57 protein-coding genes, 1 tRNA gene, 1 pseudogene and 1 riboswitch (1 of these 60 only partly in view) are annotated in these 57,003 nt (G+C 57.1%); of the genes and pseudogenes, 24 read left to right on the top strand and 35 right to left on the bottom strand.

Annotated features, from left to right (window positions below):
• Together lnt and MHX65_RS01495 are read left to right on the top strand one after the other, a co-directional pair.
• Positions 1–635, top strand: partial view of an apolipoprotein N-acyltransferase gene (lnt, locus tag MHX65_RS01500; protein ID WP_239268099.1) — the final stretch only. Its footprint begins 883 nt before the window's first position; the window shows 635 of its 1,518 coding nt (coding positions 884–1,518); its start codon lies beyond the left edge, outside the window; it ends in the stop codon at positions 633–635.
• A gap of 14 nt (positions 636–649) precedes the next feature.
• Positions 650–1,549: a polyprenol monophosphomannose synthase gene (locus tag MHX65_RS01495; RefSeq protein ID WP_239268097.1), complete on the top strand. Its 900-nt coding sequence runs from the start codon at positions 650–652 to the stop codon at positions 1,547–1,549.
• Between the two features lie 77 nt (positions 1,550–1,626).
• Here MHX65_RS01495 and MHX65_RS01490 read toward each other — a convergent pair whose 3' ends face one another.
• On the bottom strand, positions 1,627–2,004 hold the full coding sequence (locus tag MHX65_RS01490) for an RNA polymerase-binding protein RbpA (protein ID WP_005279221.1): 378 nt from the start codon (positions 2,002–2,004) through the stop codon (positions 1,627–1,629).
• A gap of 127 nt (positions 2,005–2,131) precedes the next feature.
• Here MHX65_RS01490 and MHX65_RS01485 point away from each other — a divergent pair, with 127 nt between their 5' ends.
• The 4 genes from MHX65_RS01485 (at position 2,132) to MHX65_RS01470 (ending at position 4,887) form a co-directional block, all read left to right on the top strand.
• Positions 2,132–2,473, top strand: a complete 342-nt coding sequence (locus MHX65_RS01485; RefSeq protein WP_239268095.1) for a hypothetical protein — start codon at positions 2,132–2,134, stop codon at positions 2,471–2,473.
• A gap of 3 nt (positions 2,474–2,476) precedes the next feature.
• Positions 2,477–3,178 (top strand): YceI family protein, encoded by a 702-nt coding sequence (locus MHX65_RS01480; RefSeq protein WP_239268093.1) that lies wholly within the window; start codon positions 2,477–2,479, stop codon positions 3,176–3,178.
• Positions 3,179–3,181: 3 nt separating this feature from the next.
• Positions 3,182–3,346, top strand: a complete 165-nt coding sequence (locus MHX65_RS01475) for a hypothetical protein (protein ID WP_239268091.1) — start codon at positions 3,182–3,184, stop codon at positions 3,344–3,346.
• Between the two features lie 635 nt (positions 3,347–3,981).
• A complete protein-coding gene (locus tag MHX65_RS01470; RefSeq protein WP_239268089.1) occupies positions 3,982–4,887 on the top strand; it encodes a Dyp-type peroxidase in 906 nt (301 codons plus the stop codon).
• Between the two features lie 5 nt (positions 4,888–4,892).
• Here the strand turns inward: MHX65_RS01470 and MHX65_RS01465 are convergent, their stop codons facing one another.
• Positions 4,893–6,206, bottom strand: a complete 1,314-nt coding sequence (locus tag MHX65_RS01465) for a class I SAM-dependent methyltransferase (RefSeq protein WP_239268087.1) — start codon at positions 6,204–6,206, stop codon at positions 4,893–4,895.
• 204 nt (positions 6,207–6,410) lie between these two features.
• Between MHX65_RS01465 and MHX65_RS01460 the strand changes: the two genes are divergently transcribed.
• From MHX65_RS01460 to MHX65_RS01445, 4 genes are all read left to right on the top strand, one after another.
• The gene (locus tag MHX65_RS01460) at positions 6,411–7,766 is read left to right on the top strand and encodes an NAD(P)/FAD-dependent oxidoreductase (protein WP_239268085.1); all 1,356 of its coding nucleotides are present in this window, start codon (positions 6,411–6,413) and stop codon (positions 7,764–7,766) included.
• Positions 7,767–7,868: 102 nt separating this feature from the next.
• Positions 7,869–7,964: riboswitch (TPP riboswitch) on the top strand.
• On the top strand, positions 7,952–8,776 hold the full coding sequence (thiM, locus tag MHX65_RS01455) for a hydroxyethylthiazole kinase (RefSeq protein ID WP_239268083.1): 825 nt from the start codon (positions 7,952–7,954) through the stop codon (positions 8,774–8,776). (Overlaps the previous riboswitch by 13 nt.)
• Positions 8,773–9,402: a thiamine phosphate synthase gene (gene thiE, locus MHX65_RS01450; protein WP_239268081.1), complete on the top strand. Its 630-nt coding sequence runs from the start codon at positions 8,773–8,775 to the stop codon at positions 9,400–9,402. The genes thiM and thiE overlap by 4 nt, the downstream gene beginning before the upstream one ends.
• Positions 9,395–10,930 (top strand): bifunctional hydroxymethylpyrimidine kinase/phosphomethylpyrimidine kinase, encoded by a 1,536-nt coding sequence (locus MHX65_RS01445; protein ID WP_239268079.1) that lies wholly within the window; start codon positions 9,395–9,397, stop codon positions 10,928–10,930. Before thiE ends, MHX65_RS01445 begins: the two co-directional genes overlap by 8 nt.
• Before the next feature lie 4 nt (positions 10,931–10,934).
• Here the strand turns inward: MHX65_RS01445 and MHX65_RS01440 are convergent, their stop codons facing one another.
• Positions 10,935–11,537, bottom strand: coding sequence for a class I SAM-dependent methyltransferase (locus MHX65_RS01440; protein ID WP_239268077.1), 603 nt, complete (start codon positions 11,535–11,537; stop codon positions 10,935–10,937).
• Positions 11,538–11,653: 116 nt separating this feature from the next.
• Here MHX65_RS01440 and corA point away from each other — a divergent pair, with 116 nt between their 5' ends.
• Positions 11,654–12,727 carry a magnesium/cobalt transporter CorA gene (gene corA / locus MHX65_RS01435; protein ID WP_239268075.1) on the top strand — a complete coding sequence of 358 codons (1,074 nt, stop codon included), beginning with the start codon at positions 11,654–11,656 and terminating at the stop codon, positions 12,725–12,727.
• A gap of 2 nt (positions 12,728–12,729) precedes the next feature.
• Here corA and MHX65_RS01430 read toward each other — a convergent pair whose 3' ends face one another.
• The gene (locus MHX65_RS01430; protein ID WP_239268073.1) at positions 12,730–13,185 is read right to left on the bottom strand and encodes a PaaI family thioesterase; all 456 of its coding nucleotides are present in this window, start codon (positions 13,183–13,185) and stop codon (positions 12,730–12,732) included.
• 59 nt (positions 13,186–13,244) lie between these two features.
• Between MHX65_RS01430 and gndA the strand changes: the two genes are divergently transcribed.
• Positions 13,245–14,696, top strand: coding sequence for an NADP-dependent phosphogluconate dehydrogenase (gene gndA / locus MHX65_RS01425; protein ID WP_239268071.1), 1,452 nt, complete (start codon positions 13,245–13,247; stop codon positions 14,694–14,696).
• A 62-nt stretch (positions 14,697–14,758) separates the two neighbouring features.
• Here gndA and MHX65_RS01420 read toward each other — a convergent pair whose 3' ends face one another.
• Positions 14,759–16,288 carry an SLC13 family permease gene (locus MHX65_RS01420; RefSeq protein WP_239268069.1) on the bottom strand — a complete coding sequence of 510 codons (1,530 nt, stop codon included), beginning with the start codon at positions 16,286–16,288 and terminating at the stop codon, positions 14,759–14,761.
• A gap of 226 nt (positions 16,289–16,514) precedes the next feature.
• Here MHX65_RS01420 and MHX65_RS01415 point away from each other — a divergent pair, with 226 nt between their 5' ends.
• The 3 genes from MHX65_RS01415 to MHX65_RS01405 all read left to right on the top strand — a co-directional run bounded on the left by MHX65_RS01415 (position 16,515) and on the right by MHX65_RS01405 (position 19,548).
• Positions 16,515–17,822, top strand: coding sequence for a DEAD/DEAH box helicase (locus tag MHX65_RS01415; protein ID WP_239268067.1), 1,308 nt, complete (start codon positions 16,515–16,517; stop codon positions 17,820–17,822).
• Positions 17,823–17,889: 67 nt separating this feature from the next.
• Positions 17,890–18,702, top strand: a complete 813-nt coding sequence (locus MHX65_RS01410; RefSeq protein ID WP_255716742.1) for a 3-methyladenine DNA glycosylase — start codon at positions 17,890–17,892, stop codon at positions 18,700–18,702.
• Positions 18,703–18,750: 48 nt separating this feature from the next.
• The gene (locus MHX65_RS01405) at positions 18,751–19,548 is read left to right on the top strand and encodes a vWA domain-containing protein (protein ID WP_239268064.1); all 798 of its coding nucleotides are present in this window, start codon (positions 18,751–18,753) and stop codon (positions 19,546–19,548) included.
• 61 nt (positions 19,549–19,609) lie between these two features.
• On the opposite strand, the gene MHX65_RS01400 is transcribed toward MHX65_RS01405, so the two are convergent.
• From MHX65_RS01400 to secA2, 5 genes are all read right to left on the bottom strand, one after another.
• On the bottom strand, positions 19,610–20,173 hold the full coding sequence (locus tag MHX65_RS01400; protein ID WP_005282882.1) for a MerR family transcriptional regulator: 564 nt from the start codon (positions 20,171–20,173) through the stop codon (positions 19,610–19,612).
• 146 nt (positions 20,174–20,319) lie between these two features.
• On the bottom strand, positions 20,320–20,913 hold the full coding sequence (locus tag MHX65_RS01395; protein ID WP_239268062.1) for a bifunctional nuclease family protein: 594 nt from the start codon (positions 20,911–20,913) through the stop codon (positions 20,320–20,322).
• Between the two features lie 38 nt (positions 20,914–20,951).
• The gene (gene ftsR, locus MHX65_RS01390) at positions 20,952–21,698 is read right to left on the bottom strand and encodes a transcriptional regulator FtsR (protein ID WP_023030770.1); all 747 of its coding nucleotides are present in this window, start codon (positions 21,696–21,698) and stop codon (positions 20,952–20,954) included.
• A 100-nt stretch (positions 21,699–21,798) separates the two neighbouring features.
• Positions 21,799–22,233 (bottom strand): oxoglutarate dehydrogenase inhibitor Odhl, encoded by a 435-nt coding sequence (gene odhI, locus MHX65_RS01385; RefSeq protein ID WP_005279257.1) that lies wholly within the window; start codon positions 22,231–22,233, stop codon positions 21,799–21,801.
• 85 nt (positions 22,234–22,318) lie between these two features.
• Entirely contained in the window at positions 22,319–24,610 is a 2,292-nt protein-coding gene (gene secA2 / locus MHX65_RS01380) for an accessory Sec system translocase SecA2 (RefSeq protein WP_239268060.1), read from the bottom strand.
• A gap of 87 nt (positions 24,611–24,697) precedes the next feature.
• Between secA2 and MHX65_RS01375 the strand changes: the two genes are divergently transcribed.
• From MHX65_RS01375 to MHX65_RS01365, 3 genes are all read left to right on the top strand, one after another.
• Positions 24,698–25,858, top strand: coding sequence for a bifunctional alpha/beta hydrolase/OsmC family protein (locus tag MHX65_RS01375; RefSeq protein WP_239268058.1), 1,161 nt, complete (start codon positions 24,698–24,700; stop codon positions 25,856–25,858).
• Positions 25,858–26,256, top strand: a complete 399-nt coding sequence (locus MHX65_RS01370) for a YchJ family protein (protein WP_239268056.1) — start codon at positions 25,858–25,860, stop codon at positions 26,254–26,256. Before MHX65_RS01375 ends, MHX65_RS01370 begins: the two co-directional genes overlap by 1 nt.
• 76 nt (positions 26,257–26,332) lie before the next feature.
• A tRNA-Pro gene (locus MHX65_RS01365) sits at positions 26,333–26,406 on the top strand.
• 59 nt (positions 26,407–26,465) lie between these two features.
• Here the strand turns inward: MHX65_RS01365 and MHX65_RS01360 are convergent.
• Positions 26,466–27,035, bottom strand: coding sequence for a cadmium resistance transporter (locus MHX65_RS01360; protein ID WP_239268055.1), 570 nt, complete (start codon positions 27,033–27,035; stop codon positions 26,466–26,468).
• Positions 27,036–27,131: 96 nt separating this feature from the next.
• Here MHX65_RS01360 and MHX65_RS01355 point away from each other — a divergent pair, with 96 nt between their 5' ends.
• From MHX65_RS01355 to MHX65_RS01340, 4 genes are all read left to right on the top strand, one after another.
• The gene (locus MHX65_RS01355) at positions 27,132–28,058 is read left to right on the top strand and encodes an ABC transporter ATP-binding protein (protein ID WP_239268053.1); all 927 of its coding nucleotides are present in this window, start codon (positions 27,132–27,134) and stop codon (positions 28,056–28,058) included.
• 83 nt (positions 28,059–28,141) lie between these two features.
• A complete protein-coding gene (locus tag MHX65_RS01350; RefSeq protein WP_239268301.1) occupies positions 28,142–28,897 on the top strand; it encodes an ABC transporter permease in 756 nt (251 codons plus the stop codon).
• Positions 28,897–30,033, top strand: coding sequence for a sensor histidine kinase (locus MHX65_RS01345; RefSeq protein ID WP_239268299.1), 1,137 nt, complete (start codon positions 28,897–28,899; stop codon positions 30,031–30,033). The genes MHX65_RS01350 and MHX65_RS01345 overlap by 1 nt, the downstream gene beginning before the upstream one ends.
• A complete protein-coding gene (locus MHX65_RS01340) occupies positions 30,026–30,643 on the top strand; it encodes a response regulator (RefSeq protein ID WP_239268051.1) in 618 nt (205 codons plus the stop codon). The genes MHX65_RS01345 and MHX65_RS01340 overlap by 8 nt, the downstream gene beginning before the upstream one ends.
• 88 nt (positions 30,644–30,731) lie before the next feature.
• On the opposite strand, the gene MHX65_RS01335 is transcribed toward MHX65_RS01340, so the two are convergent.
• Positions 30,732–30,929: an antitoxin gene (locus MHX65_RS01335; RefSeq protein WP_239268049.1), complete on the bottom strand. Its 198-nt coding sequence runs from the start codon at positions 30,927–30,929 to the stop codon at positions 30,732–30,734.
• Positions 30,930–31,090: 161 nt separating this feature from the next.
• On the opposite strand from MHX65_RS01335, the gene MHX65_RS01330 reads away from it, so the two are divergent.
• Positions 31,091–32,341 (top strand): site-specific DNA-methyltransferase, encoded by a 1,251-nt coding sequence (locus MHX65_RS01330; RefSeq protein WP_239268047.1) that lies wholly within the window; start codon positions 31,091–31,093, stop codon positions 32,339–32,341.
• On the opposite strand, the gene MHX65_RS01325 is transcribed toward MHX65_RS01330, so the two are convergent.
• Genes MHX65_RS01325 through MHX65_RS01315 form a run of 3 tightly spaced genes read right to left on the bottom strand, consistent with a single transcriptional unit; the run spans position 32,338 to position 36,490 of the window.
• A complete protein-coding gene (locus tag MHX65_RS01325; protein ID WP_239268045.1) occupies positions 32,338–33,294 on the bottom strand; it encodes an alpha/beta hydrolase family esterase in 957 nt (318 codons plus the stop codon). The two genes, MHX65_RS01330 and MHX65_RS01325, sit on opposite strands and share 4 nt — an antisense overlap.
• Before the next feature lie 20 nt (positions 33,295–33,314).
• Complete coding sequence (locus tag MHX65_RS01320; protein WP_239268043.1) at positions 33,315–35,057, bottom strand: ABC transporter ATP-binding protein; 1,743 nt, start codon at positions 35,055–35,057, stop codon at positions 33,315–33,317.
• Positions 35,057–36,490 carry an ABC transporter transmembrane domain-containing protein gene (locus tag MHX65_RS01315; RefSeq protein ID WP_239268042.1) on the bottom strand — a complete coding sequence of 478 codons (1,434 nt, stop codon included), beginning with the start codon at positions 36,488–36,490 and terminating at the stop codon, positions 35,057–35,059. The genes MHX65_RS01320 and MHX65_RS01315 overlap by 1 nt, the downstream gene beginning before the upstream one ends.
• A 37-nt stretch (positions 36,491–36,527) precedes the next feature.
• Between MHX65_RS01315 and MHX65_RS01310 the strand changes: the two genes are divergently transcribed.
• Positions 36,528–37,346, top strand: a complete 819-nt coding sequence (locus tag MHX65_RS01310; protein WP_239268040.1) for a class I SAM-dependent methyltransferase — start codon at positions 36,528–36,530, stop codon at positions 37,344–37,346.
• On the opposite strand, the gene MHX65_RS01305 is transcribed toward MHX65_RS01310, so the two are convergent.
• The 20 genes and pseudogenes from MHX65_RS01305 to MHX65_RS01210 form a co-directional block, all read right to left on the bottom strand.
• Entirely contained in the window at positions 37,339–38,493 is a 1,155-nt protein-coding gene (locus MHX65_RS01305; protein WP_239268038.1) for an MFS transporter, read from the bottom strand. The genes MHX65_RS01310 and MHX65_RS01305 overlap by 8 nt on opposite strands.
• A 23-nt stretch (positions 38,494–38,516) precedes the next feature.
• Positions 38,517–39,965 (bottom strand): lyase family protein, encoded by a 1,449-nt coding sequence (locus MHX65_RS01300; RefSeq protein WP_239268037.1) that lies wholly within the window; start codon positions 39,963–39,965, stop codon positions 38,517–38,519.
• The gene (locus MHX65_RS01295) at positions 39,958–40,572 is read right to left on the bottom strand and encodes a GNAT family N-acetyltransferase (RefSeq protein WP_239268035.1); all 615 of its coding nucleotides are present in this window, start codon (positions 40,570–40,572) and stop codon (positions 39,958–39,960) included. Before MHX65_RS01295 ends, MHX65_RS01300 begins: the two co-directional genes overlap by 8 nt.
• A gap of 6 nt (positions 40,573–40,578) precedes the next feature.
• Complete coding sequence (locus MHX65_RS01290) at positions 40,579–42,027, bottom strand: FAD/NAD(P)-binding protein (protein ID WP_239268033.1); 1,449 nt, start codon at positions 42,025–42,027, stop codon at positions 40,579–40,581.
• A 182-nt stretch (positions 42,028–42,209) separates the two neighbouring features.
• Positions 42,210–43,793 (bottom strand): ribosome biogenesis GTPase Der, encoded by a 1,584-nt coding sequence (gene der, locus MHX65_RS01285; protein WP_239268031.1) that lies wholly within the window; start codon positions 43,791–43,793, stop codon positions 42,210–42,212.
• On the bottom strand, positions 43,790–44,482 hold the full coding sequence (gene cmk / locus MHX65_RS01280) for a (d)CMP kinase (protein WP_239268029.1): 693 nt from the start codon (positions 44,480–44,482) through the stop codon (positions 43,790–43,792). Before cmk ends, der begins: the two co-directional genes overlap by 4 nt.
• Positions 44,482–45,393, bottom strand: coding sequence for a pseudouridine synthase (locus MHX65_RS01275; RefSeq protein WP_239268027.1), 912 nt, complete (start codon positions 45,391–45,393; stop codon positions 44,482–44,484). Before MHX65_RS01275 ends, cmk begins: the two co-directional genes overlap by 1 nt.
• A 55-nt stretch (positions 45,394–45,448) precedes the next feature.
• Positions 45,449–46,003, bottom strand: a complete 555-nt coding sequence (gene scpB / locus MHX65_RS01270) for an SMC-Scp complex subunit ScpB (RefSeq protein WP_023017548.1) — start codon at positions 46,001–46,003, stop codon at positions 45,449–45,451.
• A gap of 37 nt (positions 46,004–46,040) precedes the next feature.
• Positions 46,041–46,838: a segregation and condensation protein A gene (locus MHX65_RS01265; RefSeq protein WP_239268025.1), complete on the bottom strand. Its 798-nt coding sequence runs from the start codon at positions 46,836–46,838 to the stop codon at positions 46,041–46,043.
• Between the two features lie 6 nt (positions 46,839–46,844).
• Positions 46,845–47,717 carry a ParA family protein gene (locus MHX65_RS01260; RefSeq protein WP_239268023.1) on the bottom strand — a complete coding sequence of 291 codons (873 nt, stop codon included), beginning with the start codon at positions 47,715–47,717 and terminating at the stop codon, positions 46,845–46,847.
• Positions 47,718–47,881: 164 nt separating this feature from the next.
• Positions 47,882–48,772, bottom strand: a complete 891-nt coding sequence (gene xerD / locus MHX65_RS01255; RefSeq protein WP_239268021.1) for a site-specific tyrosine recombinase XerD — start codon at positions 48,770–48,772, stop codon at positions 47,882–47,884.
• Positions 48,769–49,407 carry an NUDIX domain-containing protein gene (locus MHX65_RS01250; RefSeq protein WP_239268019.1) on the bottom strand — a complete coding sequence of 213 codons (639 nt, stop codon included), beginning with the start codon at positions 49,405–49,407 and terminating at the stop codon, positions 48,769–48,771. Before MHX65_RS01250 ends, xerD begins: the two co-directional genes overlap by 4 nt.
• Positions 49,407–50,318, bottom strand: coding sequence for a copper transporter (locus MHX65_RS01245; protein ID WP_239268017.1), 912 nt, complete (start codon positions 50,316–50,318; stop codon positions 49,407–49,409). The genes MHX65_RS01250 and MHX65_RS01245 overlap by 1 nt, the downstream gene beginning before the upstream one ends.
• Positions 50,319–50,332: 14 nt before the next feature.
• Complete coding sequence (gene steA / locus MHX65_RS01240) at positions 50,333–51,493, bottom strand: putative cytokinetic ring protein SteA (RefSeq protein WP_239268015.1); 1,161 nt, start codon at positions 51,491–51,493, stop codon at positions 50,333–50,335.
• Between the two features lie 10 nt (positions 51,494–51,503).
• Positions 51,504–53,174 carry a DNA repair protein RecN gene (recN, locus tag MHX65_RS01235; protein ID WP_239268013.1) on the bottom strand — a complete coding sequence of 557 codons (1,671 nt, stop codon included), beginning with the start codon at positions 53,172–53,174 and terminating at the stop codon, positions 51,504–51,506.
• The gene (locus tag MHX65_RS01230) at positions 53,174–54,055 is read right to left on the bottom strand and encodes an NAD kinase (protein ID WP_239268011.1); all 882 of its coding nucleotides are present in this window, start codon (positions 54,053–54,055) and stop codon (positions 53,174–53,176) included. The genes recN and MHX65_RS01230 overlap by 1 nt, the downstream gene beginning before the upstream one ends.
• On the bottom strand, positions 54,055–54,861 hold the full coding sequence (locus MHX65_RS01225) for a TlyA family RNA methyltransferase (RefSeq protein WP_239268009.1): 807 nt from the start codon (positions 54,859–54,861) through the stop codon (positions 54,055–54,057). Before MHX65_RS01225 ends, MHX65_RS01230 begins: the two co-directional genes overlap by 1 nt.
• Complete coding sequence (locus MHX65_RS01220; RefSeq protein ID WP_239268007.1) at positions 54,861–55,022, bottom strand: hypothetical protein; 162 nt, start codon at positions 55,020–55,022, stop codon at positions 54,861–54,863. Before MHX65_RS01220 ends, MHX65_RS01225 begins: the two co-directional genes overlap by 1 nt.
• Entirely contained in the window at positions 55,013–55,996 is a 984-nt protein-coding gene (locus MHX65_RS01215) for an HAD-IIA family hydrolase (RefSeq protein WP_239268005.1), read from the bottom strand. Before MHX65_RS01215 ends, MHX65_RS01220 begins: the two co-directional genes overlap by 10 nt.
• Positions 55,996–56,793 (bottom strand): annotated as a pseudogene (locus tag MHX65_RS01210) (hypothetical protein); the annotation flags it as partial. The pseudogene MHX65_RS01210 and the gene MHX65_RS01215, both read right to left, overlap by 1 nt.
• Positions 56,794–57,003 lie beyond the last annotated feature (210 nt).

The raw sequence follows: 57,003 nt of genomic DNA, 5'->3' as shown, positions 1-57,003 counted from the left end.
GCGATGAGGTGGGCGCGCGCAATACCATGCAAGTCTTTACTCCCGGCCACGGCGTGGGCGACCATCACTATAAGAAGTACCTGCAGCCATTCGGTGAGACCATGCCTATGCGGGACTTCTTCGCGCATTTTTCGGACTACGTCGACCTTGCCGGGGATTTTAAGGCAGGGGATGGGCCTGGTGTGGTCTCCATGAATTCCGTCGCGGTAGGTGTGGCGACCTGTTATGAGGTCTCCTTCGATAACGCCTTCCACGAATCCATCAAAAACGGCGCGCAGATTCTCACGACGCCTACCAATAACGCCACGTTCGGCTTTTCCGATATGACGTACCAGCAACTGGCCATGAGCAGGCTGCGCGCGCTCGAAACCGACCGCGCCGTCGTGGTCGCAGCCACCTCTGGGGTCTCGGCACTCGTTCACCCAGACGGCAGCGTAAGCCAATCCTCGGAGCTCTTTGAGCCCGCGGCACTGGTAGAAAGCCTGCCGCTGAAAACCGGTGAAACATTTTCGGTGCGCTACGGTTCGCTCATGCAGTGGCTGATGGTTATTATTGGTACCGTCTGCGCACTCATTGCTGTGCGTACCAACCGATTGGGTCGTACACCTCGCGGTGTCGGCGCTAAAGAAAAGTAGGAGCATTAATTACTGTGAGCACTCTTGATTCTGCGACGCTGGTTATCATCCCAACGTATAACGAGATTGAAAATCTTCCCTTGATTACCGGCCGCGTCCGCGAGGCGCTGCCAGAGGTTCACATCCTCGTTGTGGATGATAATTCCCCCGACGGCACCGGCGAGAAGGCCGATGCTTTCGCAGCAGAAGATGACCACATTCACGTGTTGCACCGCGAGGGCAAGGGCGGCCTCTTGGGCGCTTATATCGCCGGCTTCGAGTGGGGCTTGGAGCGCGATTACCAGGTCCTTTGTGAAATGGATGCTGATGGCTCCCACGCCCCAGAGCAGCTGCATCTGCTGCTGGAGGAGATTGACAACGGCGCGGACCTCGTCATCGGCTCCCGCTATGTGCCAGGCGGCGAGACCGTCAACTGGCCGGCATCTCGCGAATACCTGTCCCGCTTGGGCAACCTGTACATCTCCTTCGCGCTTGGAACCGACCTGTCCGATATGACCGCCGGCTACCGCGCTTTCCGCCGCGAGCTGTTGGAAGACATCGACTTTGACGAGCTGTCCAAGGCCGGCTACATCTTCCAGGTGGACTTGGCCTTCCGCGCGGTCAAGGCTGGATACGATATCCGCGAGGTACCCATCACCTTCACCGAGCGCGAGTACGGCGAATCCAAGCTGGATGGTTCCTTTGTCAAGGATTCCCTCTTCGAGGTAACCAAGTGGGGCGTGGCCCACCGCGCGGAGCAGGTGAAGGATTTTGCCGGCGAGGTGTCCAAGCTGGCGGACCACGAGGTCAAATACGGCTCCGTTCACAATGCCGGCCAGAAGGCCCGCAACGGTGTGGGCTGGGCCACCAACTTGGCCAATGAGCTGGGATACTTGGTCAAGCACCAGGTGGGCCAGCTGACTAAGAAGAAGTAATCTAAGCAGCAGAAAGCCCGTACCCCGTGCCAATATGGCAGCCGGGGTACGGGCTTTAATTAATACCGCTTGAGCCTTTAAGACTTCTTCTGCTGTTCCTGCTCCTTGAGGAGGCGAGCAGCGGTCCGACGGCGGGAGCGCAGGTGGTTAATGCGCTCTTCCAAAAGCTCATCGAGCTCCTCGATGGAGCGACGCTCCCGCAGCATATCCCAGTGGGTGCGCGGTGGCTTGATGGGCTTAGCTTCCACGCCTTCGCCCTCTACGAGGTGGCCCAGTTTGCCATTCTTGCACATCCATTCTTCAGGGATTTCTGCCTCATGTGCAAAGGGCACCTCATAAATCTCACCATCATCCGTGCGGTATTTCACCATCTGACGCGGTGCGAGGTCGTGGTCGCGGTCAGTTTCGTAGCTGACTGCACCCATACGGCTGCCACGGAGTACGCGATCTGCCATGCAACATCATCCTTTTCAAAGAGATCCCTGATTGACGGCGATAGTTTCGCCTAAGAGCTATTTATTATAACGAACACCCAGGCGGTATTGTTCCCAGCCCGCCGTTTAATGGACTAAAGTGTATCGAGTGATCCGTACAGCTAGTCGTGAAAGCAATGTCGGTTCCTGCCAATGGTGTGGAAAGGATATTGACCAAGGCGGTAGGGGACGACCACGTAAGTTTTGCAGCGCCTCGTGCAAACAGCGTGCCTATGAACAAAGAAACAATGTCAGTGGCACGGATATTCCTGCCGATGCAGTAATCTTAAGCCCAGATAAAGTGCAAGGTTTGCGCGACGGCCTTTTTGAATTGCGGTGTTCCGCAGAAGACATTAATACCGCCGCGGAAGAAGGCGCGAGCGCGGAAGAGCTTTCCAGTCTGTGTGAGGAGCTTGTTTCGCTGGCTCGGCGTTTAGAAGGACTTCGATAGTAGATGAAAAAGCTTTTTTATAACCGGAAACTCGTTGTTTCCATTTTCGTGGTTTTAATCCTCGTGCTTACCGCCGTAGCGATCGGCCCGATTGTGTACTCGCTTTTCAAAAGCGGCGGCGTCAAGACGGAGCCCGTGACTGCCGATGGCGCCAAGGCAGCCTCAACGCCGCTCGACGGTTCCTGGTCAGTGGCCAAGGGTCGCGCCGATAACCACACCTCGGTGGGCTTTACCTTCGACGAGGTTCTGCCTGCGGAGAGGACGTCCACCTCCGGATCGACCACGGAGGTCACCGGTCAGGCGGAGATTTCCGATTCCACGCTGGAATCCGCCACCATCACGGTGAATATGGATGCCCTCACCACGGACAAGAAGGTCCGCGACCAAAACATGAAGTCCAAGCTCTTTAAGACCTCAGACTTCCCAGAGTCTTCCTTCACGCTTACCAAGCCCGCCTCGCTTGCCGATGTCCCCGAAGACGGCACCATCGGCTCCGTCAAGCTCACCGGTGACCTTACGATCAAGGACAAGACGCAGGAAATCACCCATGAGTTCGATGTTCTGCGTGACGGTGATGATATCGTCATTGGCGGCGACGTTCCGATTAACCGCCTGGACTACAACGTGGAGACGCCTGACATGCTGGCGGCTAAGGTCGCCGAGGACGGCGAGATCAACCTGCGCATCTCCTTAAACAAGGACTAAACCGTGAATTCTCGACGCTTAATTTCCGCCCTGTGGGTCCGCCTCGTAGTCGTCATAGTTTTCTCGATTTTCGTCGCGGTCCAGCAGATGTGGATTGTCACTGCGGTTGCAGCATTGCTGGCGGTATTAACCATCTGGCAGCTATGGAGCACCTATAAAAACCAATAGAGGACCAAGGCTTCACCCCTTTGATTAACGTCACTGTGACTAAATGCCAGGGTATAAGTGTCCCTGGCGCAGCGGCAGGAAAGTCCAGCTATCGGCACCCGCACGCACAATCGGGCGTTTGGGCCGTTGGGACTGTTCGCTAGACACCCCAGGCAAGCCCAGGCGGATTCGAAAGGCTGGCTCGCTTCAGGTATTCCAAAGGCGTCTCGGCAAAGTCTGGGCCAACTTATCCGCGGAACCTTCAAGCCTTAGCACGCCGCATCCAAAACAAGCGGGGCGGTCAACGCTCCGGACCGAACCGCGAACACGGCAGTCAGCATCGCACGCAATCCATACACGCTCAAGCCGCCCCAGCTTAACCTGCAGAACTCCATAATTGTCCGATAATGTACATTATGTCATTTTAGATCCGTGGAAGTCCCTCCCATCGTGCCGAGGCCCGTCAAATAAGAATGTTCAAGCCACTCACAGCGCAAAATGTTCCAAATTGACAAATAGTGCCCTCCAAAAGCCCTAAATTGGCCCACTATTTGTCAAAACGCATCAAAGCATCCACATCCCGCCCGAACCCAAGCACCCAAGCACCACATACACCAAACGTGCAACGCCCAAGGCCAACACATATGCTGGAGCTCATGACTATTCAACGCGTTGTTAAAAAGCCTTCCCGCGCCGCCCTGTTCCTGGTCTTGGATATTGCGGAAGGCGGCGAGCAAGCCACTCGGGACATGCTCTCCGCTTTTAGCGATACCTTCAAGTCCGTCAATTTCCGCCACAATGAGGGCGAGCTGTATACGGTCGTCGGCATCGGCGCGTCCATGTGGCCGCGCCTTACCAGCGCTCCCCGCCCGGACAAGCTCAAGGAGTTCGAGGCGCTCGAGGGCACTTACAAGGCACCTTCCACGCCCGGCGATATCCTGCTGCATTTCCGCGCGAATACCTATGACCTCTGCCACGAGATGGCGCGCCAGGTCCTGCGCCAGCTGGGCGATGCCGCCACCGTCATCGATGAGACCCAGGGCTTCAAGTACTTGGACCAGCGCGACCTCCTAGGCTTTGTGGATGGCACCGCCAATCCCCTCCCCGAGGAAGCTCTAGAGACAGTGCTGCTTGCCGATGACGCCGATTATCCCCGCGGCTCCTACGTCACCGTGCAAAAGTACACCCATGACCTCAATAAATGGAGCGGCATCAGCACCGAAGAGCAAGAACGCGTTATCGGGCGCACCAAGGCCGATGACGTGGAGCTCGATGAGGATACGCAGCCCTCCAATTCCCACGTGGCCCTCAATGACCTTGAGGAAGATATCTACCGCGAGAATATGGTTTTCGGTTCCTTTGCCGCAGGTGAGATGGGCACGTACTTCATCGGCTATGCCAAAGACCCAGAAGATATCAACGAGCGTTTGCGCAATATGTTTATCGGCGATCCGGAAGGCAATTACGACCGGATCCTGGACTTCTCCACGGCCCTGACCGGTACGAACTTTTTCGTCCCGAGCGTTGACTTGCTAGACGAATTCGACGAGCTTCCGCAATAAAAATCCTAACGCCGCCCGCCGCGATTGCGGTGGGTTAGGCCAAATTGGACGGAGTCTATCATCCCTAGGGTCATGAGCGCCTCGCGAAGTGCGAATTGGAAGGTCCATAACCTGCGGAAAACCGGATCAAAGCCGGCAGCGGCGGCCTCGCGCAGGTGCCCATCGAAAAAGGAACGTTGTTGACGCAGGGACTCAATATAGTGGCTACCCACGTGCGTTTCGGACACGATGCGCAGGTGAGAGTTCTTATCCACGAGCCGGTGCACATCCATGGTCAGCGGGTAGTCGAGGCCGGGCCAGATATAGGCCCGCATGGCTTGCAGGGAAGCTCGTGCCGCGTCCGACATGGATTCGGTGGCCACGGTGGATTGAAAAGCCGCCCGCCCGTTTGCGGTAAGGAAGCGATCGAGGACCCGGATATAGGCCTTGCGCTCTCGCGGGCTTAATTGCTCGAACTTTTCCACGCTGATAATCGCGTCGTAGTGCCCGCGCCACTGTTTGGGGCTCGGAACGGAATCCGGAATCCGCTCTACGTGGATAGAGTCTTCCGTTCCGGCAAAGACAAGCGCCTCGCGCATCTGGGTAATTTGTTCAACATCGCTGGTCAGGACGTCTACTGTGGCGCGGCGCTTGGTAGCGCGTATCGCGGCCTGCATTCCGGCCGCGGGATAGACCAGAAGGTGGGTACCGGCGCCGGTGCGGGTGGCATCGAGAAGCCAATCTGCCGCCCTGCGCTGCGCCTCCCCCAAGTCATCTCGGTCCACGTTGGTGGGCTCGCTGACGGTGGTGACATCGACAAAGTGGCTCTTCGGCTCCCTGCCGCCGGCTTTCGGGCTAAAGCTTTCGACCGTTTCCCGGATCGTCGTCGGCACGCCGCTGGAGAAAACCCCGCCGACGTGGCTCAACCCATCGCCGGCATAGAGGCGCACCAGATCGAGCGGCAGCTCCCCTGGCTCAGAATCGCGGACGCTTAGTCCCTGCGGCTTTGGGAGGTATCCCACCTGTAGGAGCTTGCCCAAAACCTTTACCAATTGGGCGGAGGATTCGACGGTCCACTCGCCTGCCATGTAGCTTTCGGCAAAGCCTAACCATCCGGTAGCGGCGATCCGCTCGAAGAGCGCATCGTGGCCTACCTTCAAATCGGGGCCGCCCGCCGCATCGAGTTCGAGCTCCAAGCCGGCATTATCGCAGGCCTTGGCAAATTCCGCCTCGGCCCGGCGGGATTTTAGAGTCGCCCAGCGCTGCGATGGCACGGTCGCGATATTGGGCCATGCCTCCGCGTCGATGGAGCGTAAATGCTCGGGGGTGGAAAAACTCATGGTTTGGGGAGCGCTCCTGGGTGCAAGGGGTCACGGTGTGGGCTAATTTTAGCCAGTTTCTGAGCGGTTTCGGTCAAGACGCTCCGCAGGAAAGGAAACCCGAAACGCATGTAAATGGGTATCAAGTATGCACGTTATGTGACGAGCGTTTACACTATACGGGTACTTAAATTAAGCTTTCTCGAGGAAGGTCGCATTAATTCCATGACTGATACCCCTTATCGTCCAAACGGAAGCCGTCACCACGTTGTCGTGGTTGGCGGTGGATTCGGCGGTCTTAACACTGTGAAGAAGTTAAAGAACGCCGATGTTGAGATCACCCTCATCGATAAGAAGAACCACCACCTGTTCCAGCCGATGCTCTACCAGGTGGCAACCGGCATGATTTCCGCAGGTGAGGTTGCGCCCTCGACCCGCCAGCTGCTGCGCAACCAGGATAATGTGGACTTTGTCAACGGCAACGTGACCGACATTAACCTGGAAGACCAGACGGTTACCGCCGAGCTCGATGACTTTTCGCGCACCTACTCCTATGACTCCCTTGTGGTCGCCGCTGGCTCCAGCCAGTCGTACTTTGGCAATGACCACTTTGCGGAGTTTGCACCTGGCATGAAGACCTTGGATGATGCCTTGGAGCTGCGTTCCCGCATCATTTCCGCCTTCGAAAAAGCTGAGCTTACCGATGACCCCGCTGAGCGCGAGCGCCTCCTCACCTTCATCATCGTTGGCGCCGGCCCGACCGGTGTGGAGCTCACCGGCCAGATCGCTGAGTTGGCTAACCGCACGCTTAGCGATGTCTACTCCACCTACGGCACCTCCGCCGCTAAGATTTACCTGCTTGACGGCGCGCCACAGGTACTCCCGCCGTTTGGCAAGCGCCTCGGCCGCCGTGCCCAGCGCACCCTGGAGAAGGAAGGCGTCAACGTGCGCCTGAACGCCATGGTGACCGATGTCAACGAAGACTCCGTAACCTACAAGAACATGAAGACCGATGAAGAGGTCACCCTCGAGGGCGCGACCAAGATCTGGTCCGCTGGTGTTTCCGCTTCCCCGCTGGGCAAGATGGTCGCTGACCAAGCCGGCGTCGAGGCTGACCGTGCGGGCCGCGTCTCCGTGAACGATGACATGACCGTTGGTGACTTCAACAACGTCTACATCATCGGTGACATGATGTCCCTGAACCGCCTGCCGGGCTTGGCGCAGGTGGCAATTCAGGGTGGCGAGCACGTCGCCAAGCTCATCGAGACTAAGGTGGACGAGGAGTCCACGGCCGATGAAAAGGAACCTTTCGAGTACTTCGACAAGGGCTCGATGGCCATCGTGACCCGTTTCAATGCCGTTGTGAAGCTGGGCAAGACCGAATTCTCCGGCTTCCCAGGCTGGTTGGCATGGTTGGGCCTGCACTTGACCTACGTCGTTGGCCTGCGCAGCCGCTTGGCCGTATTGGTCAACTGGGCAGCTAATATCCTCTCCCGCAACCGCGGCAACCTGGAGATTACTACCCAGCAGCGCATCGCCCGCAACCTCATCGATGAGGCAGAAGAAGAAAAGAAGAACTAAATTCTCCTCGGCACCAGCCGCCGTCTCACTCCCCGCCTGCGGGGCTGTGGGCGGCGGTTTTGTTGTTTTCGTTCCTATTTTCCCATTTTTGTTAGGCTTGGACATTACAACATGGGGTGCCACGCACCGTGGCTGAGATAAACCCATCGAACCTGCTCTCAGTTAGAACTAGCGAAGGGATTGTTGTGGACTTATCATTTCTGCGTGCCCACGATGCGGTGCGCGATACCGCTCCACTTATTCAGTGCTTGACCAATAAGGTCGTCAGCAATATTTCTGCCAATGCGCTATTGGCCATCGGCGCCAGCCCGGCAATGGTAGATACTCTGGAAGAGTCGCAAGAGTTTGCGAGGATCGCCAGCGGCGTGCTCATCAATTGCGGCACGCCGAATTCCGAGCAATACGCCGGCATGCGTGAGGCAATCGCCGGTGCGACCGCGGCTGGAAACCCGTGGGTCCTTGACCCCGTCGGTGCGGGCGGGCTAAAAAAGCGCACCGAGTTCATGCATGAAGTCTTGCCGCAGGGTCCGACTGCGATTCGCGGCAACGCCTCCGAAATCATCGCCTTGGCTGGAACCGGAGCCGGCGGGCGCGGCGTGGAATCCACCGATGGCGTGGAGGCCGCGCTGGAACCAGCACTCAAACTTTCCCGCGAAACTGGGGCCGTCATCGGCGTATCTGGCCCCACGGATCTCATCGTGCAGGCAGGCGAAAGGCCGCGTGCGGTAAGCCTCGAGTCTGGGCACCCGATGCTGCAAAACGTCATCGGAACGGGGTGTTCGCTAGGTGCCATCTGCGCGGCCTACCTGGCAGCGTGGGATGATCCATTCGCGGCTATGATCGCCGCGCATGCGCATGTCGGGGCCGCGGGCAGCGTTGCCGCTGAGAAATCTACTGCGCCTGGCTCCTTTGCGGTTGCCTGGCTCGATGCGCTGCATGAGCTCACCACTGACGCCATCGAAGAGCACACCTCTGCCTCCGAGGTCGCGGACGTTGCGGGGCTAGCATGAGCATCGATTGGACGCTGTATCTCATCACCGACCCAGACCTCGCCGGCGGGCGGGACCAGGTCGTTCCCATCGTGCAAGAGGCGGTGCGTGGCGGGGCGACCGTCGTGCAATTGCGCGATAAAGATGCCAGCGACGAGGAGGTCGAGGCTACCGCCCGCGAGCTTCTGGAGGTCTTGGGCGACGTCCCGCTCTTTATCAATGACCGCGCCGAGGTCGCGGCCAGGGTAGGCTGCCACCTGCACATTGGCCAAGACGATATGGACTTATCCCAAGCCCGTGCTCTGCTCGGTCCCGATAAGCTCATCGGGCTTTCGGTGGGAACGCAGCAGGAATTGGACGCCATCGATCCGCAGCAAGCCCCCGACGTCATTGGCATTGGCCCGGTTCACTCGACAGCGACCAAGAAGAATGCACCCGCGGGAATCGGCGCTGAGGCCGCCAGGCGCCTTGCCACCGCGGCGCGCGAACGCGGCCTCGAGTCCGTCGCCATCGGCGGCATCAAAGCACACAATGCCCATGAACTTTCCGGAAGCGACTTCGCAGGGATCTGCGTGGTCAGCGACATCATGGCTGCCGATGACCCGGCAGCCGCAGCACACAACCTAAAGGAGGCCTACCGTGGCTAAAGGAACTTATCCCCGAATTCTCTCGATTGCTGGAACCGATCCCACAGGCGGAGCCGGCATCCAGGCCGATCTGAAGTCCATCGCCGCCGCGGGCGGGTACGGAATGAGCGTGGTCACTGCGCTGGTCGCCCAAAATACCCAGGGCGTGCGCAGCGTCCACGTCCCGCCGCTGGATTTCCTCCAGGAGCAGCTGGATTCGGTCCGCGAGGACGTAGACATCGATGCCATTAAGATCGGCATGCTTGCCGATGCCAACATCACCGACCTTGTGGCCACCTTCCTCGACCGCATCGACCCATCCGTCCCCGTGGTCTTGGACCCAGTCATGGTTGCCACCAGCGGCGATCGCCTCTTGGCCCCCGAGGCGGAAAAGGCGGTGCGCGAACTGTGCTCCCGCGCTGATGTCATCACGCCCAATCTCAAGGAGCTGGCCGTACTGACGCAGACGGAAGAAGCCGCGGACCTGGATCGTGCCATCGAGGTGGCTAAGGCATGGGCCGCTGAGGCGGATACGGCGGTCATCGTCAAGGGCGGACACCTTGATTCGGCGATTGCCGATAACGCCGTGGTCACCGGCGATGGCACGGTTCACCGCGTGGAATCGGCCCGGGTGCAGACGAAGAATACCCACGGCACTGGCTGCTCCCTCTCCTCTGCCCTCGCAACGCGGCTCGGCGCAGGCGATGATGCCGCAAGCGCCCTCGAATGGTCCACGGACTGGCTGCACGAGGCGATTGCCAATGCGGATGCGCTGGCCGTCGGCAAGGGCAGCGGCCCGGTGGACCACCTGCACCGCTCGCAGCGCTTGATGCGGGCTGCATCCTCGGTCCCGCTTCCTCACCTGGCTGGGCCTTTGGAAGAGGTGGAAAACCCGGAACAGCCGCGGGTTGCGGCCGCAGGCCCGTACACGCAGCGCCTGTGGAATATCGCTGCGGATCACTGGGAGCAGGTAAAGGCACTCCCCTTTATTCAGAAGCTGGGTTCCGGTGCACTTGCCAACGATGCTTTCAGCTTCTACCTCGATCAGGATTCGCAGTACCTGGCGTCCTACTCGAAGGCCCTGGCTCGCCTCGCCAGCCAGGCACCCGATACCGCACAGCAATTGCACTGGGCGCAGGGCGCTTATGAGTGCCTCGCGGAGGAGGCTGAACTGCACCGCGGGTGGTTGAAGGATTCGGCCACCACGGCGCCCTCGCGGGTGACCAGCGCCTACACGGATTTCCTCATCCGCAGCACGCATACGGACGATTATGCCGTTGGCATCGCGGCGGTGCTGCCCTGCTACTGGCTGTATGCAGAGGTAGGCCTGCATTTGGCGGAATTCGACTCGCCCGATCACCCCTACCATGCTTGGTTGGAGGTCTACGGCGGCGAAGATTTCCTCGCCGGGGTGCGCGAGAGCATCAAGATTGTGGAGGAAAACCTGGAGAAGGCGGATGAGGCCACTCGGACCCGCGCCGAGCGCGCCTTTATCAGCGCCAGCATCCACGAGGTCGATTTCTTCGACCAAGCGGACCGGCGCTTTTAAGGCCTTAGGCCAAGAGGTCCGCGCCAGGCCTAGATAGCACGGCGACCAAGAAGGTGGAATGCTCCGAAAATAGCTTCATGTCCCAGGAAGAAAACGTGAAGTCAACGCGGTAGCCCACCTTCTGCGCCATATCGAGGAAGTCCTGGAAGTCCCATCCGCGGCCTTCCCCAAAGCCGGTGACGAAGCGCCCTCCGGGGGTCAGCGAGTTAAAAATATTTCGCAGTGCTTGCTCGCGGCCGTCCACGGCCAAAAAGCCCATGACGTTTCCTGCGGAAACAGCCAAGTCAAAGGGGCCTTCAGGAACCTCTTCCGTGCACAGGTCCCCGACGAACCACTCGCCGTCGGGGAAGTCATGTTCGGCGTGTTCGATCAAAATGGGGTCCACGTCAATGCCCACCACGCTGTGACCGCGGCGCAGCAATTCCCCGCCGACGCGGCCGGTTCCACAGCCGGCGTCGAGGATGGTGGAATTGCGCTCCACCATGGCATCGACAAGCCGGGCCTCCCCATGAATGTCTTTGCCCTGCGCCTCCAGCATCTTCCATTTGCGGGCGAAATTATGGGAGTGGGCGGGATTGGCTTCGGTAACTTCTTTCCACGTTGGCATAGATTCGATTATATTACCCACCGTCGGTGTAAGCTTTACCCGCTGCGTAAAACGTGGCCCGTTTTACTACTTGATTGCGTTACTATCCGCACTACCGTGCAAAGGAGGCTGAAACGATGCCGTCCGTACCCACGCCCTTTAGGGGCCGAAAGAAATCCACGCCTCCTAGTCAGCCCTCCTTCCCGCCGGTTCCCGCGGAGCGCGCCATTGAGCACTGCCGCGTCTTCGTCGATGGTGAGGCCCTACCCGGCGAGTATTCCGCACATTCCGCCCTGGAAACCGTTGCGGAATATGGCCGCGGGTTTGTCTGGGTGGGCCTGCATGAGCCTTATGAATCTCAGATGACGAAGATCGCCTCGCAATTTGGCATCCACGAGCTCATCGTGGAAGACGCCGTTATGGCCCACCAGCGCCCTAAGCTAGAGCGCTACGATGACCAGCTCTTTGTGGTGGCCCGCTCGGTGAATTACCGCGACCACGATGAGGTGCAAGATAAGCGCCAGATCATTTCTACGGGCGAAATCCAGATGATTATGGGCTCTAACTTCATCATCACCGTTCGCCACGGTGCGAAGCTGCCCAATCTGGCCTACACGGTCGAAGACGAGCAGGACCTGGTGGAGCTCGGCCCCGTCGCCATGGCCTGGAAGATCCTGGACATGATGGTGGACCGCTACTCCGAGGTCGCCCGCCTGATTAGCGATGAAGTCGATGAACTCGAAGAGGAAATCTTTACCCCTAACCTCAAATTCGACGTCGACCGCATTTATATGTTCAAGCGCGAAGTCTTGGAGATGAAGCACGCCATTTACCCGCTCTCTGCGGCATTAAAGGCGATGGTCTCGGATCACAAGGATCTCATCTCTAAGCAGATCCGGTCATACCTGCGCGATGTCTACGACCACGAGCTCGTGGTCAATGACTTGGTGGCCAGCTTCGATGAACGCTTGACCTCGCTTATTGATGCCTCTGTGGCCAAGGTCACTATGCAGCAAAACTCCGATATGCGCACGATCTCCGCCGTCGTCGGTATGTGGGCAGCGCCGACGCTAGTCGCCGGAATTTACGGCATGAACTTCGATATCATGCCGGAGCTGCACTGGGCCTTTGGCTATCCCATGGCAATAATCATCATGGTGGCTGTCGTCGGCGGCCTGTGGGCGTGGTTCCGGAAAAACCACTGGCTCTAGCCCTAGCTTCGTTCAGCCAGAATCATGGTGCGCAGCGTGGTGCGTGCAATGAGTGTGTCTCCTTGGCGCATTTCTACGCTCCACACGTGGGTGCGCGTGCCCAATTGAATGGGGGTGGCCACGGCTTCTAGCTCGCCCTCCCCCGTCGCCCTGATGAAGTCCGTGGAATTATTGACCCCCATCGCTGGGGCATCGGCAGCCGCGACGCTGGCAAGGGAGGCCACCGTTTCCGCGATGGTGCAATATAGCCCGCCATTCGCCACGCCCCACGGCTGGTGATGCTGTGGAGTCACGGTAAGGCGCGCGCGGGCCTCGGATGGGCCCACGCGGTCGAAGGTAAGGCCGATGAACTCAGCAAGCCCGCCGTTGACCGAATTTAGTTCCTCCAGCTCTTCCTCGTTGAGCAGGCGCGTGTGCGCGGTATGAAGTAAGTCATTGAGTATCTGGGTATCTGACATAGTCTTTAAGCTTAGCCGCCAGCGCGGCGAAAGCGCGGCGGTGACGTAGGATAGGCACCATGACTGAAAAGAACGAACTCGCGCACATTGGTGTTGTCGGCCTGGCGGTAATGGGCTCTAACCTCGCCCGCAACTTTGCCCGCAATGGCAATACCGTCGCCGTCTATAATCGCAGCCCGGAAAAGACCCACGCCCTCATTGAGGCCCACGGCGACGAAGGAAACTTTATCCCTTCCGAATCCATCGCGGATTTCGTCGCTTCCCTGGAGCGCCCCCGCAAGGCCATCATCATGGTGCAGGCGGGCAAGGCCACCGATGCGGTGATTGATCAGCTTGCCGATGCCATGGATGACGGCGATATCATCATCGATGGCGGCAACGCGCTGTTTACGGATACCATTCGCCGCGAAAAGGAAGTGGGCGAGCGCGGCAAGCACTTCGTAGGCGCGGGCATTTCCGGCGGCGAGGAAGGCGCCTTGAACGGCCCGTCCATCATGCCCGGTGGGCCTGCTGAGTCCTGGGAGACCTTAGGCCCCATCCTGGAGTCCATCGCCGCCGAGGTAGATGGCACCCCGTGCGTGACCCACATCGGCCCGGATGGCGCCGGCCACTTTGTCAAAATGGTCCACAATGGCATCGAGTACGCCGATATGCAGGTCATCGGCGAGGCCTACCAGCTGCTGCGCTACGGCGCGGGCATGGAGCCAGCCGAAATCGCGGAGATCTTCAAAAAGTGGAACTCCGGCGACTTGGATTCTTATCTCATTGAAATCACCGCCGAGGTACTCGCCCAGAAGGATCCGGACACGGGCGTCCCGCTTGTCGATGTCATCTTGGACGCCGCCGGCCAGAAAGGCACCGGCCGCTGGACCGCCATCAACGGCCTCGAATTGGGCGTGCCGATTACCGGCATTGCCGAGTCCGTCTTTGCCCGCGCACTGTCTTCTTCTAGCCAGCAGCGCGCCGCCGCGCAGGAGGGCCAGCTTCCGGCAGGCACGAACGCGGACTTCGACATCGACAAGGATGCCTTCATCGAAGACGTTCGCCGCGCCCTCTATGCCGCCAAGCTCATCGCCTACTCCCAGGGCTTCGATGAGATCAAGGCCGGTTCAGCCGAATTCGGCTGGGATGTCGATCCGCGCGATCTGGCCACCATCTGGCGCGGCGGCTGCATCATCCGCGCCAAGTTCTTAGACCGCATCCGCGAGGCATTTGATAACAACCCAGAGCTTCCCGCCCTCATCCTGGATCCCTACTTCAAGGGCGAGCTGGAAGACCTCATCGAACCGTGGCGCCGCGTCGTCGTCGCGGCAACCCAGATGGGCCTGCCCGCTCCGGTCTTTGCCTCTTCGCTGTCCTACTATGACAGCCTGCGCGCCACGCGCCTGCCCGCCGCCCTAATCCAGGGTCAGCGCGATTTCTTTGGTGCACACACCTTCAAGCGCACCGATAAGCCCGGCACCTTCCACGTCGAGTGGTCCGGCGACCGCAGCCTGACGCAGACGGACTAAGTACTGCAAATAAAGGGCGAGGACCTGCACGGTGCAGGTCCTCCCCTTTTTGATACCTGGATTTAGACCAAGCCCAGCCACGACCAATAGGTGGCAGACAGCAGCAGGATGAGCAGGTACCCGACGATGGTCAGCGGGATACCGGAGCGTAGGAATTGCTTGGTGCTAAAGGCACCGGTGCCATAGGCCAGCATATTCTGCGGCGCCGAGACGGGCAGCAAGAATCCGAAGCAGATGACGAACTGCTGGATGACTACGAAGCCGATGCCGCCGTTGGGCACATCCAGCGTGGAGGCCAAGGCAATAAAGACCGGGATGAGCGCGGAGGCCAGCGACGTAGCCGAGGCAAAGCCCAAGTGGATGAGGATATTAAATAGCGATACTAGTGCAATCGTTGCCAGAATCGGCAGCGAGTCCAAGCCCATCAGTCCAAAGGTCTTTTCTGAAAGCCACGTTGCGGCGCCCGTATCCAGCAGGAACGAGCCGAGGGAAATGCCGATGGCAAAGACGATGAGGGTACCCCAGCTCACGGACTTTTGCGCCTCTGGCCAGGTAAATACGCCGATCTTGGGCAGCAGCATCAAGGCGACGGCCACCGCGGTAATGACGGCCGAGCTAATCGGGTGCAGTAGTCCCTCCGTGGCCCAGAAAAAGAGCAGGAGGAGGGAAAACCCGATTAGCCTTTTCTCTTCGGGCGAGGTGGGCCCGAGGTCCTCTAGCTGCTTGGCGATGAGCTCCTTTCCTCCCTCAATGCGTTCCGTTTCCGGTTTGATGACGGCGCGCATGATGAAGTACAGCGCGATGGACATCAAGATGGACCAGGGCGCGGCCGAAATAAACCACTGCCCCCAGGAGACCGACTGCCCCATTTGATCCTCAATAAATCCCACCGCCACGAGGTTTTGGGCGGCGGCGGTTTTAATGCCTACGTTCCAGATTGAGACGGCCTGCGCTGCGGTAATGACGAGTAGGGCGCCCAGCTTCGACTCATAAGATAGGCCGAAAGCGGCCACCATACCGAGCAAGATGGGTACCACGGCGCCCGCACGCGCGGTGGCAGAGGGAACGAAGAAGGCCAAGATGATGGCGATCGCGATGGCGCCGATAACGATGTGGGAGGTCTTCTCCCCCGCGATCTTCAGCACGTACAGGGCAATCCGTTTGTGCAGCCCCGTTGCCTGCATCGCTCCGGCCAAGATCAGCGCCGCGGCCACAAGCGCTACCGCAGACGAGGAAAAGCCAGCCATCGCGACCTTGAGGGCGTTGGAGGTGCCGTAGATGCCATCGGATTCTGGATCCGGCCCGAGGCCCAACAACAGGGAGATAAGGCCGACGATCAGCAAGGCGCTCACAGGATAGCTCACGGCCTCGGTCACCCACATGATCACCGCGAATGCCAGCATGCCTAGGGCCACTTTGGCGGGCCAGTCGAGCCCCGGAATCGGGATAAGTAAGACGGCCGCTAAGGCCACGAAGGCCAGCGCGAACCACAAGGCGTCAAGGTGAAACCTCTCCTTCTTCGTGGGCTCTGATGAATCCTGCGGCGAGGGGTCGGCAGAAGAACTGGCCGTGGATGCTTGTGCTTGAGCCATGGGAGGACTCCTTAACAGTTCGGTGTGCCCCTGGAAGGGGCCGGTGAGTGGAGGAATAAATCTTGCGTGCTTCCCAGCACCACCTTCCACGTTAGGTAATAACCAGTGAAATACCTAAAGCAGAGCCCTATTTTTGCTATGGCATTTCTCACTTGTTCCGTCGCCCGCCAATCGTGCGCTGTCCGATGCGGGGTTTTGCGCACCCACCAGTTAGAATTACCCAACGATGACTACTTTTGCCGAACTCGGCTTACCTCAGCGCGTGGTTCACGTTTTACATGACCAAGGGATCACGGAAGCATTTCCCATCCAAGCCGCAGCGATCCCGGATGTACTCGCGGGCAAAGACGTACTTGGCCGCGGTCCTACCGGTTCCGGAAAGACCTTTACCTTCGGGCTTCCCACGCTGGCCCGATTGGCTGGCTCGGGTGCCTCGACCCCGGGACAGCCCCGAGCAGTAGTTCTCGCCCCCACCCGCGAGTTAGCGACGCAGATCCAGCAACGCCTCGATGAACCCGCCGCCGCATTAGGGCTGCGAGTCCTCGCGGTGGTCGGCGGCGTCAATATCAACCACCACATCCGCTCTCTTGCGCGTCCAGTGGATCTCTTGGTCGCCACACCTGGTCGCGCCCAGGATCTCATCGCCCAAGGCAAGCTGTCATTCGACAAGGTACAGATCACCACTTTGGACGAGGCGGACCAGATGGCCGATATGGGGTTTCTTCCCCAGGTGCGCAAGCTTTTAAACTACACCCCGCCCACCGGTCAGCGGCTGCTTTTCTCTGCGACCCTTGATGGGGACGTTAATAAGCTCGTCGAGCAATTCCTGCACGATCCAGTGGTCCACTCCACCGCTCCAGTCGCAGCAGCGGTGGAATCGATGTCGCACCACCTGTTTTTCGTGGGCGATCGCCCTGCGCGCAACGAGGTGGTAATGCGCATCGCCGCGCGCGCGGGCAAGACCATCATGTTTATGCGTACCAAGCACGGCGTGGATAGGCAGGTGAAAAAGCTAAGGCGCGTCGGCATCAACGCCTATCCACTGCACGGAGATAAGGGTCAGGGCGCGCGCACCCGCGCCATTTCTGGCTTTGCCGATGGCTCCATTCCAGTCCTCGTTGCCACCGATATTGCGGCCCGCGGCATCGATATTGCAGACGTTTCTCTCGTCGTCCACGTGGATCCTCCGGCAGAACACAAGGCCTACCTGCACCGCGCCGGACGAACGGCGCGCGGCGGCGCAACAGGCACGGTGGTTACCCTGGTCACCGACGAACAGCGCTCAGAAGTAGCTGCACTCATCAAAAAGGCCGGTGTGAGCGCTACCGAACACGATATTTCCCACCGCGATAACCCCGCCGGCGCGCCCGAGCTGCGCACGGTCACCGGCGCCCGCAAGCCGCACGGACCGGCCCTTCCACCACCGGGTCAAGACGGTTCTCATGGCTCGGACCAGCAACAAAAGAAACAACCCCCACGCCAACAGAAGCGGCAGGTTGGTGGAGCCAGGAGGGGTAAGGGGCGGCGTCGCTAAGCGCTAGCGCAACAGAAAGGAGGATTCGCGCGTGCAGGTTTTATCTACCGCTGATTGGACAGCCCGCATGAATGAGCACGAGCGGCGGGCGGCTGACCGCTTGGAAAGGTTTCGCCATCCGGGCAGCTATCACCCCGTGTTTGATTTCCTCTTTGAGTACTACCCTGTCCGCCCGTCGCATCTAAAGCGCTGGCATCCGGGCATCGACACGGCGCTCGAGGGTGACGCGCCGCAGGCTAGCTGGCGCGATTACCACGAGACTGCGGACGGCATCACCGTGGACGTGGAGTCCTACATGCAACGCCGCGGCAGTTCCGTTGACTATATTTTGGATCTGCTGCGGCGCTCTTCCACCAACCCGGTGCACTTTGATTGCTTTGGCCTGCATGAATGGGCGATGGTTTACCACACCGATTCCCCGCGCCACGATCTCCCGCTGCGCTTGGGCGCAGAAGGAACCAACCGCGTCGTTGATACTCACTCCCTTAAGTGCTCGCATTATGATGCGTTCCGTTTCTTTACCCCGCCAGCGCGTCCGCTCAACTTGACGGTGCTCAATCGTGAGGATCAACCGGCCAACGACCAGGCAGCCTGCGTGCACGTGACCATGGATCTTTATAAATGGGCGTGGAAGCTCGGTCCCTTGGTCCCAGGAGATCTCTTCCTCGATTGCCTGGACCTGGCTATCGATGCCCGCATCCTTGACATGGAGGCCTCTCCGTACGATTGCCGTAATTGGGGCCTTGGGGTAGTTCCTATTGAAACACCAGAGGGTAAGGCGACGTATGTCAATCGTCAACGAGGCCTAGCGCAGCGGGCGCAACCGCTGCGTGAGCGGCTTGTCGCAGTAATGGAAAGGGCTTATTGCCAGTTACACTAGATTAAACGCATCATGCGCTGGCTCGGGAGTTTTGGAGAAAGGCACTATATGGCACGGCACTCAAACGGGGAAAACAGATTCGCACTAGCCGGCTGGGTTATCGCGGTCACCATCATCGCAATCATTGCCGTCATCACACCATTGATTTTCCTGTTGCGCGCTGGGGATGACTCTGGAGAGCCTACAGCCGCAGAAACCGCGTCCCAATCCCCCGTGGAAAGCAGCCCAGGAAACTCCTCGTCCGCTCCTGGGGAGTCGGACGACGGCGAAGAGGGCAAAGAGGCTTCCTCCTCCACCGTGGACATGGCACCCAATACTCTCCTCCTCGTTGATACTTCTGCGAATATGACCGCGATGTTTGATGCAACGCAACAGGCGCTATCTGGCACTGCGGAAAAATTGAGTGACAACAATAGTCAGGTAGCCTTGTGGAACTATTCTTCTCCCATTTCGGAGGCCGCGGCGGTAGGCTACCGCGATAACCTCGGATTCGGCGATGGCTCTGCGGTTCCGGATACGCTCGCGGCACTCGGCACCGGTGGTGTGCCGCAATCGCGCAGCGCTACAATCGCCGCACTGAATACCGCAGCGGATCAAGCCGCTGACACCAACCGAAAGACACGGGTCGTCCTCGTTACGACCGGTACTGAGCTCGACATAGACGATGCCCAGTTTGCAGCCTCCCTTGACGGTGCCAAGTCAGACAACGTAGAGCTATCCGTTGTCCACGTGGGCCCAGGGGAAGTCGATGAACAGCTAAAGGACGCTGCTGACAACTTCACTAGTGTCGATGCGGGTACGCAAAAGGACCTCAACGCTGCGATGGATAAGGCCGCTGGGGTTTAACCAAAAAGTTCTCCCTCCACCCCCGTGAGCTGGGGTCTGGAGGGAGAACTTTTAAGCAGGCTTAGGAGCTCTTGCGATTGCGGCGGGCGGCAAGCTCATCGAGGCCAACCACATTGTCATCGGGCAATTCCTCGATGCGCTCTGCGGGGAAGGACGTGATCGTGCCGGACAGTTCCTTCAAGATTCCCGGTACGGCGATGCCGAAGACACCCTGACCGCCGGCGAGAAGGTCAATGACCTCATCATTGGAGCGGCACTCGTACACGGTGGTGCCATCAGAGACGAGGGTGAGTTCAGCCAGATCGTTAACGCCGCGGTCATGCAAAGATTCCACGGCTAAGCGGATATTCTGCAGGGAAATACCGGTATCGAGCAAGCGCTTGACAATCTTGAGGACCAAGACGTCCTTGAAAGAATAGAGGCGCTGCGAACCCGAGCCGCGGGCGGTGCGAATGGAGGGGTTGACCAAGTTGGTGCGTGCCCAGTAGTCCAACTGGCGGTAGGTGATGCCAGCAACTTGGCAGGCGATGGGCACGCGGTACCCCACTTCTTCGTCCGGTCCCACATCAAAGAGGGATTCTTGGACGTACTGGGACTCGGACTGAGTGTCCTCGGTGATGCTCACGTAATTACTCCAATGGGGTTTGTTGGAAGCTCTAAAGATCAATTAAATGCCAAGCGCACACCCCCGTCAAGCGGTGCTTGCTTAACCTTCGAGTACAACTTTAGACTTTAAAAACCACATTGTCACCATTAGTCACACGCGTGTCATTAATTTTTTCCGTCTTCTTCCCCCGTGTGGAAATCGGATTCATCCATGCCAAGGCTGCGCATCATCTCTTCAAAATCGGCATCGGCCTGCGCGTTTCCAGATGCAGAGGTGCTTTCCTCAGCAGAGGAAGCATCGCTATCTCGCCCGTCCTGGGTGGGGGTAGGAAGTTCAAGGTCGAAGTATTCCTTGATGTCCTCCTCGCTGGCGAAAACGGATACCTGCGCCAAAAGCGCAGACTCTGCAAGAATGGGTACCTTAAAGTGGTCAGCTACCGCCAAGGCATCACTTACACGAGCATCAAAAACCTCGCCTTGCGCGGTCTGAATATCCACCATGAATGTGCCTTGATGGTGGTTAACAATCTCGATGGCCTCGACGCCACCTGCAGCCTCCAAGACCTCACAGAGAAGATCGTGAGTCGTGGGGCGGTTCGGGCGCTGGTCAGCAAAAACTGCTGCCAATTGGATTCCGTCTACGGCGGAGAGCCAGATGGGAATGAGGCGATTTTCTTCGGGCCAACGCAGCAGTGCGCAGACATCATCTTCTGGCCCAAGCTGGTGAATGCCGTGAAATTCAAGGGTTACATCACTCATAGCTATTACTCTCCCACACGGGAGGCGGCCATGGTGAGTTAGGCGTTAAATTCGTGGCGCAAATCCGTCTTAACCAAGGTGGCATGCAAAGAAACCACTAGCGCCGTCATCTGCTGGGATAGTTCTTCTGCCTGCTGGTGCGCGGTATCGGAATTCGAGTGCGCCACGGGGGCTGCGACCTGGGAGATTAAATCCGCCTGGCGGCGGGCGCTATTGCGCAGGGACTTCAGCTGGCTAGCGCTAAACCCGAAAGCCTGCAACGCCACTGCGGCGGAGGCAATGGCCACGTCGTCGGTATTGAAAAAGCCCGCGGCATCCGGCTTAATCAGTTTATCTTTGATAAAGGTGGCAATATCCGCCTCGGATGCGCCGGCTTGCTCTGCTACCTCGGCATCGGTCAGGCGCGTTACCGCGGGAGCCTTGAACTGTTGCGGGGAAAGCAAGGTCTCTGCATTGCCAGCAGAAACAATGGCGGTAACCTGGCCGGAATCCATTGCTTCCAGCTGCTCGCGAATGACCTTGAGCGGGGTATAGTTATCCCGCTGGGTGGTCAAGATGTAGCGCAGCCTATCCACGTCTTCCTGCGTGAACCGGCGGTAGCCGGAGGCGGTGCGCTGGGGAGAAATCAGCCCCTCTGATTCGAGGAAGCGGATTTTGGACACAGTGACATCAGGAAATTGCTGATTCAGCGTTTCTAAGACCACGCCAATGGACATGGTCTTAGCCTTCTTCGTGTTCGGGCTCTTGCGGCGAGCTGATGCCGCCGCGGATTCTGCTGCGCTCACTGTGTCTATCTCTTTACAGGTGTCTCAGTAGTCGTTGGATATAAAAATGAGACTAAACCGCTTTAACCGAGTCCGGCAAAACGGTTTGTCTGCTGCAGTTTTAGTCCTGCTTGGTGATGAAGACGAGGCGGAATTTACCGATCTGAATCTCATCTCCAACCTCGAGCGCCTGCGAATTGCGTGGCTCGCGGTTGACGTAGGTACCGTTCAGGGATCCCACGTCTACTACCTCGAATTGGCCGTCATCATTCTTGCGGAATTCAGCGTGGCGGCGGGAAACGGTGACATCATCCAGGAAGATATCTGCCTCCGGGTGGCGCCCTGCCGTGGTGGTGTCCTGATCAAGCAAGAAGCGGGCACCGGCGTTGGAGCCGCGCTTGACGACGAGCAACGCCTGGCCATCTTCCAGGTTTTCCGTACCTACCGCAGAGGTATCGGTTCCCTTGGTGCCATTTTCCATTTCCTTGAGCAGGTCAGCGCGGAATACAGAGGTGGTCTCCACCTGTGGTTCCGGGGTTCCGGTGTTCTCGCTCATTGTTACCTCCGGGGACTAGTTTTGAGTTACTTATACCAATAATAGCGACTCTTCCGAGTCTGTGATCTCTCAGTGGGCAATTATTTCACCGGAAAATGTTTCCGATGCCGCTCAACACGGAATTTCCCTGCCCCGCAAGGGGGTTATCAGAGACCATATAGGTCCACGTTGCGCTTGGACGGTTCAATCCAGAGTCTGCAAGGTGTGCCCCCTCAGAGTCAATAGGCACCTGTCTAAAGGTCTCTACTGACTGATCCACCGCCCGCTGCGCCAAGTCCTTAAACTCGCGCACCGCAATGCGGTGATACTCGTCAATTGGGGTCTCGCGCGCGATGGCGCGCAGGTGAATGGATTCACGTACATCATCGAGCAGCTCGAGGTGATCGGCCCAGCCCATGTCTAGGTGATACAGCATAATTTCGCGCGCCGCCTGGATGCGCACTGCCTCCGGGATATCCGCAAGCTCGCTCGCCCGCTCTGGGGCGCGCTCAGCTAGTTCCTGCCATGCCTGGTCCGTATCCAATAGCGCTGCACGGCGCTTATCAATGATGATGCGCTGATCCGCCAAGAGCTGGTTATACTTCCAGGTCTGGGCGTGAATTTCTAGCAACTGGCCCTCTGTCACCCGCTGGCAATGGGCGACAAAGCCCTGCACCCGCTTGGATTCGATGAGCCCGCCAGGGCCAGGTTGCGCACTGACCTTTTCCCCAGCCCCGCCTTGTTGCACCACATCATCCTCCAGGGAGACGAAAAATAGCGCCAAGCCTGGGTCTCCTTGGCGCCCTGCACGCCCGCGCAGCTGGTTATCGAGCCGCGCCGTGCGGTGCCGAGAGGTTCCGATCACGGCGAGCCCGCCGCGCTCAGCCACCTCATCGTGGTCGGCCTCATCGGCGCCACCGAGCTTGATGTCCGTACCGCGGCCGGCCATTTGTGTGGAGACGGTTACCCGCCCCACATCGCCGGCTTCGGCAACAATCTGTGCCTCTTCGCGGTCATTTTTGGCGTTAAGCACGTTGACTTCGATATCGCGATCGCGCAGCGCCGCCGCCAGATTTTCCGATTCCGCAACGTCTTGGGTTCCCACAAGTACTGGTTGACCAGCATCGTGCAAGCGGGCAATTTCTTCAACGATTGCCGTCGACTTCTCCCCTATGGTGGCAAAAATGCGATCTTGTTCATCGAAGCGCTGCAGTGGCTTATTCCGATCGATAACGGAAACGTGCAGGTCATAAAACTGCCGCAGCTGGTCGGTGGCCTCTACCGCAGTGCCCGTCATCCCGCAGACCAACGGGTACCTGCGCATGAGTTCTTGCAGTGTAATCGTATCGAGGATGCGCCCGCCCTCAGAGACCTCTAAGCCCTCTTTAGCCTCTACCGCAGCCTGCAGCCCGTCGGGCCAGCGCTGCAGGTCGGCGACGCGACCACGGGAGGCATCGATAAGCTGCAGCTTGCCGTCCACCACGATGTAGTGAATATCGCGGATCAACAGCGCCTTTGCGTGCAGCGCTAAATTGACCTTGACCAGGACGGTGCCGATATTGTCTTCGGAATAAAGGGAATCGATGCCGAGCTCTCGCTCTACGCGGGCTGCGCCGACATCGGTAAGCTGCACCGTGCGCCCATCATCTGAGATGACGTACTCGTGGTTCTCCCGCAGCCGAGAGACCACATTGGTAATTTGCCCCGTGGGAGCCTCACCCGGGCGGTTTCCGGCCAGCACCAGCGGTACAAGGGCCTCGTCAACTAAGACGGAATCGGCTTCGTCCACCAAGGCGACATCGCCAGGAGCCTGCACCGCCTGTGCGCGTTCGGTGATCTGATTATCGCGCAAAAGGTCAAAGCCCAATTCATTAACGGGGGCGTAAATAATATTCTGTGCATAGGCCGCGCGGCGCTCATCCGCACTCATGCCCTCCGTCACGGAGGCTACCTGCAGCCCAAAAAATTCCACGACAGGCCGCATCCATTCGGCATCGCGGCTGGCCAGATAGTCATTGACCGTCACGACGTGGACGCGCTTCCCAGTCAGCGCGAAACCCGTAGCGGCCATCGCGCCGACGAGCGTCTTGCCCTCACCGGTAGCCATTTGAATGACATCGCCGGTAAGCAGTCGCAGTACCGCCTGCGATTGCACGGTGAATGGGTGCAGGCCCAGGGTGCGTTCACACGCTACGGCAAGGGCACCCAGGAATTGGGCCTTGTCAGCGACCTCGCCGCCGCGCACCGCATCGCGGGCGGCTTGAGCTACGGCAGCATCGTCGCTCTGTGCGAGTTTCTCCGCGGCGGAGCGAGCTTCATCCACGATGGCCTTGGATTTCTTATCGTTTCGCTCGCTTTGCGAGCCCATCGCTTTCCAGAACCAATCGAATGCTCCCACGACAATTCCTCCTTTAGGGGCTGGCTGCCTACGACTCTAGTCAACCTCATCTGGCTTGGAACTTATGGGGCCGTTATTGTAGGTGCCATGCAATCCGTCAATGTTAAGCTGCCGTCCAGCCGAGGAACCGAGATGGCAGGAACCATCGACTTTCCTGATGCTCCACCTCTCGCCTTCGCCGTCTTCGCGCATTGCTTTGCCGGCTCGCGCCATACCCCTGGCGCGGCCCGCACCTCGAAGCAATTAACGGAATTCGGCATCGCCACGCTGCGCTTTGATTTCCCCGGTTTGGGGCAATCAGAAGGCGAGTTTGCGGACACTACGTTTAACCAGAATGTCGACGATATCCGCGCCGCAGCGGACTGGCTAGAAGAACATTATTCCGCACCGCAGATGCTCATTGGCCACTCCCTGGGCGGTGCGGCGGTGCTCAAGGCCGCCACGGCAATGATAAAGATTCGGGCCGTTGCCACCATCGGCGCCCCCTTCGATCCGGCGCACTCCGTGCTGCACTACGCGGATAAGATCGGCGAGGTAGACGCTAATGGCGAGGTCGAGGTCGTCCTAGGCGGCAGGGCGCTGACCATTTCGCGTAAATTCCTAGAGGATTTGGCAGAAACCAACCCAGAGGAATACCTGCCGCGGTTGCGCAAGCCACTCTTGTCCCTGCATTCTCCCATCGACCAAACGGTGGGCATCGACAATGCGCAAAATATTTTCCGCATGACCCGCTATCCCAAGTCCCTCGTCTCGTTGGATAAGGCCGATCACCTGCTGACGAAACAGGGTACGGCGGCCCGCGCCGCTGATCTCATCGGTGCATGGTCGCGGCAGTTTATCGTCCCCGACTATGAACCCGAGGAAGTGGGTACGGATGCCGCCGTTGCCAGCCCTGCTATCGGCACCAAATTCGGTGTCGTGGTGCGCCACAATGATCATTCCGTTACCGCGGACCGGACCAAAAAGGAAGGCGGCAAGGGCAAGGGCTTTACCGCAACCGGCCTGCTCATGTCGGCCTTGGCAGCTGCCTCCACCCAGGCCATCAAGGAAGCCGGCAAGAAGCTTGCGCTTGACGATGTCCACGTGACCATCACCCAGACCGGTTCCACCTCTTTCGAGCGCCGCATCGAACTAAAAGGCTCCTTGGACGATTCCGAGGTCGATGCACTGCGCGTAGCCGCGCGCGATACCGACATCGAGCGCATGGCCGCCGGCGCCACCATCACCGATATCGTGGACGCCAACTAATGGTGGCCCTCAACCCCATCGCCGATTCCCGCCGCTGCCCCTGCACGAGCGGGCTGAGCTTTGGCGAATGCTGCGGCAAGTACCACGCTGGTGCCAAAGCTCCCACGGCGGAGGCCCTCATGCGGTCACGCTTTAGCGCCTTCGTCAGCGGCGATGAGGACTACCTCCTGCGCACCTGGGATCCGGTGACTCGGCCGAGCTCATTGGACTTGGCCGACTCCCCCATCCGGTTCTACCGCCTCGATATCCTCGATACCGAGCGCGGTGGCCTAGTAGACGATGAAGGCATCGTGGAATTTGAGGCCTTCTACAAGGGCGAGGCAGTGGGCTCCCAGCGGGAGCGATCGTCTTTCCGGCGCCTTAATGGCGCATGGGTCTATTCCACCGGCGAGCTTTAATGCAGGTCACGGCCTAGATTTCACTGTGGAATTATCCTGATGTAATCTAGGGCAGTCGCAAGAAATAATGCGACGCCGGGCTATGGCGCAGTTTGGTAGCGCACTACACTGGGGGTGTAGGGGTCGCAGGTTCAAATCCTGTTAGCCCGACAAATTATCCCACGGCTATGGAGTAACTCTTCGGCCGTGGGATTTTCTGTATGCCTCGTCTACACCGCAAAAAGGATGGCAAGGCCTAATAGGATAAGCACCGTGGGAAATAACACGCTCTCCCACTTCTCTAGCGCTTCTGCTACGGCTGGCCGTGTGGCCACGAACTTCGCTACCGCTACAAGGCCGGCGACCAAAACGAGGAATACGATGCAGTACACCGCGATGTCTGAGGGCGAAGACGTGGTAAATACCGGCAGGTACACTCCGATATTATCGCCGCCATTGGCAAAGGTGACCCCGGCTACCGCAGCGACGCTGAGCTTCTTTCCGGAAACGTCATTGTCCTCTTCCCCGCGAAAGGCCTCCCAGGCTGCCCAGAGGCCAATGGCCAAGGGAATAAGCCCGAAAAAGCGTATCCAGTCTTCCGGAAGAATAGCGCTAAGTCCCAGGCCAAGTGCTACAGAGACCGCGAGGATCCCTAAAAATCCCAGATATTGCCCCAAAAGAATGGCTTTGGTCGTGCCCTTCCTGCCCGCGCCACGGGCAAAGAACAGCGAGAGAACAACGATATCGTCGATATTGGTGACGATAAATAAGACGATTGCGGATGCGAGAGTAGTAATCACATAATCAGCTTAACGTATCCACCGATGACAATTGTCATGGAAACTTCGTGACACGACCCCTGCTATTAAAAGCGCAAACGTAGTTAAGTGCAAGACATGAAAACTACACGTATCCCTAACTCAGGTTCCTCAACAGCGATTGAGGTACGCGACGTAGAAAAAGTCTTCGCAGCGAACTCCTCGCATTCAGTGCGAGCACTGAATGACGTATCAGTCTCCATCGCCACCGGAGAAATCGTAGCGTTGTTAGGTTCCAACGGCGCTGGAAAGTCCACACTCATTGACCTTATCTTGGGCCTTACCGAACCTTCTTCCGGCGCTATTACAGTCCAAGGCAAAAGCCCCCAGGAAGCGATCAACAACACACAGCTAGCAGCGGTGCTCCAATCCGGAGGTCTTCTCCCCGAGCTCACCGTAAGCGATACCTTAAAGATGATTTCCGCTACCTTTGCCCAGCCCCTAGACATTGGCGAGGTCGCACATCACACCAACTTAGAACCGATATTGTCTCGACGAGTGGGCAAGTGCTCCGGCGGCGAGCAACAACGTCTTCGTTTCGCGCTTGCGCTCCTGGGTGACCCACAGATACTCATCCTTGACGAGCCGACTGCCGGTATGGATCCAGGCGCTCGCCGGGATTTTTGGGCGTCCATGCAGCACCAGGCTGAGCTCGGGCGCACCATCTTCTTCGCGACACACTATCTCGAAGAAGCGGACAACTTTGCTGAAAGGATAGTGCTTCTGCACAAAGGGGAAGTTGTGGCCGATGACAAGGTAATTGACATACGTAGCCGCGGCGAGGTCCGAAGAATTACGGCCCAATTTGACGGCAGTATCCCTCCAATGAGTGCGCTACCAGGCGTTACCGAAGTCACCCGCACTGGAGATCACATTCAAATGACTACCTCAGATTCGGATTCACTGACCCGTCATCTTCTTAACCACACAGGCGCCTATGACCTCACCATTAGCGCTCATAGTCTGGAAAATACTTTCCTCGCTCTCACCGATGAGCACAACTAATCCAATTCTCCTCCCGCCAGCCCCCCAAACGAAAGATTCCAACCATGTCTAATAGTTCCACCGCGCCTGCGTTGAGTAACACAATGCGTTTGGCTGGGTACAATTTCCTCCGGCTGCGCCGCAACCTCGCCCCGCTATTTTTCACCACCATTTTGCCGGTATTTTTCTATTTACTTTTCAGCACACTAATGGACTTTGGCAGCCTTCCTATTCACAACGGTAACTTTGCAGCTCTCCAAATGATCAGCATGGCCCTGTACGGTGGCGTCGCCGGTGCGGTGGGAGCCGCTGCTTCTTCAGTCACTGATGCTCGGTCCGGTTGGAGACGCCAACTAGCGCTTACTCCGCTGCGCCCTCACCAGATCCTCTGGGCGAATATCACATCCATAGCATTGCAAGCTCTGCTCCCCATTGCAGCAGTGTTTCTCACTGGTGCATTAACTAAGGCTGACATGGAGCCCCACCAATGGGTTCTGTCCTTTCTTGCGTGCGCTGTTGTCTCTATTCCCTTTGGCTTATATGGGATGATCTGGGCACTTGCTTTACCGACGGATAACTCCGTGGCCATTGCTTCTTCCTCTATTGTCCTCCTGCTGTTCGCCGCCAATGTCTTTATCCCTCTATCTTCCTCACTTATGGCGTTTGGCCGCTTTACACCCCTTTTTGGCCCAGTCGTGTTGGCTCAATGGCCATTGGCAGAAGGGATGCAACTGCTCAATGATGCCGATGGCACGGTTAACCATTCCCTGTGGAGCGCGGGACTAAACTTCGCCGTATGGACCGCAATTTTCGTCGGAGCCTGCGCAGCGCTGCTCCACCGCGACAAATCACGAATATAATGAATTCATTCCACTCGCCCTTTACGGGATTCGCTACAAATAATGCGGTGTTTGCCAGCGTTTGGCTTATATTTCTGTTCTTCAGCTTAATTCTGAATTTCGCTCAGCCTGGTGTGGACGCTACGCAGCGCCTAGGATCCACTGCCTGTGTTATCGCTTTCAGCGCCGTATATTTCTTCAGCTTTGGTTCGGTGAATTACTACCCGCGGGGCTGGAACTTACGTTATCGCTTGGCCGCTCGGTGGTCTGCCTTAGCGCTCATAGCACTTATCTCCATACCCTTCTTCGGAGTTTATGCTACGACATTTGTGCCCTATCTAGCTGCTTTCCTCGGGTTTCAATTACCGCTGCGCCGGGCATTATTATGGGTACTTCTTACCGGACTCGTAGTTACAGGTGCCTTATGGAGCGTCGATTCGCAAGACCTCTTAGGGACATTCATTGTGATATTCGGCTGGCCAATCTTGCTGGTGATGCTAGGCACAATGTCTCAAAGAGAAGACTCGCGCACGGATTTGGAGCATCAAGTCGATCTCGCTCGCCAACGCGAAGACATTGCCACCGACGTTCACGATTTGCTCGGTCACTCGCTTACCGTCATCAATTTAAAATCTGAGTTGGCACAGCGGCTAGTAGACGTAGATCCAACTCGAGCTCGAAACGAGCTTCAAGAAATAAGTGACCTTTCCCGTAAGAGTTTGGCAGAAGTCCGCTCCACAGTTACCCGGATGCGCATGCCGACCTTCGAGGGAGAAGTTCAGGCAGCACGGCGAGCGTTCGATACTACAGGGATTCAAGCGCATCTTCCTGCCAACGTCCGAGCCGTAGGTCTTTATGACGCCGCCTTTTCCTGGGCATTACGTGAGCTCACCACTAACGTTATTCGCCACTCAGGAGCAGAGCACTGTTGGGTAAGCATATCCCAGAATAAGCTCCAAGTCGTAGATGATGGTTGCGGCTTCGATCCGAAAAAGCAGTACCAAAGTGGCGGGCTACACGGGCTTCACAAGCGAATAGAGGACAGCGGCGGAAAGTTGATTATTATGAGGAAGGACGATCGCACCGTAGCGCTGATTACTATGAATGGTGATACTGAGTTACTACCCTTAGACAGTGAAGTGGAGTCCGATGGCTGATACATCTCCACCCATCCGTATCCTTATCGCAGAGGATCAATCATTGGTTCGCGGAGCCCTTGCTGCTCTCCTAGCTGCCGAACCAGATATCGAGGTAGTTGCTCAATGCGCAACGGGCAACGAGGTTGCGGGGCTCGTCGCCAAGCACAACGTGGAGGTAGCTCTTCTCGATATTGAAATGCCTGGAAAGAGCGGTCTAGACGTAGCTGAAGAACTCTCCAGCAGCCCATGCAAATGTCTCATCGTTACTACTTTTGGCCGCGGCGGCTATGTAAAACGTGCTATTGATGCCAACATCGCTGGGTTCATAGTCAAAGACACTCCACCAGAACAACTCGCGGAGGCAATTCGCCGAGTAAAGGCTGGGCTGCGGGTGATCGATCCTGCCCTGGCACGAGAGAGTCTTTTTACCCCGGACAACCCGCTCACACCCCGGGAACGAGAAATCGCGCGGCTTTTATTATCTGGGGTGACTTCCTCAGAACTGGCGCGCAAAGTGCATCTTAGCCCAGGCAGTGTGCGCAACGTCGTGTCAAGTATCATGACAAAAACCGCTGCGAACAACCGCTACGAGGCTGCTACGAAAGCCCAAACTCAAGGCTGGATTTAAATCAGGTGTAGGAAAAGACTGAGCCCCGTTCGGCATACGAACGGGGCTCAGTGATATTCGTTTTTCTAATTAGAAATTAGGGCGAGAACTACTTGTTCTCGTCGTCACCGTCGTTATTGGTGCCGAGCTTGTCATCAATGACGTCGCGGGCCTTGTCTACCTGGTCTGCCTTGTCCTCGCCCAGCTTGTCCTTGGCAAAGTCCTCGGCCTTGTCCAAGCCTTCCTTGGTAACTTCCTCGCCCTTTTCGGAGTTCAGTGCTTCCTTTGCCTTGTCAAAGATACCCATTGCTAATCCTTTCGTTGTTTACTTCATCTAACCATTGCCGTGCGCGGCAACACCGCCCACGATAATGACACTGCCGGGACTTCGCCACCAAAGGGGGCCAGAAGTTTTAAAGTGATAGCGTTAATGAGACCAATGACCAGCTCGCACGAAAAAGGCAACTAATGACGCACACCAGCCCTGGTGCAAACTGCAACTCCGCGGAATTCTTTGGTCTGGTATGGCCTGGCAAGCAAGCCGCGCGCAGTGTGGCAGAGGCTCCCCTAGCCGCCGAGTTCGAGCTCGATGCTGAGCTAAGCAGCTCTACTACCACGCCCAATAGCATCCACTTGGCCGATAACCTGCCTGTGCTACAGCACTGGGTTTCCACGGGCGAGACCTTTGATGTCATTTACATTGACCCGCCATATAACACCGGCCGGGACTTTGTCTACCGCGATAATTACCGCGCTCGGCGCGAAGTAAATTCCGGCAGCTATGCCCAATGGCACGCCGAGTGGCTGTCCATGATGCTCCCGCGGCTCATCCTGGCGCGGCGCGTATTGGCGGAGAACGGCTTTATATTCGTCTCCATTGGAGAGGACGAGGCCGCTAATGCCCGCAAGGTTTTAGACGAGGTTTTTGGCGAGGGCTGCTATGCCGGGCAATTCATTTGGAAAAAAGCCGGCACTGGGAAAAACGATTCCAAGTATGCGGTGGTAGAACACGAATACATCCTCTGCTATGCCAAGACCCCGGATAACCCCGGATTCAACGTAGATGCTGAGGGCTATACGAGCACCAAATATAACCACGAGGATGAACGTGGCAAATACTCCTTGGTGCGCCTTGACTCTAAGACCCTGGGGTACCTGCCATCGCTCGATTTTCCCATTTCCTCACCCGATGGCACGCAACACTGGCCGGACCAACCGGCAGGCCACAGCCGGGTAGCGCGCTGGCGCTGGGGCAAGGACATGGTGGAAAAGCGCTACGATGAGCTGGTCTTTCGGCGCGGATTCGTCTACACCAAGAACTATCAAAAAACAGGGGCGCGGCCGCGTTCCATCCTCGATGGGCAAAGGTTTGGCGTAACGCGCGCCGGACGCCGCGACGCAGAGGACGTGATGGGCGTAGAGGGAATCTTTGAGTTTCCTAAGCCAGTGCGCCTTATCAAGCACCTCATCGCCATTGGCGGCGGGCCCGATGCCCGTGTGCTCGACTTTTTCGCAGGCTCAGGCACCACGGCGCAGGCGGTCATCGAACTCAACCGAGAAGATAAGGGCGGGCGCAGTTTTCATTTGGTGCAAATTCCAGAGCCCACCGCCCCGGACAGTTCGGCGCACCGAGCAGGCTTTCTCAGCGTGGCGGATATTTGCGTAGAGCGCGTGCGATCGGTGCCTGAGTCCTCTTTCCGAGCCTACCGCGCGCCCTAAGTTTCGCGGGTGCCGTCGGGCCTACCCGGAATGCCGAAGAAGTCCAAGACGCGGTCAGTGGCGAAGAACTTTCCTACTTCATTATTTTTATCTCCAAGGCCACCCGGCCACACGTGGGATCCGCCACCGATGCGGATATGCTCCAGCGGTGCGGAGCAGCCCCTCCAATGCATATCGAGGGCATTATTGACCAAGCGGTTGGTGTCTACCTTCTCCGAGCATTTATTGCGCTTGCGGTCTTGCTCCAGGACGGATTCGACGGAGAAGTACTTGGTCTTATGCCGGGTCCCGCCGTAATAGCCCACGACGGGGTCATCGGTACCGTGCATATCTAGGCGCCCTACCGGTTCATGGGCGCAGTCTTTCAGGATATCTTCATAATAAGCAGCGGAAATGGTGGCGACCGAGTGGAAGATGCCGGGCATCTGGCAGGCCAGGTAGGCAGCAAAACCGCCGCCATTGGACATGCCGGTGGCATAAAGCCGGGAATCATCGACGTTATAGGTCGCGCGCAGGGAATCGAGGATATCGAGCACGAATTTCTTGTCCTCGCTCCCGCTGGTTTCCGCGTACGGGGCCGGGCTCCACGCTTTTTCCTTTCCTGCGGGAAATACAGTAATGGCTTGTGCCGCATCGAGGCGGGAATAGCCGCGCAGGTTTTCCGCTGACTGCCCCCAGCCATGGAAAGCCAATACTACGGGCCATTCTTTTTGCGCCGTATAATTTTCCGGCACGCTAAGAATGAAGGAGCGCCCGGACGGCAAGTTAATCGTCGTATAGGATCCGGGTTCTGGGCCACTGAGCGGCGCAGAGGTAGGAATCCCGAGCTGCGAGGCAGCTGAACCGTGCGATTGCGTGCTTTCGCTGCGTGCCGCCGAGCCCGATTCTTCCTCGTTATTTGCGCATGACACCCCCAGCGCCGCCACGCAGCACAAGACTGCGGTGCTCAGCATCGCACGCACCGGCCTCCGTCTCATGATTTTCGTCCCTTCTGCCAAGCGGCCCATAACTGTTTATAACGGCCCCCATAATTTAGCAGCTCTGCATGGCTACCCTGTTCTACTACCCGGCCATTATCCATGACCACGATGGCATCGGCACGCGAGGCTTGATCCAGGCGATGCGCAACAACCAAGGCGGTTCGCCCCTCCATCACTGACTCTGCGGCGTCCTCTAAGGATTCAGCACCCACCGAGCCTGCTTCCGCCGTGGCTTCATCCAAGATGATGATGCGGGGATCCAGCAGCACGATTCGGGCAAGCGCCAATTGCTGTGCCGCCACCGGGTCCAACGGCATGCCTTGCGCGCCCACGATGGTATCGAGGCCCGCTTCTAGTTCGAAGAACCAGTCAGCCTGCACTTGGCGCAGCGCCTGCACCATTTCCGCATCGGTAGCCTGCGGCGCCGCGAGCGCTAGATCCTCGCGCAGACTCCCAGAAAAGACGTGCACTTCCTGGGAGACGAGGGCGAGGCGCTGGATACGCTCGGCATCGGAAAGCAGCGCGACCTCGACGCCATCGACAAGCACGGTGCCCTTATCCGGAACGCGCAAGCCCGCGAGCAACGCAGCCACGGTGGATTTCCCGGCGCCAGACGCCCCGACGAGGGCAACCGTTTCACCCGGCTTAATCGCAAGGTTGAGGCCCTCGACGGCCCATGAGTTATCGCTATAGCGGAAGGAAATATCCCGCATGTCCACGCTGCCATCGCCCCTCGGTGCACCGCTATCCGGTACCGGCGCGGGCGGATCGATGACCACGCCCACGATGCGCGCCAACGAGGCATACCCGGATTGCACCGTATCTAGCACGCGCATCAGCCCCATCAGCGGCCCGCGCAGGCGAATGAGCAATAACATCGCCGCGGTGACCGCTCCAACAGTAAGCGCATTAGCCTGCACCACCCAAAAGCTTACCGCCAAACCGCTGGCTAATAAGACCAGTTCAATGCCGGTGAGGTGGGCCTGGAGCACCATCATCGTCCGGCGCGCGTTATATCCTTCTTCCACCACACGCCTTGAAGCCGCGCCGATCCGATCGTGCATCGTATTTTCCATGCGGAACGCGCGCACCGTGTCCCTGCCGTGAATCGCTTCCAAAAGCCTGCGGGCGCGGTCCGCCATGGCGGCGCGCTCAGCGGCATACCGGTCAGGGGCGAGCCGCAGGTAATACCGGCCGGCTAAGAAATACAGCGGGGTCACGGCAACAATAACCACGAGGTATTGCCAATCCACCGTAAGCAGCGCTACTGCCGTCGAGGCAATGGCAAAAATGGACTTTGCCAGCACGGGGACCGTCTCAGTAACCGCGGCGGAAAGCTCCGCCACGTCATCAGTAGAACGCGATACCAAGTCCCCGGTTCCGGCATCCTCGACGCGGTGTGTGGGAAGGCCGAGTGCCGTAGAGACTATATCCTCGCGCAGGGACGCGATGACGCGCTCGGTCAGCTGGGACAGAACATAGAATCCCGCCGCCGATAAAGCGGCAGACGCGCCCGCGACCCCGATGAGCAGGACTCCGAGGAGGGCGATGCTGGCGCCCGTCGTCACGGCATCGACAATCTTGCCGAGCAGGATCGGGATGGTGACATTGGCTGCTGCCCCGGCTATCAAGAACACCACGGCGATAAGGGCGCGCCGGCGCGCATGCGGAATCGCCGATAACTGCTGCGCCACAACCTTTCGCACCTGTGGCCACGTGGTGGTGGGAAAACGCATTAGGACTCCACCCCCACTGCATGCCACGCAGGCGCCGAGGTATAGACGATGGTGGGTTTATCCTTCCGGTAGTCCGCAACGCGGTGGGCTACCTCTTGCTCGGTAACGGAATCGACCGCGGTGGTGGGATCAGAGAGAATAAGCACCTCCGGATCCGCTGCAATAGCGCGGGCAAGGGCGACTCGTTGCTGCTGGCCGCCGGACAGGTTGTTTCCGCGCTCACCCACGGCGCGGTCCAGCCCACCGGGAATATCCTCACCCGCGGCCACCTCTAGGGCCCGTGCGGCCGTATCTGCATCCGGATGAATATTATCCTGCACGGTTCCGGTAAACAGCATGACCTCGTGTGGTACGACGATGAATTTTTCCCGGGCCAGCTCCCGCAGTTCTTCCGGAGCATGTCCATCGATGGCGGTGATACCCGGCCGTAGCGCCGGCACCTGTGGTGCGGCGTCCCCGGGAAGCCCGAGAGCCCTCAGCAGGCCCACGATTCGCTGCGCACTCGCCTGCGCCGCGGCCCACCGGGAGGCAATATTTCTTCCCAGCATGGTCATCGGGGTAATGATGAATTGGGTAAGGCCAATTACCATAATGAGCTCACCAATGCTCATCTGCCCATCCAGCGCCAGGTAGCCGGCGGCAACGGCGACGGCGATGACATAAATGGACCCGAGCGCCTCGGTAGAAGCATTCAATCCTGCCTGCGCTGCATTGGCCTCAACGGTTCGCTCGTAGGCGGCATCGGAATCGCCCGCATACCGCTTGCGCACCGTACCAATCGCCCCGATCCCCTTAATAATGCGCAGGCCATGGACAATATCCGTCGCCGTCGCGCTAGCCCGGCCCAATGCTTCTTGCCGGATACCAGAGCGCTTGCGCAAGGGACCAGCCGAGCGCAGCGATCCCCACACCACGATGGGACCGCCGCATAAAATGGCCACACCTAGCGGCACATTCACCCGGCTGGTCATCACCGCGACATAAATGATCGACGTAATCTCCGCCACCGGGAACACCGTCATCATCACGGCATTCTGCACACGGGTCGCATCGGTTGAGGCAATGGCCAATAACTCCCCTGGCGTGCGTTTCGGCCCGCCCATCCCTTTGGGATCCATAATCCGATCCGTGATGGCCATGCGCACGTCGTGGCCGATAACCAGCATGCTGCGCGCGTTGAGCCCGCGGCCACACCACCCAGTGACGGTATTTACGGCGAAGGCTAGCACCAGCAGTGCAAGCCACCACCACAGTCGCCCGATTGATCCTTCCACCACCGCTTCATCGATGGCATAGCCCACGATGACCGGCGTTGTGCCATTGAGCACAAAAGAGATAGCCATGCACACGGCAGCGGGAATGGTCATCCCAGGCCGGGAGAAGACAGTCTTCAGCAACCACCGCCGATCTGATGGTTCTGGAAGTGTTGCCATAACAAGCCATTCTAATTCCCGGTAGGTTAGATAACCTATGTCGACTCGCCACCCCAACCCCCAGCACTTCCCCAGCTACCGAAATCCCTCTGCGAAGCAGAAGCCTACCTTCAGCACCGATCCCCAGCGCACCCAGGCAGCGCGCGCCTTCCATCACGGCGCGCACACCTATCAGGATGTCCGCCCCCATTACCCGGCCGAGGTTGCTGAGCTCATCGCCGGCGCCCACCGCGTTGCCGATATCGGCGCCGGCACCGGCAAACTTACCGAGTCCCTCACCAACCCCAACGTGCTCGCGGTTGAACCATCTCCAGACATGGCCCGCGTGCTCCAACGCCGCTTGGATATCCCCATCATCCGCGCCACGGCCGAGCACACCGCGCTTGCCGATGCCTCCCTCAACGCCGCCTGCCTCGCCCAAACCTGGCATTGGGTCGACGTTGCCGCCGCCTCTGCCGAGCTGGACCGCATCCTCGCGCCGGGCGGGCGCGTGCTTTTAGTGTGGAATACCCTCGACGTACACGCGGATCCCTGGATCCTCCGTCTCAGCCGCATCATGCACTCCGGCGACGTGCATAAGCCCGGCTTCTATCCCGAATATAAAGCACCCTGGACCTTAGAGCGCGAACTCCGGCTGAGCTGGACCCACGAACTTACCCCAGAGCAGCTCCACCAACTCATGCACACTCGTTCATACTGGCTCAGAAATAACGAGGCCATCCACGAGCGCATGACCCACAACCTGAACTGGTACCTCTACGAGCACATGGGCTTTTCTGCCGGCCAAAAACTACACATCCCGTACCGCACGGATGCTTTCGTGCTGGTACGGGACACTTCAAACGCAATTAAATAGAACTTTTATCTGTCCAAAAGCGTCGCGCCACACCGAAACTACAAACTGCCAATACTATAATGATAAGCACTATTGATATCCAGCCCCAGGTTTGATAGGCAGGCTCTGGAACTATTGCTCCCAAGGTGCCGCCTAGGTAATAAAACGATGTGTATAGCCCGACTGCAGTAGATTTGTTTGTTTTCGAATGGGTACTTACGAATCCAGTTCCACATGATTGGCCCATGAAAACGGCAACACATGAGAAAGCTAACCCCAGCACCATCGCCCAGAGAAACGGCAATAAGGTCAGCATTAAGCCCAAGATAGTTATGCTAGCGACGACTCCAAATGTAAAGACCCTCCCCTTTTTGGAAATGAGCTCCCCGCTGAAAGGCGTCAGCACTGTTGGTAAAAGGAAGATAACAAAAATGAAGCTGACTAACGAGGTAGATAAATCGTAAGGCGGGTCCATCAGCCTTAGAGAACCAAAGGTAAAAGAGGAGACTTGTTGGAATAGAAGACAGCTTGCAATGAAACAAGAAGCTAAAAGGCCGGGCTCTTTCATCTGAGCTCGAATACCCGACACCGACTCCATCACTGAAGAAGCCGGTTGGAAGTTATCTTCAGGGGGCAAAAAGAAAACTACGGCAACGATAGTAAACAGAAGAATCACCGCATTGGCAGCGAAAGAAAGCCGCCAAACACCTGTCCAGTCCGTAACCAGACCAGAAAGCAATCTTCCCGCAAAGCCACCAAACGCTGTTCCTGCCACGTATAAACTATTAGCTCGGGCACCATCCTCTTCCTCTTCAGAGATATAAGCTACCGCGACGGTAAATACAAAGGGGGTTGCGAGCCCCTGAGAGAGTCTAAGCACCAGCAGCATAAGAAAATTGGGAGAAAAACAACAAGCAATGGTTGAAATGACCATAATTCCCAAAGCACACAGCATCACTTTCTTTCTGCCATATACGTCCGAAATAGCTCCTGAAAACGGCGCACAAATCGCCACACCTAGGGTCGTGGCGCTCACTGTCCAAGCAGCTCTTTCGGGCGCAATGTGCGCCCATGCCCCTAACTGCCCCAAAATCGGCTGAGTTGAGTACAGGTTAATGAGTGCACACATGCCTAAAAGGAACAGGGGAATATAGCTTTTCTTTAGCATATCGGCATAGTCCTCTACACACCCTAGACTTGATCACCTGGAATCTGAGTTGCTGCGATGGAAAGCTCGGTGTCGACTTCCCGGAGCAATTGATCAGGCCATTTCTCCTCCATATGCAGAAATGTGGAAACAGTGGAATGATCGTTAGATAACTCACGACGCGCGGCGCGTAACTGGCGATTCGTCTCTTGTGGTGCAGCACCACCGATTACAGCGTAATTATTAATTAAATGGCGCGGATCAACAGTTTCCCGAAATTGTTCGATAGTCAGCGGAAACGTAGATCGTGCTGAATTGGATTCTGCGCCTCGATAAATATTGTCGATTTCTTCCAATGTGAGTTCATGAAACAGTACCGATTCGCGTCGACAGTAATCCACTAATTTACTAGTAAAATCGTGCCCTTTGCGGAACGGAATCCCGGATACGATATAAAGTGTGTTCGCTATCTCTGATGCCGCGGAGTATTCTGAATTAACCATATCCATTGCGGCCCCGGGAACAAAGTTCAAATTTTGAACTACTTTTCGGAAATGCTCAACCAAGTCCAGCGTTTGTATTGCCGCGATCCAAGAATCACCGCGCTTATGATCAGTTAATCCAGTTTGCACATTATGGTGCAGGCTTCGAACGACTTGGCAGTGTCCGATAGTACGACTTGATTTCATTCTGACATGGTTAAGAGCCACAGGGTTGCGCTTTTGCGGCATCAACGTGCTTGGTTGGGTTAGATCTGGAGCATCGAGAATATACCAGGGATGCGGATTCTGGTATTGGGAATGAATATCTTGGGTGATCATCCCGATAACCATGGCTACCGTCTCAAATATTCCCATGAGTTCGAGGTCCACGTCTATCGAGGAGACTTGGGCCCCATCAAAGGTATTTGCTGTTTCTTTAGAAAATCCAAGTAACCGCGCAAGTACCCTTCGATCAACCGGAATGCTTGTTCCAGCCAATGCAGCAGACCCAAGCGGGCAAGTATTGACCCGTTCTAATGCTTCGCATAACCGTTGGGTTATCCGTTGAAAACTTCTTTCATAACCAAGAAAAGTATGCGCTGGCGTAGTCACCTGGGCCTGAACTCCATTGGTAAAGCTTGGGACAATTAGGTCGCACTTTGTAGCTGCAAAGTTTAACAAATCGTCACGAAGACCCACCACCTCGCCAAATAGCTGCACTATTGCGCGGCGAAGGTTCATCCTCTGGCATGTAATAAGAATGTCCTGTCTCGAACGGCCAACATGAACATTTCCATACGTCGGACCTGCAATCTCTATAGCGCGCTTCTGATAATAGAGATAGTCAGAAAAGCCATTGGATCGTGAGGACTCTGATTCTCGCTCAATTAAGGCGACAGCGTTAATAATATGGTTAAAATCAGACGATGTAATCAATCTCTGCCTTATTAAAACCAAAGCTGATGCTCGGTCGATAGCGACATAATTGGCTACTTCATTGTTCTCAGCCATTGTTTTCCTCGGTCTTGATGGCAAGCTTATATTGCAGGTGATTTTTAACAGCAGGCCATTCATGCCTCAATACGCTATAAACGCAGGTATCTCTAATGATCCCGTTATCGAGTACCTGGTGGCTCCGCAGAATTCCATCTAGATGTGCGCCCATTGATTCCAAAGCGCGCCGACTGGCACGGTTGAAAGAATTGGTCGTGAAGAAGACGGATAAGAAATCTAATTGCTCAAACGCATAGCTTATTAGGGTGAGCTTGCAATCACTATTAACCGCAGTATTTTGAGCTGATTCCCTATACCAGGTGTATCCTATTTGTGCGCGTCTATTTCCCTTGTCTAATGACTGAAAACCAGTCATCCCCAATGGAGTATGGGCTTGGTCAAACACCGTAAAAAGCTGCGTCCCGTACAACTCGTACCAAGAGATACGTTCTTCTACTGCTTGTTGCATCGCACTGGGAGCGGGGACCTTGGTATACCACCGCCTCCATATTTCTCCGTCTTTAACTGCCTCCGCTAAGCCAGGTGCATGGTCTACACTCAATGCTTCTAAAGTAATATTTTTTCCGCGAAGTAGAGGGACTTTCGGAATGTTGCTATTTAGCATCGTGTCCTACCTTTTCTTGAATTTTGGGACTGTGCAAGTTAGCTGCCCGAAGATTGATCGCGCTACTAGATTAGCTTGAATATCAATAACATCGAGGGCGGAGGTAATGAGGTTGGATCCTGCCGTTACGCACCCGATTCCGTAAATTTTCGGACTACTATTCTTACGGCTAGAGATAAGTAATCCGGTACTTGGATCCCATAAACCACGTCCTTTGTAGTCGCATTTGAGTCCATTTTCTCGAAAAACGTTTGTTAGAAACGTTGAATTCTGGATCAAAGCGCTCTGGCCCCTAGCATCAATCACCGATGAATAAGATGCAAGTGCAGATGGGTTGCGTTCGACTGGAGGAAGAGTGTCTAGTTGCACCAACCCAACTAATATAAAGTTTTTTAATTGCTTCCACCTGCTAAGCGGTATCCTGAACCTAAATCTGCGCCAGTTTCCATTTAATGCCAGCTCGAATACTTGTCGTTGCTCATTTGAGAGACGTTGAAAAATCAGATTTAAAGCTGCATTTGCAGTGCTCAATACCGTGTACGCAGCATTATGGCGTCGATCTTCTCGAGGATCGCTCCAGTGTTGATCGTAATGTTGGCCGGCCAGCACAGCATTTAAGTCAACGCCATATTCCTCGCATTCTCGTACCATTAGTCCCAATGCAGCATCGGCAGTAAGCCCTCCTTCCGCATCTAATTCCTTGACCGCTGAAATCGTCAAATGCTTTGGGAATGGACTTTCAGCTTCCTCCACGATCTGTACCCACGGCAACCTGCCGCTGGGCGATGCCATAGTGCACGCAATCCCTTGCTCAGCTAAAGTTACGGCAGCATCCACCGCTGATAGGCCGGTACCAACAATTAGAGTCTCGGGCCCCGATGCCGGAGATATACTTTGGATCTGCCTCTCTAATGGATAACATGTTCTGGTACCAGGAATTTTAGGCGGGGACCAGTTTCCTACGGCCAGTATTGATGCATTGACCAAGAATTGCTCGCCAGATTCTGTAGCTATTTGAATTTTGTCTGGAGCAATAGACCACATAGCGTGAACTCGCTCCTTAACCCATCGCACACGGATACTCTTCTCGATCAATTGCACAGCATTTCTTAGTTTAGAGCGAGAATATGCACCATAAAAACTTCGAGGTATTGGGAAGGAATTCAATTGGCTCGCCAACCGGTTTGTCTCAGCAAGCCAGTCCGTAAATAAAGTTGATGATTTTCCAAGGGAGTTTAAACGACGATAGCTTGTATTGATAGTTGCACAGGGCAGGTCTGGACCAAAAGGTATGCCGGTACCTATTGAGTGCTCAGGATTGAATATCAATATTTCGATTTCTGTCACGGGTTGTTCATCGATCTCTTCGAGCATGGCTGCCAAATGTTCGAAGAAAAGGGAGCCGCCAATGCCACAGCCGACTACACCGACGCGAAAATGCTGATGAATGGTCACAACTTGAGTAAATACTCTACGAGCGCGACGCACAAGGTTTATAAATAAGATTCATAAGGAATTAACCTAAATCTGCCTAGCTTAGGTTACCTTAATACTCTTATTTATAGGTTCTATCAAAAGAAAAGACACGAGCGAAGCCCCACATGTGTGAGTGCTTCGCTCGCTTTCACAGTGAACTCTTATTTCCGCTTTTTGCCTCGGCGTTCGCGCACGCGCACGGCGATGCGGATGGGGGTGCCGTGGAAACCAAAGCGCTCGCGGAACTTGCGTTCAAGATAGCGCCGGTAGGACGCGTCGAGGAATCCAGTGGTAAATAGAACAATCGTCGGCGGCTGGGTCGATGCCTGCGTAGCAAACAGCACTCGCGGCAAACGATTATTCTTCATCGGCGGCGGGTTGGCAGCAATCGCCTCACGCATCCAGTTATTGAGCTGACCGGTAGACACGCGCTGATCCCAGCTTTCTAGGGCCTCGATCATGGCCGGCTCCAGCTTTTGCAAGGCACGGCCGGTCTCAGCTGAAATATTAACGCGGGTTACCCACGGCAAGTGCCGCAGCTGCTCGTCAATCTCGCGATCGAGGTAATAGCGGCGGTCCTCGTCCATCAGGTCCCACTTATTGAACGCGATGACCAGCGCCTTACCGGACTCCAGCACCATATTGAGCACGCGCTGGTCTTGCTCGGAAATCTCCTCGGAGGCATCGATAAGCATGATGCATACCTCGGCCGCATCGATGACGCCGCGGGTGCGCAAGGACGCATAATACTCGTGGCCCTGCGTGTTCTTGACCTTCTTGCGCAGGCCCGCGGTATCGATGAACTTCCACAACTGCTCATCTAGCTGCACCAGCGAGTCCACGGGATCCACCGTGGTGCCGGCGACATTATCTACCACCGAGCGCTCCTCACTGGTGAGCTTATTGAGCAACGAAGACTTGCCCACATTAGGCCTGCCGACGAGCGCGACGCGGCGAGGGCCCGACGTAATCGAGGTCTCGCGCGGTTCTTCGGGGAAGCTGCGCAGGATCTCATCCAGCACGTCCGCGCCACCGCGCCCGTGTTGTGCGGACACCGGCCACGGATCCCCGAGGCCCAAGGCGTAAAACTGCGCCATATCCGCATACTGGTTATCGGAATCGAACTTATTCGATACCACGATCACCGGAACCGGGGACTTTTGCAGGCGGCGCGCCATAACCTCATCGGTTTCGGTAATGCCCACTTTGGTGTCTACCACCATCACGATGACATCTGCGGTATCCATCGCCATTTCTGCCTGGCGGGCGATATCGGCGTGCATGCCTTTAACGTTGGGATCCCAGCCGCCGGTATCCTGCACGATAAAGCGCTGCCCATTCCAGTCCGCCACGTAGGAGACGCGGTCACGGGTAACGCCAGGGTGGTCTTCTACGACGGCCTCGCGGCGGCCGAGGAAGCGATTAACCAGCGAAGACTTGCCCACATTCGGCCGGCCCACAATAGCGACGGTGCACAGGGCTTCTTCGGTGGCATCGGCAAAGCCGAGCGACTGCGAGAGCTGCTCCCACTCGTCCTCACTGAGGGGCTGCTCGAGGTCGTCCTCGTCCCCGTAGTCGGCCTCGCCGAACTCTGACTCATCAAAGTCGTAGTCGAATTCTTCGGCATCAAAATCGTCCGTAGCCCACCCCGGCGAGGTCTCGACCGTTTCCTCGTCGAACTTACCCGCAGGGTAATGGAACTGCGTGACTTCTTCCTCTGGGGATTCAAAATCTTTATTGCTCATGAGCGGGACTCCTTAACCACGTTGATAAGAGCCTGGACGACGTCCTCCGGGCTCATGTCAGAGGTATCGACAATAGTGGCATCGTCAGCTGGGCGAAGCGGCGAGGTGGCGCGGGAAGAATCCGCGGCATCGCGGCGCTGCACATCCGCCAGTACCGATTCAAAATCGGAGGCGATGCCGGCCTTTTCGTTTTGATCGTGCCGGCGCTGCGCGCGAACTTCAGCCGAGGCCGTCATGAAGGCCTTCGCTGGGGCATCGGCAAGCACCACGGTACCGATATCGCGGCCCTCTACGATGGCGCGGTGGGCGCGCTGTGCCAGCTTGCGCTGCAATGCCACCAAGTTCTCCCGCACCTCCGGGATGGCTGATACTGCGGAGACGTTCTGGGTAACCTCGTCTTCCCTGATGACGCGGGAGACATCGGCGCCATCGAAAAGCACCTGGGTGGAGTCCGGATCATCGGAAACCTCCAAGGGCAGGTTCGCCGTCGCGGAAATCACCGCCTCTTTGTCCGCGGGATCCACGCCTTGGCGCAATACCGCCAAGGTTGCCACCCGGTACATGGCGCCGGTATCGATGTATTTTGCGTCCAACTGCTTGGCCAAGGCCCGGCAGGTCGTGGACTTCCCTGTTCCGGAGGGGCCATCGACCGCGAGGATCAGGCCCTCATCAGGCATATTCGAAATCATTACATCCCCACCACCTTGTACAAGCTCGTTAACTCATTGGAATTCAGCGCGCGCAACCCGCCGGGCTTCATATCACCCAATTGGACCGTATGCAGCTTGGTGCGCACCAGACGCTGCACGGGATAGCCGGCTTCCTTCAGCAGGCGGCGCACGATGTGCTTGCGCCCTTCGTGCAGCTCGACTCGGACCAGAGAGAACCCCTGGTTCTTGTCCACTACCTGCACAAAATCGGCCTTGGCTAGGCCATCTTCTAGCTCGATGCCCTCTTTAAGCTGGCGCACCAGCTTATTATCGGCCTCGCCCAATACCGTGGCCAGGTAGGTTTTCTTCACCTCATACTTGGGGTGCATCAGGCGGTTGGCCAATTCCCCATCGTTGGTGAGGATGAGCAGGCCTTCCGTATCCGCGTCCAAGCGGCCTACGTGGAATAGGCGCTGGCCCGAGGCAACCTTTTCAGAAACCACGTCGCCCACGCAGGGGCGGCCGAGATCATCTGACATCGTCGACTGCATTCCGCGGGGTTTATTGAGGATGAAATATTCTTGGTCCTCGTTAACGTTCACGCGAACGCCATCGACGCGGATGACGTCCACGGCGGGGTTGACCTTCACGCCCTGCTTGAGAATGACATTTCCATTTACTTCAACGCGGCCGGCATCAATGAGGATTTCCGCGTGGCGGCGCGATGCGACGCCCGCCTTAGCCAAGACCTTCTGCAGGCGCTCTCCCTTGGGCTTATCGTCATCGACCAGCCAGTCAGCGCCCAAATCGCGCGCCACCGATTCAGCGGTAGCCTTCTGCTTTTTCTTGGAAACGTGTTGATTACGAGCCGGCTTGGCATTGGAGACAACGATATCGCTGTCTCGCTGCTTCTTATCCGGTGTGCCGTCACGGCGAGCGGGAGGAGTCACTTAAGTGTCCTTTTCTCTCGAAAATATGAAATTACCTGCGTGAGTTTACCCCACCTCAGTACTCTTCGTCGATTGCATCGACGTCTGGAAGCAGCGGCGCCAAATCCGGAAGGCGCTCCAGCGAGTCTATACCTAGCAGTTCGAGGAAAAGCTCGGTGGTTTCATATCGGTGCGACGCCCCTTCGAACTCATCCTGCGGGAGCTCGCGGATCAGCCCGCGCAGGTTAAGGGTGCGCATCACGCCGTCCACGTTGACCCCGCGAACCGCAGAGACCTGCTGGCGCGTGACCGGTTGGCGATAGGCCACGACGGCGAGGGTTTCCAAGGCCGCGCGCGACAGCTTCGTTTGCGCCCCATCCAATAAAAACTCCTCCACCGCGCTGGCGTTTTCCTGGCGCGTATAAAACCGCCAACCCTCTGGCGTTTCGCGCAGCTCAATTCCAGAGCCGCGGCTATCGAATTCGCGTTGGATGGCCCGCAAACAGTCACTAATGACCGCAGGTTCTACGCTAAGTGCCCGCGCCAAAGACTCTACGGATGCCGGCGAATCGAGCACCAGCAAGATCGACTCGAGCCGGGACCGCAATTGCGAAATGAGCGGAAGATCCATGCCCCTTAGGTTACAACCACCGACGGCGGTGCTAGCACTAGTCCCAATTTGCTGCGGCAACGACGGCTGGATCTACGTCCAGGCCGGTCCAGGAAAGGTCAAGTTGGCCCAACGGCTCCTCCTGCTGGGCATCAACCGCCTTGGCCTTAAACAGTTCCAAGAGCGCCAAGAATCTACCGACGATATGCATGGTTGTGGTGCAATCCCGGGTAAGCGAGGAAAAACTTGTCCACTGCCCAGCACCCATGAGTTTGAGCGTTTCGAGTATCTTGCCAGCCTGTTCGGGCACGGAGACGGCAACGCCATGAATATGGCCCGTGGCCACTTCTTCCGGCGGCTTGGGGCGAAAGACACCCGCCGCCATTTCCGCAAAGCTCGCCGGAGTATGGCCCAGGGTTACGGGAGGCAAAAGCTCAGCAAATTGCTCTTCGATGCTCACAGCTCGCGGGTAACTGCGCTGCGCCTCCCGCTGCCAGCGGGCAAATTGATCCGCCGCCTGCTTGTAAGCCTTGTACTGCAACAGGCGGGCAAAGAGCAGGTCGCGCGATTCCAGCAGCTCCAAGTCTTCAAGGTCATCGACCTCTCCCCGCGGCAATAGGCGCGCGGCCTTCAGGTCCAATAGAGTTGCCGCGACGACCAGGAAATCCGTCGTCTCATCCAGATCCGCGTTTTCGCCCAGTTGGCGTGTGTAGCCCACAAATTCATCGGTCACCTCAGACAAGGCTACATCCGTGATATCCATCTTCTTGGCCTGGATGAGCTGCAAAAGCAGATCGAATGGCCCCTCAAAATTCCGCAGGGCAATGCGGAACCCCGTAATCTCTGGCTGCGTCACGGTAGCTTAGACGGTCGAACGCTCGATGACTTCCTTCGCCAGATCGCGGTATTGCTGTGCGGCCTGGGAACTGGGCGCCCACGAGGTGATGGGCTCGCCGGCCACGGAGGTTTCTGGGAAGCGCACGGTACGGGTAATGACGGTATCGAATACTTGGTCCCCAAAGTATTCCACCACGCGGGACATGACTTCACGGGCGTGCTTGGTCCGTCGATCAAACATGGTGACCAAAATACCCATGACTTCCAGATCGAAATTGATGCGGTCAGAGACTTTTTCCACTGTGTCCGTCAGCAAAGCAAGCCCGCGCAGCGAGAAGAACTCGCATTCCATAGGAATGATGACACCCTGGGAACAAGCTAGGGCGTTGACCGTAAGCAGACCCAAAGAAGGCTGGCAATCAATGATGATGAAGTCATAATCCCGGCGCACCGGACGCAGGGCGCGCGCCAAGGTGTGCTCGCGGCCTACTTCATTGACCATCTGAATCTCTGCCGCAGACAGATCGATATTAGCCGGAACGAGGTCCATGCCGGACACGCTGGTGTGATGAATGGCGGAGTGGATAGAGGTATGACTATCCAGCATCACGTCATAAATCGAGTCCTCGATGTCATCATGGTTTAATCCCAGCCCGGCCGAAAGAGCACCCTGCGGGTCCAAGTCAACCAAGAGAACCTTGCGCCCATACTCTGCGAGGCAGGCCCCCATATTAATGGTGGACGTGGTCTTGCCCACGCCGCCCTTTTGGTTACACATCGAGATGATGGTGGCGGGCCCATGTTTTTCCAAGGGGGCGGGTTCCGGCAGCTCGCGGACAGGGCGGCCAGTTAGCCCCGTCTCTACATCAGAGGCTGAAAAGAGACCCTCTTCGCTCACAGTCAAACCTTCTTCCTTGACGCCAAGTCATGGACCATGACATTTGGCATAGGGTTGCTTACAACGTTGTAATTATAGCGTACCCGCTCCCCTTTATGACTACCGAGACTTTGCAAATATCAAGTCTCTAGCATTGACTTAAGCACCTGCCGCTCGAGTAAAAGCTACGCCCGAGGATGCGCGGTCCGCCAAACCTCCCGTAAGGAATCTGCGGTTACGTGGGTATAGATCTGCGTGGTAGTCACGGAGGAATGCCCTAAAAGCTCCTGCACGGTGCGCACATCGGCACCGCCTTCGAGAAGGTGCGTGGCAAAGGAATGGCGCAGCGTGTGCGGCGAAATGGACTTATCCAACTGGCTGCGCTGCGCCGCGGTTTTAATAACGGACCAGGCGCTTTGCCGCGAGAGAGCGCCGCCGCGCGTATTCAAAAACAGCGCAGCGGTCTTGCCCTTTCCCAGCACGGGACGGGCGCGCACCAGATAGGCATCGATGGCCTGGCGAGCATGCGAGCCGAGGGGTACAAGCCGCTCCTTATCGCCCTTGCCATGCAGGACTAGGACGTCATCGGCAGTAGCTACGTCATCGACATTGAGCGAAATTACCTCAGAAATGCGCGCCCCAGTGCCATAGAGCACTTCTAGTAACGCCCTATCGCGAAGGTCAACCGGTGTTTCCGTCGGCGTCGATTCAATAAGCCGCGTCACCTCTTCCACGCTCAAGGTCTCCGGCAGGTGTTGCCCCGTGGAAGGCGGGCTCACCTCGGCTGCAACATCGCTATCGACTTCGCCCTCTGCAACGGCGAATTTGTGCAACCCGCGCGCCACGATAAGGGCACGGTTGGCAGAAGATACCGCCATCTTTTCGCGCAGATCCTTTAAATAGGCCTCCACCATTGGTCGTGTTACCTGCCGTAGGTCCTGGACCCCATTTGCTGCCAGCCAATCCACGTACCGGCGAATATCCCGCCGGTAATTGCTCAGGGTATTTGCTGACACTCCACGTTCGACGGCGAGGTGATTCAACCAGGTCTGAGCTACATCCTCCGCAGCAGTCACTGCTTTTTCAGGTCCGGTCCACTGCGGCGGGCAGCCATATGGGTCGGACGCAAATCGAACGGCGCATCCACCGAACGCGTCGGCTTTCCACCAATGACCGTGGCATATGCGGCTAAAATACCCGCGCACGCAACGGAATTAACTATCTCACCGGCCAGCACCTTATTTACTGCCTTGTCTAAATCCACCCAGGCAAAATCCATATCGGCTTCTTCATCGCCGGTATCCTGCAGCGCCGGTACCTCGCTAAGGTCGCGAGCCAGAAAAATCCGCACGGCTTCCTCACAAAACCCCGGTGAGGTCACCATATCCGTAAGAACTTCCCAGTCCTTCGCGGCAAGGCCCGCTTCCTCCTGCAACTCGCGCTGCGCGCCGGAAAGCTCATTCTCGCCCTTTACATCTAGCAGCCCTGCCGGCAGTTCCCACAGCCGCTTGCCGACGCTATGCCGGTACTGATGCACCATCGCGATGCGCCGATCCTCATCCAAGGCCACCACCGCGACGGCTCCCAGGTGCTCAATGATCTCCCTATCCGCGGTGTTTCCTCCCGGCATGGACAAGGTATCGCGGCGTACGGCGACGATAGGGGCATCAAAAATTAACTCTGAATCTAAGACTTGAAAATCGTAGGCCACTATTCTTTCTCCTCTTCAGGTAGGGCGGAATCCGCGCTTTCTGCTGAACCGTAGTCTCCCCTGCCGCCATTAAGCTGTTCCTCGGCGGCAGAAATGACGGCGATGCGCTCTACCGCGCGTTCAATGCCATCTACGGTAGAAAGATCCACGTCTTTGGTGCGCAGCTGCTCTATTGCCTTCTCATCTTGGGTCTGTTTGGCCCGTGCACTCAGTACCACGCTTCCATTGACCTCGTCCAAGGCGGTGGCGAACTCTGCCAAGGTATCCGAATAATATCCGCGCACCCCGCTGCCGGAGACGATGATGATGGACTGGGCGGGAAGGATGGTCCCGTCCTTATAATCAATAAAATCCTTATCACGCAGGGCACGCAGCAGCTCGGATCGCTCCTTCACGCTTGCGATCGGCTCCGTGCTTTCTGGGTCCATGGATAAGGCCGCGCCCAAAACCTCGCCGCCATAGCTTCCCACGGTTTTATCGAGTCCCTTAAGATCTGCCTTTTTCGGGGCGTTATCTTTAAGAATTGATACGATATCGTCTTTGCTTTCACCCCGCAGGAAGTCTTTACTTAGCTTAATTTCTCCCGCGGCGGTAGCCCCGGAGGCTTCTAAGAGCTTCGTGATATCAGAAAGATCACTGCTATTTGCGTCATCGGTGGAAATAACCAGCACTGGCCGCTGCGATAACGTCCCAGAGACCAAGTCTGGTGCCACGTTCTTGACTATGTCATCGCTCGCCTCATTTTGGTTCTGCAAGATCTTATTTTCTTGCACCACCTTGCGGTGTTCTGCACGGATCGGGTCATCGTCGGCCACACTGGTGGTCAGGTTGGGCGCGATCACCAAGGCACCGAGGGCCACACCAGCCGCCGCTCCTAGTCCAAGACCCGTAATTAGTTGCGCTTTCGCCATATTTTTACCCCCACTCAGAATAGGCTCGACCACGTTTGGCTTAAATTACTCAAGAAATCTTGGCTCCCGCCAAAGCCCACGATCAAGATGATCGCTGCAATCGCCACAAAGATGCTCAGAAGGGCCCACAGCCAACCAAGGTGCGAGGACGGAGCGGAATACAGATTGATGACCGCCTCGGAGTCGACCACCTTCGTTCCGGCCTTCAGCCGAGACATTACGGCAGACGGAGCCACGCGGTTGGCAAAAACATCATCGAGGTCAAATCCGCCACCTGCCTGCACGATAAGTCCCGCGCCGTGGTAATCCGCAAAGAGCAGCGCTAAATCCGTGGCCGATTCCGAAGCCGCTGGGAATGTCATGGCCCCAATACCCAGTTCTTGGATGCGGTCAATGCTCTCCACGCTGCCTTCTGGATCCGCAGGCACGACAATGCGCGCGCCGCAACGCAGCGACTCATCGCTTACCTTGACAGGATCCCCAATAATGAAGTCAGGCTTATATCCCTGCTCCAGCAAAGAATCCGCGGCTTCATCAACCGCAATGAGCAGCGGTTCATACTCCCGGATGAAATTCCGCAATTCTTTCAGCAGGGCACGGTGGTCTTCGGTGGGAGATAAAACAATGACCTTCCGGCCAGCTATCTCGGCACCGGATGCGGGGACCCCGAGGCCATCGATAAGCAGGGGGCCCTCAGAGTTAATGAAGTCAATGGAGCTCGCGAAATAGGACTCCATGTGATCAATGAGTGCACTTTGTGCCGCCTTGAAGTTCTTGTCAGCGCGCTCCCTGGAAACCTTCTGCCCCGTCCCGATTACTTTATCCGCGACGTAGACCTTTCCATCCTCCCCAATATGCGCCTTCTTGCCATCCTTAAACTCCGAGATAAATTCCTCGCCGAGGCCTTCGAGGAGTTCAATATCGGCATCGAGAAGCATGTGTGGACCGCAATTAGGAATGGAGCCAGTAGAAAACCTGGCGACGTTGACCACCGCAGAGGGCTGCAATTCCACAAGCGTTTGTGCCTCGGGCCGGGAAATATTCGCCGCATCAATAACGGCGATATCACCTGCAGAAAACTTCTTAAGACCTTTCGCGCCCGGGGTGCAATCGCGCAATGCAGCATGCTCACCAGGATGATCAGGGGTACGGGAAAACAGAGCCATGGGCCCCATTGTTCCTTGCTTAGTCCGCCAGCTGGGTAAGGCGCGCGGAAGCTTCTTTTTGTGCGCGATCAAAAAGCTCTTGGGCGTGCGCGCGTCCAGTTTCCGTGTCATCCAAACCAGCCAGCATGCGCGCCAATTCCTCCACGCGCTCCTGCTCCTTTAACTCGGCCACCCCAGAGGTAAATTTATCCTTCGAGACATGCAAATGCGCATCCGCATACGCAGCCACCTGCGGTAAATGGGTCACGACGATAACCTGATTATGCGCAGCGAGCCGCGCTAGCCGACGCCCAATTTCTACCGCCGCACGCCCGCCCACGCCGGCATCGACCTCATCGAAGACCAAGGTCGCACCGTCCTCGCTGGCGAGAACGACCTCAAGGGCAAGCATGACGCGAGACAGCTCACCACCGGAGGCCGCGGTGGCCAAAGGCTTCCCATTGAGCTGCAACTCCGCAGCATCGGCGCCCGTCTTAGAATACTTAGCCGCGGAGAGCTCAACCGACAACGTGGAATTGGGCATGGCCAATCCATGCAACTCCTCAGTCACCAGCTTGCCCAGCGCTTCCGCGGCTTTGCGGCGACCCTTCGTAAGCTCCGCCGCCTTTTGCTTCATCTCCTGTTCAGCCTCTTTGACCTGCGCCTTAAGTTCCTCGAGGACCTCCGTCGAGGTATCCATCGACTGCAATTTGGACTCCGCCTCATCGCGCCACGCCAAAACACCATCGATATCGCTGGCGTATTTACGGGTCAATGCTCGAAGATCCTGCTGGCGCTGCAGCGATTTTTCCAACAGATTCGGATCCGCCGGCAGCCCCGCGAGGTATCCGCCGAGCTCAGCCGAAATATCGCCTAGCTGCGAGGTGAGCTCAGAGATGCGCTCGCCCAAATCCGCCAGCTGCTTATCCGAGGATCCCACTAACGCCGACCCCGCACGCCCGAGCAGCGAAGAAGCAGCCTCATCAATCTCTTCCGTTCCATCGATCGCCGCCAAGGCAGTGTGCGCGGATTCGCGCAAACCGTCGACGTCTTGCAGGCGCTGCACCAACTGCACCAGCTCCGCGTCTTCCCCTGGCTCGGGCGCCACACCGTTGATTTCCTCTAAGGCATATTGCAGGCGGTCAGCTTCCTGGGCAAGTTCCCTACGAGACTCCGTGCGCCGACGATAATCCTTGGCTAAACCACGCCACTTTTTAAAGGCCTCCGCATAGTCTTCCCGGATGCCCGCCAATTGCGGGTCCGCACGGTCTACCGCCGCGAGCTGCTCTTCTGGGGCCAAAAGGCGCAATTGATCGTTCTGTCCATGCACGGTAATTATCTCCCGCGCGAAATCTCCCAATGTGGCGGCCGGTACGGCACGCCCGCCCAAATAGGCCCGCGATCGCCCCGCTGCTGAAACGGTCCGCGAGACAATAAACTCACCATTTTCATCTGGCTCGCCACCCACCGAGTCCACCAGCTGGCTAATGCTCTCCTTCGCGGAACTAAAGTGGCCTTCCACGGCCGCTTTTTTAGCGCCATCGCGCACCCTCGAGGCATCGGCACGCCCGCCTGCCAACAGTCGAAGCCCCGTGACCACCATGGTTTTGCCCGCTCCGGTCTCACCGGTCAATACGGTCAAGCCCTCCGACAATTCCGCAGAGCTATGGCGAATGACTCCTAAATCATTGATAGAAATATCGACAAGCACTATTTCTCCTTCGGTCCGCGCCAGCCTTCCACGGGCAACCGCAGCTTAGAGACCAATCGATCCGTAAAGGGTTGATCATCCAACCGCACCCAGCGTACGGGGCGCTTACCGCGCACCACCTCGACGCGGGCACCCGGTGGCATAATAAGTTCCCGGCACCCATCCAAGATAACCACGGCCGGTGTGGTTTGCATGGTTGATTCCACCGCCACCAACGAGTTGGGGGAAACCACTAACGGTTTGGTAAAAAGCGCGTGGGCATTATTCGGCACGACCAAGATTGCATCTAGGGATGGCCACAGCACCGGGCCGCCGGCAGAAAATGCATACGCCGTAGAACCCGTAGGAGTAGAAATCAGCACGCCATCACAGCCAAACGACGAAACCGGGCGCCGATCGATCTCCAAAATCGCATCCAGCACGCCCGACCTGTTCTGGTTTTCAACCGAGGCCTCATTCAAGGCCCAGCTGCTGGACAGTAGCTGACCGTTGGCATCCGAAATGGATACATCCACCGTCAGCCTGTCTTCCACCCGGTAGCTTTTCTCAATCACGCGGGCAACGGCTCCGTCTAATGACTCCACCTCCCATTCCGCGAGGAAGCCAACGTGGCCCAGATTCACTCCGAGGACCGGAATATCTACCGCCCGCGCCATATCGGCGGCGCGCAGGAAGGTGCCATCACCGCCGAGAACAAGAACCAGTTCACATCCCTCCGCCGCAGCATCAGAATGCGGGACGTGCTGTAGCCCCGGCAGGACGGTTTCGTCCGCACAAACGCGAACCGTTATCCCTGCCTCCTGCAATAACTCGGCTGCGCGGGAGGTAGCCTGCAGGTTCTCTGCGCGATTGGCATGCGGAACCAACAATATCTCTCGCATTACTGCGGACCTTCTTCAACGGCAGTATCAATCATCTGTTTCATTGTAGCTGCGTCTGTTGACATACCGTCCTTTTTCAGCCACAGAAAATATTCCACATTTCCACTCGGGCCCGGCAATGGTGAAGCCACAACACCGTGCAGACTGAGGCCTAAAGACACGGCAAATTCAGCAACGTCCTGCGTGACCTCTTTCCGCATCTTCGGAGAACGAACCACCCCGCCGCTGCCGATGCGCTCCTTCCCAACCTCAAACTGCGGCTTGACCATTGGCAGCAGCCACGCTCCGTCCTTCATACACTCCACAATTGCTGGCAGCACCAGTTTTAAGGAAATAAAAGATAAATCCCCGACCATGCCATCGCACAGGCCATTGGTCATCTCTGGATTAATAGTGCGGATATTCGTGCGATCCAAGACGGTTACGCGGTCGTCATTTTGCAGCCGCCACAATAATTGCCCATACCCGACGTCAACGGAAAGCACTTCCCTCGCACCAGACGCCAAGCACACATCCGTAAATCCTCCCGTCGATGCCCCTGCATCTAAGATGCGACCATCCATGTCGACGTCGAATGCGGCAAGTGCACCCAAAAGCTTATGTGCGCCGCGAGACGCCCACTTGTCTTCCTCAGACTCTTCGACCTTGATGGAGACTTCAGGATCCACGACAGTTGCAGGCTTTTCTGCCTTAAACCCGCCGACCGTCACACGGCCAGACTTGATCATCTCGCGGGCTTGCTCACGAGATCGCGCAATTTTTCGGCGCACAAGTTCTGCATCCAGCCTGCGGCGTTGTGGTGGCATTAGTTCTCCTGCAAAGCATTCCGCAATACGGAATGCGCCCTGTCCAGTTGATCGACTTCTTCTGCAAGTGATTGCGCATCTTCGCCGAGAATTGTCGATATCTCCGAATCTACTTCCTCAGGCTCTTTCACAGCCCGAAAATCGTGCGGCTTTACCGCCATTTCGACACAACCTTTTCCGCAAACTCACTACGCGGCTGAATATACCGAGGTGGTGCCGGCATCGACCACGCCACTTCTAAGACCGTCCGCAGCGCTTGCACCGAGGTAGAGGATTCATTTCCACCCTGCAAAAGAACGTCATACCCATCGCATCGCGCGGTAAAGTCTCCTTGCGGTCCCGGTCGCACCTGCGAAATAGGCAATGAAAGCTCGTGCATGCCCGCACCAATGAAGTTAGGCCGTGCCTCCACCGGGGCTTCGATAAGCTCCAGCTCGCCCGATACTCCGGTCAAGACATGAAAGGTATTCATCGCTGCGGCGTTACCCCCAACGATATCGGTATCTATCCTGTCGCCCACTGCCAAAGGCTTTTTTGACCCCACCTTTTTGGCCGCAAGGAAAAACATTGCGGCTTCAGGCTTCCCCGCAGAAACGGGCTCTACTCCCGTAGCCTTTTCAACTGCAGCAACCAAAGAGCCATTGCCGACGCCTAGCCCCCTCTCGATTGGAAGCGAAGTATCCAGGTTTGATGCAAAAAACTTCGCACCTGCCCGGATAGCCAGCGCACCTTCCGTTAGCTGTTCCCACCCAACGGACTTATCAAACCCTTGTAGGACGGCAGCCGGCTTCTCATCGGCACTCGAGACCACGGAAAAACCCATGTCTTTAGCCAAATCACGGAAAGAATCCGCGCCAATAATTAATACCTTCGCACCCGACGGAATTTCCTCGGCAGCCAATTGCAATACCGCTTGGGCGGAGGTGACGATATCACCAGAAGCCGCAGTCAAACCGATATCCGTCAGCATTGTGGCGACGGCTTCTGGGCTCCGCGACGCATTATTTGTGACATATACTGCGGGAACTCCACACGTATTAATAACGTCTACTACGTTACTTAGCGGACGGCCGCCCTCCCAGACGGTTCCATCCAAGTCCAACAATAAGGCATCATGTTTGCTTAAAACACTCATTATTTACATTCCGCCAATCGGTCAGTGGCATCGGTCCAATCGCCCTCATCAATGGCGATGGTGTGCTCAAACCACTCGCGGGCTTCGTCCTTGCGGCCCGCGGCAAGCAGAGCATTTGCATAGGCATACGACAACCTACAAGCGCTTACTCCCCGATCACTGCGGTCAGGTTGTGCCCGCTGAATGGTAACCACCGCTGATTCGGGCTGATCAAGGTCAAGACGTGCGCCGGCCAACACGATCGCCAATTCAATAGCGGATTCTTTGTCTAGCTCCTTGGCCTCCTCACTGCGTCCCAGCTCCAATGCCTTTTCCGGCCGACCCAACCCGCGTTCACAATCAGCCATAACCGCAAGCATTCCTGGACCGCCAGAAATACGACGGGCAGCACGCAGCTCAGCGAGCGCCTCTTTCCATTCGCCGGCGCGGTATGCAGCGATACCATTAACTTCTCGTGCGATAGCCACGCGACCTGCACGATCCTTTGCCGCGCGCGCATGCCGTAGCGCCAGCTTAGGATCATCGTCCATCCAGGTCGCCGCCATGATCATGTGCTTGGCGACGGCCTCCGAGTTCTCCTTGGAGAGGGGTTTCAAGTCTTGGAGCACCAAAGGGTCCAAGTCATTAACATCGACCTCTTCGGGAATGTCCGGATCGGTCATACGACGGTTGATTCGCTCTTCCCGATACCCAGAGCGCTGAGGGGAGAAAGACTTCTTCTTTCCCCCTCCACGAGAATCGCGGTCCCCCGAGTTGCGTGGATTTCGACCCCGACGGTCTTGTCCGCGGCCATTACGGCCGTGGTGGTTGCGCTCCAACATTCAGTCCTACCCTTTCTTGGTTGGAACTCGCACAGAAATACCGCACCCATTCTACAGTGCAAAACTGAGGTTACCCTCGTTTAGTGGACACCCTATTAGTACGGATCTTGTGTCCGTAGGAGAGGATGTTCATTGTGAGTTCGTCAAGGAAGAAGTACACCCCGGAGTACCGGCAGGAGGCCGCCA

Source organism: Corynebacterium sp. ACRPS (assembly GCF_022346005.1).
Lineage (GTDB): Bacteria > Actinomycetota > Actinomycetes > Mycobacteriales > Mycobacteriaceae > Corynebacterium.
This window is presented reverse-complemented; position numbering and strand designations above follow the sequence as displayed.

Bases quoted from the DNA above. Each gene is read 5' to 3' on its own strand.
- MHX65_RS01490 (WP_005279221.1), bottom strand. From the start codon at position 2,004: ATGGCAGATCGCGTACTCCGTGGCAGCCGTATGGGTGCAGTCAGCTAC.
- MHX65_RS01480 (WP_239268093.1), top strand. From the start codon at position 2,477: ATGAAAAAGCTTTTTTATAACCGGAAACTCGTTGTTTCCATTTTCGTG.
- MHX65_RS01470 (WP_239268089.1), top strand. From the start codon at position 3,982: ATGACTATTCAACGCGTTGTTAAAAAGCCTTCCCGCGCCGCCCTGTTC.
- MHX65_RS01465 (WP_239268087.1), bottom strand. From the start codon at position 6,206: ATGAGTTTTTCCACCCCCGAGCATTTACGCTCCATCGACGCGGAGGCA.
- MHX65_RS01460 (WP_239268085.1), top strand. From the start codon at position 6,411: ATGACTGATACCCCTTATCGTCCAAACGGAAGCCGTCACCACGTTGTC.
- thiE (WP_239268081.1), top strand. From the start codon at position 8,773: ATGAGCATCGATTGGACGCTGTATCTCATCACCGACCCAGACCTCGCC.
- MHX65_RS01440 (WP_239268077.1), bottom strand. From the start codon at position 11,537: ATGCCAACGTGGAAAGAAGTTACCGAAGCCAATCCCGCCCACTCCCAT.
- corA (WP_239268075.1), top strand. From the start codon at position 11,654: ATGCCGTCCGTACCCACGCCCTTTAGGGGCCGAAAGAAATCCACGCCT.
- MHX65_RS01430 (WP_239268073.1), bottom strand. From the start codon at position 13,185: ATGTCAGATACCCAGATACTCAATGACTTACTTCATACCGCGCACACG.
- gndA (WP_239268071.1), top strand. From the start codon at position 13,245: ATGACTGAAAAGAACGAACTCGCGCACATTGGTGTTGTCGGCCTGGCG.
- MHX65_RS01420 (WP_239268069.1), bottom strand. From the start codon at position 16,288: ATGGCTCAAGCACAAGCATCCACGGCCAGTTCTTCTGCCGACCCCTCG.
- MHX65_RS01415 (WP_239268067.1), top strand. From the start codon at position 16,515: ATGACTACTTTTGCCGAACTCGGCTTACCTCAGCGCGTGGTTCACGTT.
- MHX65_RS01410 (WP_255716742.1), top strand. From the start codon at position 17,890: ATGAATGAGCACGAGCGGCGGGCGGCTGACCGCTTGGAAAGGTTTCGC.
- MHX65_RS01405 (WP_239268064.1), top strand. From the start codon at position 18,751: ATGGCACGGCACTCAAACGGGGAAAACAGATTCGCACTAGCCGGCTGG.
- MHX65_RS01395 (WP_239268062.1), bottom strand. From the start codon at position 20,913: ATGAGTGATGTAACCCTTGAATTTCACGGCATTCACCAGCTTGGGCCA.
- odhI (WP_005279257.1), bottom strand. From the start codon at position 22,233: ATGAGCGAGAACACCGGAACCCCGGAACCACAGGTGGAGACCACCTCT.
- MHX65_RS01375 (WP_239268058.1), top strand. From the start codon at position 24,698: ATGCAATCCGTCAATGTTAAGCTGCCGTCCAGCCGAGGAACCGAGATG.
- MHX65_RS01370 (WP_239268056.1), top strand. From the start codon at position 25,858: ATGGTGGCCCTCAACCCCATCGCCGATTCCCGCCGCTGCCCCTGCACG.
- MHX65_RS01355 (WP_239268053.1), top strand. From the start codon at position 27,132: ATGAAAACTACACGTATCCCTAACTCAGGTTCCTCAACAGCGATTGAG.
- MHX65_RS01350 (WP_239268301.1), top strand. From the start codon at position 28,142: ATGCGTTTGGCTGGGTACAATTTCCTCCGGCTGCGCCGCAACCTCGCC.
- MHX65_RS01345 (WP_239268299.1), top strand. From the start codon at position 28,897: ATGAATTCATTCCACTCGCCCTTTACGGGATTCGCTACAAATAATGCG.
- MHX65_RS01340 (WP_239268051.1), top strand. From the start codon at position 30,026: ATGGCTGATACATCTCCACCCATCCGTATCCTTATCGCAGAGGATCAA.
- MHX65_RS01335 (WP_239268049.1), bottom strand. From the start codon at position 30,929: ATGGGTATCTTTGACAAGGCAAAGGAAGCACTGAACTCCGAAAAGGGC.
- MHX65_RS01330 (WP_239268047.1), top strand. From the start codon at position 31,091: ATGACGCACACCAGCCCTGGTGCAAACTGCAACTCCGCGGAATTCTTT.
- MHX65_RS01325 (WP_239268045.1), bottom strand. From the start codon at position 33,294: ATGCTGAGCACCGCAGTCTTGTGCTGCGTGGCGGCGCTGGGGGTGTCA.
- MHX65_RS01320 (WP_239268043.1), bottom strand. From the start codon at position 35,057: ATGCGTTTTCCCACCACCACGTGGCCACAGGTGCGAAAGGTTGTGGCG.
- MHX65_RS01315 (WP_239268042.1), bottom strand. From the start codon at position 36,490: ATGGCAACACTTCCAGAACCATCAGATCGGCGGTGGTTGCTGAAGACT.
- MHX65_RS01310 (WP_239268040.1), top strand. From the start codon at position 36,528: ATGTCGACTCGCCACCCCAACCCCCAGCACTTCCCCAGCTACCGAAAT.
- MHX65_RS01305 (WP_239268038.1), bottom strand. From the start codon at position 38,493: ATGCTAAAGAAAAGCTATATTCCCCTGTTCCTTTTAGGCATGTGTGCA.
- MHX65_RS01300 (WP_239268037.1), bottom strand. From the start codon at position 39,965: ATGGCTGAGAACAATGAAGTAGCCAATTATGTCGCTATCGACCGAGCA.
- MHX65_RS01295 (WP_239268035.1), bottom strand. From the start codon at position 40,572: ATGCTAAATAGCAACATTCCGAAAGTCCCTCTACTTCGCGGAAAAAAT.
- der (WP_239268031.1), bottom strand. From the start codon at position 43,793: ATGAGCAATAAAGATTTTGAATCCCCAGAGGAAGAAGTCACGCAGTTC.
- cmk (WP_239268029.1), bottom strand. From the start codon at position 44,482: ATGATTTCGAATATGCCTGATGAGGGCCTGATCCTCGCGGTCGATGGC.
- scpB (WP_023017548.1), bottom strand. From the start codon at position 46,003: ATGGATCTTCCGCTCATTTCGCAATTGCGGTCCCGGCTCGAGTCGATC.
- MHX65_RS01245 (WP_239268017.1), bottom strand. From the start codon at position 50,318: ATGGCGAAAGCGCAACTAATTACGGGTCTTGGACTAGGAGCGGCGGCT.
- steA (WP_239268015.1), bottom strand. From the start codon at position 51,493: ATGGGGCCCATGGCTCTGTTTTCCCGTACCCCTGATCATCCTGGTGAG.
- MHX65_RS01230 (WP_239268011.1), bottom strand. From the start codon at position 54,055: ATGCGAGAGATATTGTTGGTTCCGCATGCCAATCGCGCAGAGAACCTG.
- MHX65_RS01225 (WP_239268009.1), bottom strand. From the start codon at position 54,861: ATGCCACCACAACGCCGCAGGCTGGATGCAGAACTTGTGCGCCGAAAA.
- MHX65_RS01220 (WP_239268007.1), bottom strand. From the start codon at position 55,022: ATGGCGGTAAAGCCGCACGATTTTCGGGCTGTGAAAGAGCCTGAGGAA.
- MHX65_RS01215 (WP_239268005.1), bottom strand. From the start codon at position 55,996: ATGAGTGTTTTAAGCAAACATGATGCCTTATTGTTGGACTTGGATGGA.